General features: G+C 44.5%; 57 protein-coding genes and 1 pseudogene (1 of these 58 cut by a window edge). 38 read left to right on the plus strand and 20 right to left on the minus strand.

The genetic code is table 11. The features are described from left to right. Window positions 1-246 carry the start of a hypothetical protein gene (locus tag EIH25_RS02110; protein ID WP_124098272.1) on the minus strand. It extends 306 nt beyond the left edge of the window, so only the first 246 of its 552 coding nucleotides appear in the window; it begins with the start codon at window positions 244-246; its stop codon lies off the left edge, out of view. Window positions 247-404: 158 nt separating this feature from the next. On the opposite strand from EIH25_RS02110, the gene EIH25_RS02115 reads away from it, so the two are divergent. Continuing rightward, a complete protein-coding gene (locus tag EIH25_RS02115; RefSeq protein WP_124098273.1) occupies window positions 405-1,133 on the plus strand; it encodes an SDR family NAD(P)-dependent oxidoreductase in 729 nt (242 codons plus the stop codon). A gap of 151 nt (window positions 1,134-1,284) precedes the next feature. Then, window positions 1,285-2,220 (plus strand): hypothetical protein, encoded by a 936-nt coding sequence (locus tag EIH25_RS02120; RefSeq protein ID WP_124098274.1) that lies wholly within the window; start codon window positions 1,285-1,287, stop codon window positions 2,218-2,220. 52 nt (window positions 2,221-2,272) lie between these two features. Here the strand turns inward: EIH25_RS02120 and EIH25_RS02125 are convergent, their stop codons facing one another. After that, window positions 2,273-2,473 (minus strand): hypothetical protein, encoded by a 201-nt coding sequence (locus tag EIH25_RS02125; protein ID WP_124098275.1) that lies wholly within the window; start codon window positions 2,471-2,473, stop codon window positions 2,273-2,275. Window positions 2,474-2,810: 337 nt separating this feature from the next. On the opposite strand from EIH25_RS02125, the gene EIH25_RS02130 reads away from it, so the two are divergent. The 4 genes from EIH25_RS02130 to gpmI all read left to right on the plus strand — a co-directional run bounded on the left by EIH25_RS02130 (window position 2,811) and on the right by gpmI (window position 7,181). Then, the gene (locus EIH25_RS02130; protein ID WP_124098276.1) at window positions 2,811-4,028 is read left to right on the plus strand and encodes a phosphoglycerate kinase; all 1,218 of its coding nucleotides are present in this window, start codon (window positions 2,811-2,813) and stop codon (window positions 4,026-4,028) included. 87 nt (window positions 4,029-4,115) lie between these two features. Continuing rightward, on the plus strand, window positions 4,116-4,724 hold the full coding sequence (locus EIH25_RS02135) for a DUF3592 domain-containing protein (protein ID WP_124098277.1): 609 nt from the start codon (window positions 4,116-4,118) through the stop codon (window positions 4,722-4,724). Between the two features lie 38 nt (window positions 4,725-4,762). Further along, the gene (gene tpiA / locus EIH25_RS02140; RefSeq protein WP_124098278.1) at window positions 4,763-5,539 is read left to right on the plus strand and encodes a triose-phosphate isomerase; all 777 of its coding nucleotides are present in this window, start codon (window positions 4,763-4,765) and stop codon (window positions 5,537-5,539) included. 55 nt (window positions 5,540-5,594) lie between these two features. Next, entirely contained in the window at window positions 5,595-7,181 is a 1,587-nt protein-coding gene (gene gpmI, locus EIH25_RS02145) for a 2,3-bisphosphoglycerate-independent phosphoglycerate mutase (protein ID WP_124098279.1), read from the plus strand. A 62-nt stretch (window positions 7,182-7,243) separates the two neighbouring features. Here gpmI and EIH25_RS02150 read toward each other — a convergent pair whose 3' ends face one another. After that, entirely contained in the window at window positions 7,244-8,305 is a 1,062-nt protein-coding gene (locus tag EIH25_RS02150) for a HAMP domain-containing sensor histidine kinase (RefSeq protein ID WP_124098280.1), read from the minus strand. Between the two features lie 380 nt (window positions 8,306-8,685). Between EIH25_RS02150 and gap the strand changes: the two genes are divergently transcribed. Beyond that, window positions 8,686-9,723, plus strand: coding sequence for a type I glyceraldehyde-3-phosphate dehydrogenase (gene gap, locus EIH25_RS02155; protein ID WP_124098281.1), 1,038 nt, complete (start codon window positions 8,686-8,688; stop codon window positions 9,721-9,723). 90 nt (window positions 9,724-9,813) lie between these two features. Here the strand turns inward: gap and EIH25_RS02160 are convergent, their stop codons facing one another. After that, entirely contained in the window at window positions 9,814-10,041 is a 228-nt protein-coding gene (locus EIH25_RS02160) for a hypothetical protein (RefSeq protein ID WP_124098282.1), read from the minus strand. A 165-nt stretch (window positions 10,042-10,206) separates the two neighbouring features. Here EIH25_RS02160 and EIH25_RS02165 point away from each other — a divergent pair, with 165 nt between their 5' ends. Then, the gene (locus EIH25_RS02165; RefSeq protein WP_124098283.1) at window positions 10,207-10,551 is read left to right on the plus strand and encodes a helix-turn-helix transcriptional regulator; all 345 of its coding nucleotides are present in this window, start codon (window positions 10,207-10,209) and stop codon (window positions 10,549-10,551) included. A gap of 725 nt (window positions 10,552-11,276) precedes the next feature. On the opposite strand, the gene EIH25_RS02175 is transcribed toward EIH25_RS02165, so the two are convergent. Beyond that, window positions 11,277-11,531, minus strand: a complete 255-nt coding sequence (locus EIH25_RS02175; protein WP_124098285.1) for a DUF4190 domain-containing protein — start codon at window positions 11,529-11,531, stop codon at window positions 11,277-11,279. A gap of 140 nt (window positions 11,532-11,671) precedes the next feature. Here EIH25_RS02175 and EIH25_RS02180 point away from each other — a divergent pair, with 140 nt between their 5' ends. The 3 genes from EIH25_RS02180 to EIH25_RS02190 all read left to right on the plus strand — a co-directional run bounded on the left by EIH25_RS02180 (window position 11,672) and on the right by EIH25_RS02190 (window position 13,645). After that, on the plus strand, window positions 11,672-11,878 hold the full coding sequence (locus tag EIH25_RS02180; RefSeq protein ID WP_124098286.1) for a helix-turn-helix transcriptional regulator: 207 nt from the start codon (window positions 11,672-11,674) through the stop codon (window positions 11,876-11,878). Between the two features lie 189 nt (window positions 11,879-12,067). Further along, window positions 12,068-12,358: a hypothetical protein gene (locus EIH25_RS02185; protein WP_124098287.1), complete on the plus strand. Its 291-nt coding sequence runs from the start codon at window positions 12,068-12,070 to the stop codon at window positions 12,356-12,358. Window positions 12,359-12,376: 18 nt separating this feature from the next. Beyond that, window positions 12,377-13,645, plus strand: a complete 1,269-nt coding sequence (locus EIH25_RS02190; RefSeq protein WP_206425674.1) for a replication-associated recombination protein A — start codon at window positions 12,377-12,379, stop codon at window positions 13,643-13,645. 65 nt (window positions 13,646-13,710) lie between these two features. Here EIH25_RS02190 and EIH25_RS02195 read toward each other — a convergent pair whose 3' ends face one another. Next, on the minus strand, window positions 13,711-14,631 hold the full coding sequence (locus EIH25_RS02195) for a S1 RNA-binding domain-containing protein (RefSeq protein ID WP_124098288.1): 921 nt from the start codon (window positions 14,629-14,631) through the stop codon (window positions 13,711-13,713). A 465-nt stretch (window positions 14,632-15,096) separates the two neighbouring features. On the opposite strand from EIH25_RS02195, the gene EIH25_RS02200 reads away from it, so the two are divergent. Further along, the gene (locus tag EIH25_RS02200; protein ID WP_124098289.1) at window positions 15,097-15,981 is read left to right on the plus strand and encodes a fibronectin type III domain-containing protein; all 885 of its coding nucleotides are present in this window, start codon (window positions 15,097-15,099) and stop codon (window positions 15,979-15,981) included. 204 nt (window positions 15,982-16,185) lie between these two features. On the opposite strand, the gene EIH25_RS02205 is transcribed toward EIH25_RS02200, so the two are convergent. The 10 genes from EIH25_RS02205 to EIH25_RS02250 all read right to left on the minus strand — a co-directional run bounded on the left by EIH25_RS02205 (window position 16,186) and on the right by EIH25_RS02250 (window position 26,271). Further along, window positions 16,186-16,530 carry an arsenate reductase family protein gene (locus EIH25_RS02205; RefSeq protein ID WP_124099633.1) on the minus strand — a complete coding sequence of 115 codons (345 nt, stop codon included), beginning with the start codon at window positions 16,528-16,530 and terminating at the stop codon, window positions 16,186-16,188. A 120-nt stretch (window positions 16,531-16,650) separates the two neighbouring features. After that, window positions 16,651-18,102, minus strand: a complete 1,452-nt coding sequence (locus EIH25_RS02210) for a hypothetical protein (RefSeq protein ID WP_124098290.1) — start codon at window positions 18,100-18,102, stop codon at window positions 16,651-16,653. A 12-nt stretch (window positions 18,103-18,114) separates the two neighbouring features. Continuing rightward, complete coding sequence (locus EIH25_RS02215) at window positions 18,115-19,206, minus strand: serine hydrolase (protein WP_124098291.1); 1,092 nt, start codon at window positions 19,204-19,206, stop codon at window positions 18,115-18,117. A 161-nt stretch (window positions 19,207-19,367) separates the two neighbouring features. Next, window positions 19,368-20,918 (minus strand): alpha-amylase family glycosyl hydrolase, encoded by a 1,551-nt coding sequence (locus EIH25_RS02220; RefSeq protein WP_124098292.1) that lies wholly within the window; start codon window positions 20,916-20,918, stop codon window positions 19,368-19,370. Between the two features lie 353 nt (window positions 20,919-21,271). Continuing rightward, complete coding sequence (locus tag EIH25_RS02225; protein WP_124098293.1) at window positions 21,272-21,472, minus strand: hypothetical protein; 201 nt, start codon at window positions 21,470-21,472, stop codon at window positions 21,272-21,274. 174 nt (window positions 21,473-21,646) lie between these two features. After that, entirely contained in the window at window positions 21,647-22,537 is an 891-nt protein-coding gene (locus tag EIH25_RS02230) for a LysR family transcriptional regulator (RefSeq protein ID WP_124098294.1), read from the minus strand. Between the two features lies 1 nt (window position 22,538). After that, window positions 22,539-23,426, minus strand: a complete 888-nt coding sequence (locus EIH25_RS02235) for a DUF3737 family protein (RefSeq protein ID WP_124098295.1) — start codon at window positions 23,424-23,426, stop codon at window positions 22,539-22,541. A gap of 27 nt (window positions 23,427-23,453) precedes the next feature. Continuing rightward, complete coding sequence (locus EIH25_RS02240; protein ID WP_124098296.1) at window positions 23,454-24,197, minus strand: carboxymuconolactone decarboxylase family protein; 744 nt, start codon at window positions 24,195-24,197, stop codon at window positions 23,454-23,456. Between the two features lie 283 nt (window positions 24,198-24,480). Continuing rightward, complete coding sequence (locus EIH25_RS02245) at window positions 24,481-25,023, minus strand: zinc dependent phospholipase C family protein (RefSeq protein WP_124098297.1); 543 nt, start codon at window positions 25,021-25,023, stop codon at window positions 24,481-24,483. A gap of 390 nt (window positions 25,024-25,413) precedes the next feature. Further along, window positions 25,414-26,271, minus strand: a complete 858-nt coding sequence (locus EIH25_RS02250) for an EamA family transporter (RefSeq protein ID WP_124098298.1) — start codon at window positions 26,269-26,271, stop codon at window positions 25,414-25,416. A 338-nt stretch (window positions 26,272-26,609) separates the two neighbouring features. Here EIH25_RS02250 and EIH25_RS02255 point away from each other — a divergent pair, with 338 nt between their 5' ends. The 23 genes from EIH25_RS02255 to EIH25_RS02365 all read left to right on the plus strand — a co-directional run bounded on the left by EIH25_RS02255 (window position 26,610) and on the right by EIH25_RS02365 (window position 52,824). Then, entirely contained in the window at window positions 26,610-27,590 is a 981-nt protein-coding gene (locus tag EIH25_RS02255; RefSeq protein WP_124098299.1) for a hypothetical protein, read from the plus strand. Between the two features lie 329 nt (window positions 27,591-27,919). Next, window positions 27,920-28,816, plus strand: coding sequence for a hypothetical protein (locus tag EIH25_RS02260; protein WP_124098300.1), 897 nt, complete (start codon window positions 27,920-27,922; stop codon window positions 28,814-28,816). A gap of 135 nt (window positions 28,817-28,951) precedes the next feature. Next, a complete protein-coding gene (locus tag EIH25_RS02265) occupies window positions 28,952-29,233 on the plus strand; it encodes a hypothetical protein (protein WP_124098301.1) in 282 nt (93 codons plus the stop codon). A 242-nt stretch (window positions 29,234-29,475) separates the two neighbouring features. After that, window positions 29,476-29,892 carry an ATP synthase subunit I gene (locus EIH25_RS02270; RefSeq protein ID WP_124098302.1) on the plus strand — a complete coding sequence of 139 codons (417 nt, stop codon included), beginning with the start codon at window positions 29,476-29,478 and terminating at the stop codon, window positions 29,890-29,892. A gap of 4 nt (window positions 29,893-29,896) precedes the next feature. Next, window positions 29,897-30,634, plus strand: a complete 738-nt coding sequence (locus tag EIH25_RS02275; protein WP_124098303.1) for a FoF1 ATP synthase subunit a — start codon at window positions 29,897-29,899, stop codon at window positions 30,632-30,634. A gap of 105 nt (window positions 30,635-30,739) precedes the next feature. Beyond that, a complete protein-coding gene (gene atpE / locus EIH25_RS02280) occupies window positions 30,740-30,997 on the plus strand; it encodes an ATP synthase F0 subunit C (protein ID WP_164489132.1) in 258 nt (85 codons plus the stop codon). A 48-nt stretch (window positions 30,998-31,045) separates the two neighbouring features. Continuing rightward, a complete protein-coding gene (gene atpF / locus EIH25_RS02285; protein ID WP_124098305.1) occupies window positions 31,046-31,555 on the plus strand; it encodes a F0F1 ATP synthase subunit B in 510 nt (169 codons plus the stop codon). Continuing rightward, the gene (gene atpH / locus EIH25_RS02290) at window positions 31,555-32,097 is read left to right on the plus strand and encodes an ATP synthase F1 subunit delta (protein ID WP_124098306.1); all 543 of its coding nucleotides are present in this window, start codon (window positions 31,555-31,557) and stop codon (window positions 32,095-32,097) included. Before atpF ends, atpH begins: the two co-directional genes overlap by 1 nt. A gap of 31 nt (window positions 32,098-32,128) precedes the next feature. Further along, complete coding sequence (gene atpA / locus EIH25_RS02295; RefSeq protein ID WP_124098307.1) at window positions 32,129-33,643, plus strand: F0F1 ATP synthase subunit alpha; 1,515 nt, start codon at window positions 32,129-32,131, stop codon at window positions 33,641-33,643. Between the two features lie 88 nt (window positions 33,644-33,731). After that, window positions 33,732-34,598: an ATP synthase F1 subunit gamma gene (gene atpG, locus EIH25_RS02300; protein WP_124098308.1), complete on the plus strand. Its 867-nt coding sequence runs from the start codon at window positions 33,732-33,734 to the stop codon at window positions 34,596-34,598. A 122-nt stretch (window positions 34,599-34,720) separates the two neighbouring features. Then, window positions 34,721-36,127 (plus strand): F0F1 ATP synthase subunit beta, encoded by a 1,407-nt coding sequence (gene atpD, locus EIH25_RS02305; protein ID WP_124098309.1) that lies wholly within the window; start codon window positions 34,721-34,723, stop codon window positions 36,125-36,127. Window positions 36,128-36,194: 67 nt separating this feature from the next. Next, window positions 36,195-36,599, plus strand: a complete 405-nt coding sequence (gene atpC, locus EIH25_RS02310; RefSeq protein WP_124098310.1) for an ATP synthase F1 subunit epsilon — start codon at window positions 36,195-36,197, stop codon at window positions 36,597-36,599. Window positions 36,600-36,761: 162 nt separating this feature from the next. Further along, window positions 36,762-38,552: a Na/Pi cotransporter family protein gene (locus tag EIH25_RS02315; protein WP_124098311.1), complete on the plus strand. Its 1,791-nt coding sequence runs from the start codon at window positions 36,762-36,764 to the stop codon at window positions 38,550-38,552. Window positions 38,553-38,604: 52 nt separating this feature from the next. Then, window positions 38,605-39,141, plus strand: coding sequence for an isochorismatase family cysteine hydrolase (locus tag EIH25_RS02320; RefSeq protein WP_124098312.1), 537 nt, complete (start codon window positions 38,605-38,607; stop codon window positions 39,139-39,141). A 4-nt stretch (window positions 39,142-39,145) separates the two neighbouring features. After that, a complete protein-coding gene (locus tag EIH25_RS02325; RefSeq protein WP_206425675.1) occupies window positions 39,146-40,591 on the plus strand; it encodes a nicotinate phosphoribosyltransferase in 1,446 nt (481 codons plus the stop codon). Window positions 40,592-41,344: 753 nt separating this feature from the next. Continuing rightward, on the plus strand, window positions 41,345-42,028 hold the full coding sequence (locus EIH25_RS02330) for a response regulator transcription factor (protein ID WP_124098313.1): 684 nt from the start codon (window positions 41,345-41,347) through the stop codon (window positions 42,026-42,028). Window positions 42,029-42,045: 17 nt separating this feature from the next. After that, entirely contained in the window at window positions 42,046-43,353 is a 1,308-nt protein-coding gene (locus tag EIH25_RS02335) for a HAMP domain-containing sensor histidine kinase (protein ID WP_243113067.1), read from the plus strand. Window positions 43,354-43,707: 354 nt separating this feature from the next. Next, window positions 43,708-44,430, plus strand: coding sequence for a response regulator transcription factor (locus tag EIH25_RS02340; protein WP_124098315.1), 723 nt, complete (start codon window positions 43,708-43,710; stop codon window positions 44,428-44,430). A 329-nt stretch (window positions 44,431-44,759) separates the two neighbouring features. Then, window positions 44,760-46,712, plus strand: a complete 1,953-nt coding sequence (locus tag EIH25_RS02345; protein WP_124098316.1) for a glycoside hydrolase family 5 protein — start codon at window positions 44,760-44,762, stop codon at window positions 46,710-46,712. A gap of 24 nt (window positions 46,713-46,736) precedes the next feature. Further along, window positions 46,737-49,100, plus strand: a complete 2,364-nt coding sequence (locus EIH25_RS02350) for an FIVAR domain-containing protein (RefSeq protein WP_124098317.1) — start codon at window positions 46,737-46,739, stop codon at window positions 49,098-49,100. 332 nt (window positions 49,101-49,432) lie between these two features. Next, window positions 49,433-50,662, plus strand: a complete 1,230-nt coding sequence (locus tag EIH25_RS02355; protein ID WP_124098318.1) for a hypothetical protein — start codon at window positions 49,433-49,435, stop codon at window positions 50,660-50,662. Window positions 50,663-50,892: 230 nt separating this feature from the next. Further along, a complete protein-coding gene (locus tag EIH25_RS02360) occupies window positions 50,893-52,263 on the plus strand; it encodes a hypothetical protein (protein ID WP_124098319.1) in 1,371 nt (456 codons plus the stop codon). A gap of 126 nt (window positions 52,264-52,389) precedes the next feature. Continuing rightward, window positions 52,390-52,824 (plus strand): hypothetical protein, encoded by a 435-nt coding sequence (locus EIH25_RS02365; RefSeq protein WP_124098320.1) that lies wholly within the window; start codon window positions 52,390-52,392, stop codon window positions 52,822-52,824. Window positions 52,825-52,937: 113 nt separating this feature from the next. On the opposite strand, the gene EIH25_RS02370 is transcribed toward EIH25_RS02365, so the two are convergent. Beyond that, window positions 52,938-53,126, minus strand: a complete 189-nt coding sequence (locus EIH25_RS02370; protein WP_124098321.1) for a ferredoxin — start codon at window positions 53,124-53,126, stop codon at window positions 52,938-52,940. A gap of 151 nt (window positions 53,127-53,277) precedes the next feature. Here EIH25_RS02370 and EIH25_RS02375 point away from each other — a divergent pair, with 151 nt between their 5' ends. The 3 genes and pseudogenes from EIH25_RS02375 to EIH25_RS02385 form a co-directional block, all read left to right on the plus strand. Continuing rightward, window positions 53,278-53,529, plus strand: coding sequence for a spore coat associated protein CotJA (locus tag EIH25_RS02375; RefSeq protein WP_124098322.1), 252 nt, complete (start codon window positions 53,278-53,280; stop codon window positions 53,527-53,529). After that, a complete protein-coding gene (locus EIH25_RS02380) occupies window positions 53,522-53,776 on the plus strand; it encodes a spore coat protein CotJB (RefSeq protein WP_124099637.1) in 255 nt (84 codons plus the stop codon). The genes EIH25_RS02375 and EIH25_RS02380 overlap by 8 nt, the downstream gene beginning before the upstream one ends. Continuing rightward, window positions 53,776-53,976, plus strand: a pseudogene (locus EIH25_RS02385) (manganese catalase family protein); the annotation flags it as partial. The gene EIH25_RS02380 and the pseudogene EIH25_RS02385, both read left to right, overlap by 1 nt. Window positions 53,977-54,009: 33 nt before the next feature. On the opposite strand, the gene EIH25_RS02390 reads toward EIH25_RS02385, so the two are convergent. The 3 genes from EIH25_RS02390 to EIH25_RS02400 form a co-directional block, all read right to left on the minus strand. Then, a complete protein-coding gene (locus EIH25_RS02390; RefSeq protein WP_124098324.1) occupies window positions 54,010-55,524 on the minus strand; it encodes a recombinase family protein in 1,515 nt (504 codons plus the stop codon). A 31-nt stretch (window positions 55,525-55,555) separates the two neighbouring features. Next, on the minus strand, window positions 55,556-56,353 hold the full coding sequence (locus EIH25_RS02395) for a hypothetical protein (protein WP_124098325.1): 798 nt from the start codon (window positions 56,351-56,353) through the stop codon (window positions 55,556-55,558). Window positions 56,354-56,458: 105 nt separating this feature from the next. Further along, entirely contained in the window at window positions 56,459-57,472 is a 1,014-nt protein-coding gene (locus EIH25_RS02400; RefSeq protein WP_124098326.1) for a restriction endonuclease, read from the minus strand. Window positions 57,473-57,671 lie beyond the last annotated feature (199 nt).

The raw sequence follows: 57,671 nt of genomic DNA on the forward strand, positions 1-57,671 counted from the left end.
GCATGGCTTCGCGCCTCTCAGATTTACTTTGCTGCGGGCCTTTTCGCCCTGCTTCAGTCCGTAATCAGCCATAATACAAGCTACCGTAAGTATTCCCACAAGCCCGAAGATAATATTGCCAAGCAGACCGAATGCTGCCGATACCGCCCAGAAGAATATAAAAACCATCAGACCGAAAAGCTCGCATTGCAGAACCTTTACAAATCCGAATAATACAAGTCTTTTTTTATTTATTTCACTTTCCATCTCGCCTTGCTTCCTCGGGAAGCAGCTCCTTTCATAATATTTTTAGTATTATATCACATACGCGTACATATTTCAACTGTATAAAATTAATTTTTTATTGCAATGAAGATTTGCATATGCTATAATAAAATCAGAGTATTAGTGAAATGAGGATTGCTATGAAAACGGCTTTTGTGACCGGCGGCTCCGGCGATATAGGGTCGGAGATATGCCGTATGCTTGCAGGAAAGGGCTATGCCGTGGCTGTCGGATATTGCGCTTCGAGGGAAAGAGCCGAGGCTGTCTGCGAAGATGTAAGAGAATACGGAGTTGCCGCCGCGGCAGTTGAATTTAATGCGGAGGATCTGTTTTCTGTACAAAAAAGCGTACAGAAAGTTTCTGATATGCTTGCCCCGCCGGAAGTGCTGATAAACTGTGCGGGAGTATCAAGAATATGTCTACTCACCGACCTAAGCGACGGCGAGCTTATAAGGATACTGAATATAAATCTTACCGGAGCCATGCTGGCGGTCAAAGCGGCGCTTCCTGAAATGGTAAGGCGCAAAAGAGGAAATATAATCAACGTTTCATCTGTATGGGGAGAAGCAGGGGCGTCCTGCGAAGCTGTATATTCCGCCGCAAAGGCCGGACTTATCGGCTTTACGAAAGCCCTTGCCAAGGAAATAGCGCCAAGCGGCATAAACGTAAACTGCATAAGCGCCGGAATGATAGACACAAAAATGAACGGCTGCCTTTCGGAAAGCGAGATCGGCGATATAGTCGCGCAGATACCTGCCGGAAGAATGGGAACGCCGGCGGATATTGCAAACGCGGCTGAGTTCCTCATATCGGATAAGTCTAGCTATATAAACGGTCAGGTGATCCGCTGCGACGGCGCGTGGCTTTGATTTCTTACTGGATTTTATGCATTAACAACAAAAGGTCACCGATAAACCTCTATAATATTGTGTCAAATGGCATTGATTATTTGTTATAATTATGTTAAAATTAATATGTGATATTATTTCACACCAAAGTATAAAATAAAGGAGAAACATTATGAAAAAGATTTCAGCAATAGTAATTTCGCTGATTATGACCTGCGCGGTTTTTGCTTCCTGCGAAAATGACGATTCCAGCAGCGAAAAGACTTCAGACAGCAAAACGGAGGTAACATCGTCCTCGGCGGCTGAAGAATCCGCGGCAGAGTCGGAAGCGGAATCAGGTACGGACGGCGATACTCGTTTGGCTGAGGCGTATACGGCCAAGCTCGACAGCGGCGAATACATAATGGATGTGACGATCACCTCTGACCTGACGGGAGAAATGCCGTGCGTAATTTCAGCCAAGAACGGAAATTACTACGTTAAAACAACTGTAATGGGAGTCGAAGCAGAGGTTTATGTTATTGACGGAACAGGCTATATGATTATGCCTGACCTGGAGGCTTATCAGAATATTGAGCTTGATGATTTGGGCGTTGATACCTTCGCTCTGGATGATTCGTACGAATATGTTGAAACAAAGGAAGAGGACGGACTTACTGTCGAGGTGTATAAGGCTGAATACAGTGATGATTATGATCTGGAAATCGACAGCTCCGAGGACGGCGATGACGTTAGCGAAGCGGAGGATGACTACGCTCTTGTTTCAACTGTTACATATTATTTTGATGAAAGCGGAGAGCTTAAAAAGGTCGTTACCAGCGACGAGCTGAGCGGCGAAACGACGGCAGTCATAAATTCGCTGGAATGGACTGCGGACGATATTGCTCAGCCTGATCTTTCAGGGCTTACAGAACTGACTGAGGACGCGGAGCTGAGTGAGGAGGCCCAGCTTAAGCTTACTCTTTCAATGTTCGGCGTTACAGAGAAAATGCTCACCGAAGCGGGCTACACATATGCCGATCTTCTTGCTCTCGATGAAGAAGAGCTTATGGCTGTTCTGGCGGAACTCGGAATTGATATGTCTTCACTTATGGGAGATATTGAATAATAAGCAAAATAAAAAGCAGACGGGCTTCGTCTGCTTTTTATTTACAGCTGTTTTAAAGCGGAACTGCATCTCCTTCTATCGTTACAGGAACATCGTCCTGAATGGAAATTGAATAGTGGTAGAAGCTTTTCAGCAGAGGAACCTCTTCACCGTCTATAATGACCGTTTCGCGCTCATTGAATAATTTAAAACCCAGCGGCGCGGCGAGAACAACTGCAAGAGCTATAATTGCCGCTTTTTTGATTCTTTTCATTTGTATCAGGTCCTTTCAAAAAAAATTAATCAGATTTTTGTCTGATCATATTACAATTATACCAGTTTTATTTTATATTTCAAGCATAAATTGTGCAGAATATATATGGTTTTGGATTTTTTAGATGATTAAACAAAAATAATGTTCTGAATTGTGTATAATCAACAAAATAAAATACCAATTATCCTTTTGCGTATTCAAAAAATTTGTTTTTACCTCTTGATTTTTTGGTCAGTATAATATATAATTAAAGTTGTTAAAATAATAACAACGGAAAATTCTGTGTTAAGAATCGGGGCTTTCCCCTGAAAATTATAATGAGAGGATGTCAGGTAATATGGCAGGTTTAAACAAGGTTACGGTTGACGACATTAGCGTTAAGGGCAAGAAGGTTCTTGTCAGAGTAGATTTCAATGTTCCGCTCAAGGACGGCGTTATCACAAATGACAACAGAATCACCGCGGCTCTTCCTACTATTAAAAAGCTGGTTTCCGACGGCGGAAAGGTAGTTCTTTGCTCGCATCTCGGCAAGCCTAAGAACGGTCCTGAGGATAAGTTCTCGCTGGCTCCCGCAGCTGCAAGACTGGCGGAGCTTCTGCCTGAAACAAAGGTTACTTTTGCCAAGGATGATACTGTTGCAGGCGACAATGCAAAAAAGGCTGTTGCTGACATGAACGACGGTGAAATCGTTGTTCTGGAAAACACCAGATTCCGCGGCGCTGAGGAAACAAAGAACGGCGAGGGCTTTGCTAAGGAGCTTGCAGAGCTGGTAGACGGCGAAGTATTCGTTATGGACGCTTTCGGCTCGGCTCACAGAGCGCACGCTTCCACAGCGGGAGTAACAAAGTTTGTTAAGGAAACTGCCGTAGGCTATCTGATGCAGAAGGAGATCAACTTCCTCGGAAATGCAGTTGAGGATCCTGTAAGACCCTTTGTTGCGATTCTGGGAGGCGCTAAGGTTGCAGACAAGCTCAACGTTATAAACAATCTCATTGAAAAATGCGATACTCTTATTATCGGCGGAGGAATGGCTTATACCTTCCTCAAGGCTCAGGGCAGGGAAGTCGGCACTTCGCTGGTTGACGATACCAAGCTTGATTACTGCAAGGAAATGATTGAAAAGGCGGCTAAGGCCGGCAAGAAGCTGCTTCTGCCTGTTGACACGACTGTTGCTTCGGCTTTTCCTGATCCCATCGACGCTGAGATCAGCGTTGAGGTAGTAGAGGATATTCCTGCCGACAAGATGGGTCTTGATATCGGTACAAAGACGGCAGAAATGTATGCCGAGGCTGTAAAGAGCGCAAAGACCGTAGTTTGGAACGGTCCTATGGGCGTTTTTGAAAACCCTGTTCTTGCTAAGGGCACTATTGCCGTTGCAAAGAGCCTTGCGGAAACTGACGCTACTACGATTATCGGAGGCGGCGATTCTGCGGCTGCGGTTATTCAGCTTGGCTTTGCCGATAAGATGAGCCATATTTCCACAGGCGGCGGAGCTTCTCTGGAATACCTTGAGGGCAAGGTTCTGCCGGGTATCGACGTAATTGCCGATAAATAATTTCAGGACTATACAGTTAGCCCTGTATTAACTGCAAATAAATTCGGGGCGGTAATTTTTGTCGCCCCGTTTTTTGGAGTGTAGCGTATGAATGACGTTATCAGCCGCACTGTCTGTCTTGCCTCTGAGGGGGACGACGGAACATGGGTCGGCAAGGCTGGATTTTTCATCGATTACATGAACGTAGTCGCAATTGTGCTGATCGCTGTCGGCATTGCGATAATTTATTTCGGTGTGAAGCTTCTGAAAGGCTATACGTTTCATCCCGACGAAACGGTCGTTGTTGAAAAAGATAAGCATTTTGAGCTTATAAATGCCGATATTGCTGAACGGCGCGTGACAGAAATCCCTAATTACTCCGCTTCTGCCAAGGGCGGAGGAAACGACGTATTCAAAGAGCTGAGGATCACCTATACCGTTGACGGAGAAGAGTATTCTGAGTGGATAAGCGATTTCGGAGGATACGGGAATACTGTTCCTGTCAGGTATAATCCCGATGATCCGAAGGACTTTTATGTTTACGAGGGTGACGATGCTCCCGAGAGCCTACCGGATGAAAGCGGCAGTCTTGCCGGTAACGAGGACAATGATTCCGATGACAGCCCGTCGAAGGGGCTGGGATTGGTTGTTCTTATCGTCGGCGGACTGATTTCCGTACTGGGCGTGGGATTTCTTATTGATTTTCTGACGAGATAAATATTTACATACAAATTATGATAAAAGGAGTTTTTAAAATGAAAAAGAGTGTAAGAAAGGCTATTATTGCCGGTAACTGGAAGATGAACAAGACAAGACCTGAGGCTAAGGAGCTTCTTGAAGCTATCAAGCCGCTGGTTGCAAACGCTGACGGCAAGGTCGAGGTAATTGCCTGCGTTCCTTTTACGAACCTTGAAACCGCTGTAAATACAACGGCAGGCTCTAACGTAAAGATCGGCGCTGAGAACGTTCACTTTGAAAAGAGCGGCGCTTTTACAGGCGAGATTTCCGCCGATATGCTGACGGAGCTGGGAGTAGAGTATGTTGTTATCGGACACTCCGAGAGAAGACAGTATTTCGGCGAAACCGACGAAACTGTAAACAAGAGAACGAAGGCGGCGCTTGCGGCAGGTCTGAAGCCTATCGTCTGCGTTGGCGAGCTGCTGTGGGAGCGCGAGTGCAATATTACAGAGGAGGTTATCGCCCGTCAGATCAAGCTTGACCTTTTTGACGTTTCAGCTGAGGACGTAAAGAAAACGGTTATCGCTTACGAGCCCGTATGGGCTATCGGAACCGGCAAAACGGCTACAGCGGATCAGGCTGAAGAGGTATGCGCGTTTATCCGCGCGACTCTCGCTAAGCTTTACGACGAGGAAACCGCGCAGGCTGTAACGATCCAGTACGGCGGCTCTATGAACGCGAAAAACTGCGCTGAGCTGCTTGCAAAGGAGAACGTTGACGGCGGACTTATCGGCGGAGCTTCGCTTAAGGCGGAGGATTTCAATACTATAGTTCAGGCGGCCGTAGAGGGCTGATTATCCTGACTATGAATAATATTGTTTTTGAGTTATCAGAAAGGAATAGGAAATTATGTCAACTAAAAAACCTGTAGTGCTTGTAGTTATGGACGGCGTGGGCTTTTCCAAGTCAGGGATCGGCGACGCGGTTTCGGAGGCTAATACCCCTACTCTCGATATGCTTCTGAAAGAGTATCCCCATACTTCTCTCAAAGCTCACGGCGACGCGGTAGGTCTGCCCTCAGATGACGATATGGGCAACTCCGAGGTAGGTCATAACGCGCTTGGCTGCGGACAGATATATTCTCAGGGAGCCAAGCTTGTTAATGAGTCTATTGAAAGCGGAAAAATGTTTGGTTCCGATACATGGAAATCCCTGGTGTCAAATGTAATGGAAAATAAGTCCGTAATGCATTTTATCGGACTGCTTTCCGACGGAAACGTTCATTCAAATATTTCACATCTGAAGATAATGATAAAAAGGGCCAAGGAGGAGGGCGTTTCCAAGGTGAGATGCCATATCCTGCTGGACGGAAGAGACGTTCCCGCTACTTCCGGCATGGCTTATATCGAGGATCTGGAGAACTGTCTTGCTTCGCTTAACGATGAAAGCTTTGACGGAAGGATTGCCTCCGGCGGAGGAAGAATGAAAATAACTATGGACAGATATCAGGCTGACTGGAATATGGTCAAGCTGGGCTGGGACACTCATGTTAAGGGCGAGGGCAGAATGTTCGCCACTGCGGCGGAGGCTTATACCGTTCTGCGTGAGGAAACCGGAGCTATCGACCAGGATCTGCCTCCGTTCGTTATTGGTGAAAACGGCGTTCCCGCCGGAAAGATATGCGATAACGACAGCGTTATTCTGTTCAACTTCCGCGGCGACAGAGCTATCGAGCTTTCTATGGCGTTTGACGAGCCTGATTTCGATAAATTCGACAAGGGCGGCTATGATCCTAAGGTTATGTATGCCGGAATGCTCCAGTATGACGGCGACCTTAACCTGCCGAAAAATTATCTTGTAAATCCTCCCGAGATAACCAATACGCTTTCCGAGGTGCTGGTAAAGAACGGGCTGAGCAGCTATGCTGTTTCAGAAACTCAGAAATACGGTCATGTAACCTATTTCTGGAACGGCAATAAGTCAGAGAAATTTTCAGAGGAGCTTGAAACCTGGAACGAGATACCGTCAGACAGAGTGTCTTTCGACCAGCGACCGTGGATGAAGTCGGCGGAGGTTACAGACGATATGATAGCTGCTATCAGGTCGCAGAAGTATGACTTTATCAGGTGCAATTATCCCAACGGCGATATGGTGGGACATACCGGAAACATGGACGCTACGATCATCGGCGTTGAGTCTGTGGATCTTGGTCTTGCAAGGCTTATCAAGGTCTGCGAGGAATATAACTGCACGCTTCTTGTTACGGCTGACCACGGCAATGCCGACGAGATGCTGGAGAAAAACAAAAAGGGCGAAATTGCGGTAAGGACCGCTCATTCGCTCAACAGAGTTCCGTTCATTATCTGGGACAAGGAAACACGTCATGAAATTATTGACGCCGGCAGCGCAAAGTACGGTCTTGCCAACGTAGCGCCTACAGTGGCAAAGCTGCTGGGTATCGAGGCTCCTGAATGCTGGGAGGATCCGATGATATAAGGCTTAAACAGCTGTGAAAAAGAATATCCGTATGCGGCTTTTGCGGCTGCATACGGATATTTTTATTTTATGGGATCAAGTCCTTTTGAAATAATACAGTACTGCGGGTCGTACTGCGAAATTATAGGAGGAAATCTTCTGAGTCTGAAAACCTTGGGGACAGAGTTCGGATTTCTCGGAAGTAAAATTCTGACTGTCAGCCCGCCTTCAGGCGAATTTTCAATTTCAACTGTTCCCCCGAAGGTATCCGCCATAGCTTTAACGACTGCAAGCCCCAGCGATTCATGCTGTGAAAATTCCTTGAAGCCCGCGTTAAAATCCAGATATTTCTTTATTTCAGACATATTTGCACAGGTTCCGTTGTCAGATACCGAAATGCAGGCGTTATGGCTGTCGGCAGTCAGCTCGAGAGTTATTTCTTTATGCTTGGAATCGTTATACATATATGCGTTGATTATCAGATTAAGAAGAGCAGCTTCAAACCGCGAATAATTGATATTAATATATACCGACTCGGCGACGCTTGTTTTAAATGAGCACATATTGCTTTCAAGCATAGGTCGAACCCATTCCGCGGTTTCTTCAAGCCTTTGGGATAAACAAAGATATTCAGTTGAGATGCCGCCTGCATAATATTTGGATATTTCGTTCATATTAACTGTTGAGGCAATGGTACGGAGCACATGGTATCTGGTCCTGCTGTCAAGCGCTGAAATATTCTCATCTCCGGGAAAGCGATCCTTGGCTGAATCCATCAGATTTATGATTTCAGAAAGCTCAAGCCTTATATTTCCCAGGAAATTATTTTTATAGCTTAAAAGCTCGGAACGGCATAAAAGAGTGTGGATCTCGTTTGGATGAAAAAATTCTATCTTATAAAGCCGCAGAACGCCGTTTTCATATAACGGAGTTATTCTGGAGGCGTCTCCTGAGCAGAAAGCCGCAATAACTTCTTTTTCAATGGGAAGCCGCAGCTTTTTGCCTCCTATTGTAAAATCGGAAAGAAATAAATTGTCGGGGATTTGTTCGTGATTTCTCCACAACATTCTAAATCTGCTGTCAACCGCGGCAATATAGAAGTCTGAATCCGAATACATTTGCTTCAAGCATTGCAGCAACTCCATAAAAGCCACTACCCCTCTCCTTCTGCCGAAAAAATCAGTATTACTGAGTTTTGGCAAAACCTAATTTCATATATTATACAATATCTAAAAATAATAGTCAAGAAACATCAATCGACAAAAATTACACAAATATAGCTTCAATGTAAATTTTTAAACAAAAAATCATAAGTTTTAGAATAAACATATTATTTGTCGATTTATGTCCTGAAAGGAAGGGGAGTATAGATAATGCCGCCGGCGGAATTTTTTCTTTGCTGCTTCAAAAAGGATATAAAAGAAAAAGTATGAAAAATTCCGTTATATTTTTTATAAAAGTACTTGCAAAAGCAAGTGGAATGTAGTATAATAATTGTAGAATTTTTTTAGGAGGTAAATTAATTATGGCAGTTAAAGTCGCAATTAATGGTTTTGGACGTATTGGACGTCTTGCATTCAGACAGATGTTCGGCGCAGAGGGTTATGAGGTTGTCGCTATCAACGATCTTACAAAGCCTTCAATGCTGGCGGATCTTCTTAAGTATGATACAGCACAGGGCGGTTACTGCGGTAAGATCGGTGAGAATCTCCACACTGTAGAGGCTGACGACGAGGCAGGCACTATTACAGTTGACGGCAAGACTCTTAAAATCTACGCAATGGCTAACGCAGCTGAGCTTCCTTGGGGAGAGATCGGCGTAGACGTTGTTCTCGAGTGCACAGGCTTCTATTGTTCAAAGGCTAAATCACAGGCTCACATTGACGCTGGCGCTAAGAAGGTTGTTATTTCCGCTCCTGCCGGCAACGATCTGCCTACTGTCGTATACTCTGTAAATGAAAAGACTCTTACTGCTGACGATACTATTATTTCAGCAGCTTCATGTACAACAAACTGTCTGGCTCCTATGGCTAAGGCTCTTAACGATTACGCTCCTATCCAGAGCGGTATCATGTCTACCATTCACGCTTATACCGGCGACCAGATGATTCTTGACGGTCCTCACAGAAAGGGCGATATGAGAAGAGCAAGAGCAGGCGCTGCAAACATTGTTCCTAACTCCACAGGCGCGGCTAAGGCTATCGGTCTTGTTATTCCTGAGCTTAACGGAAAGCTTATCGGCTCCGCTCAGAGAGTTCCTGTTCCGACCGGTTCTACAACTATTCTTACTGCTGTAGTTAAGGGTTCAGACGTAACTGTTGAGGGAATCAATGCCGCTATGAAGGCTGCTTCTTCCGAGTCCTTCGGCTACAACACCGATCCTATCGTTTCTTCCGACGTTATCGGTATGAAGTACGGTTCACTGTTTGACGCTACTCAGACAATGGTATCCAAGATTTCCGACGACCTCTATGAGGTTCAGGTTGTTTCCTGGTACGACAACGAGAATTCTTACACATCTCAGATGGTAAGAACAATCAAGTATTTTGCTGAGCTTGGCTAAAATATAATATAAGATAAGAGTGAAAAAGCCGCCCTTTAGGGCGGCTTTTTTATATGTATAAGAAGCAGTTTTGCTGTATGCGGACGCGCCTTAATACACCTCATAGCTTCCGTTTGTAAATATCTTAAAAGTAAGGGAAACCGTGTCGTTGATATTTACGTTAAATTCGGTGTATTCCGAATAGGGATCGAGTCTTATTGTTTTGGTTTCAAGGTGTGCAATTTTCAGCTGCTTGATTTTCTTAGCTCCGGACAATTTAAATTTGTCCGTTTTTTTTATTTCTTTGCACAAAAATTTGTTGAAATTGTTTTTTATCATTTTTTATTCCTCCATAGCTAGATATTTCTACTGTTATTTTAGCATGTTTCAACGCTCTTGTCAACATCTATAGAGTATAAAAATTACTCTATAGATGTTTGTATAAACCATATAAGCGGGATATAATATTTATAACAACACTTTTAGAGCAGAAAGGGATTTTCTATGGAGCGCAGCGATATATCTGCGGAAATCGGCTTGAATATAAAGAACGAGCGCAGACGTAAAAATTTAAGTCAGGAAGCACTGGCTCTTGATTCAAATATACATCCTTCTTATTTCGGCTGTATTGAGCGCGGAGAAAAATGTCCGACTGTTGAAACGCTTTATAAGATCAGCAAGGCGCTGGACGTGCCTTTGTCCCGGCTTATAAAGGTAGATGAAAACGGCGGAGACGGAAATGGTATTTCTCCTGAGGACAGAATTATTGAAATTCTCAAAAGCCTTCCTGCCGATAAAATGGATAAGTTCGCCGATATACTTGAAGATATCAGCGGACTTCTTAAGTAAATATTTATATGTAATCTGTTGCGCCGGCGCAATTCCCGAATGAATTGGTTGGAAATTAACTTTTATAGGATTTATAATTAAACGCCGCCGCGGTATTTTAAAATGCCGCGGCGGCGTTTTTGTTTGTTGTTTATTTCGTATCGGGTAATCAAAAAGTATTTCATAAATAGATTAAATATAACCTCCGAGTATGATAAAACAGTAAAGGTGTGGCGAAAGCGTTACTATGATAAAAATACAAGGAGGTTATCAACAAAGAAATAAAGTAATTTGCAGTATTTATACCTTTATAAATCAAAATGTTTTACACACAGTCAAAAACAGAAACAAAATTTCTTAAAATGAAATACAAGCCTAACAAAAGAGTAAAAACAGCTGCAAACTTACAGCTTCTCGGAAAAATAGCAATATGCTTTCCGAAATATAATGTAAGAGCTTCAATGTAAAATATTCCGCCGGTAATACAGCATAAAAACGGAACTATGTTATACCTGAGCGAAGTTATTAATTCGCCTCTTAATAATGCTTTTACGCTTCTTGTATTTCCGCAGGCGGGACAAAGCCACCCTGTTGCTTCATAAAACCAACATTCAGGAAAATGTTGGGTAATATTGAATATGACCTGACGGAAAACAACCGCACTTGATATTATTAAAGGCACGGCAAGCACAGCGGACTTTTTCAGCGCGTTACCGTATGTATTATTTTTATCCATTTTACAAATATTAAAAAAGCGAATTTAAAATTGAACTTCCCGTTACAATAACGATTATTGTGGGAACAAGACTTATAATACTTGTAACCAACCCTGCTACGGCCATTCCCTTGCCGCCTTTTTTAGTAGCAAGACTTGCTCCGCCGAGAATCACGCCAATTATTGCACATGGAATTGAAATAAACGCGAAACAAGAGAACACTATTGAACATATTCCCAATACCATTGACGCAACAGATAAACCAACACTATTTTTTTCTTCCATTTTTCAACACTCCATTATATTTTTTTAGTACCTAAAAGTACTATAACTTAATAATACTCTTTTTTTGTGTTATTGTCAATAGTACTAAATAGTATTAAAATCATTTTCTACATAATGCATAAATTTTCGAGGTGAATTTTATGTATTTTCCAAGATTGCGAGATCTTAGGGAAGATAGAGATCTGAATCAGACTCAAGTGGCAAAGCTTCTCTTTACCAGTCAAACGGTATATTCAAGATATGAACGCGGGGTTTTAACGATACCGGTTGAGCATTTGCTTATTTTAGCGGATTTTTACGATGTTTCAACCGATTATATTCTCGGAAGGACAAACAAAAAGAAATAAAAAGGTCTGTGTGACTTTTAAGACTGTGAGCCGGCTGCTGAAATAAAATTTAAGCGGTAATTGCTAAGTATCGTTCCGCAGTATAACCTTTGCGGTCGGTTACTTATGTATTTAAACGTAAAAAGCCGTTGAAAATGCTCGTATATTGTGCTATAATAAAAGCAATAAAGTTTTTAGGGGGCTTTGACCGTGAACGAAGTTTTGCAGACCTTTCTTGACGAGGAGATAACCGACGCGGTTTATAACGAGCTTTGGAATTTCGTGTCCTCGGATTCGGTCGTAAGGGGAACCTTTGAGTGCTCGAACCATGTGGTCATGAAAATTTCATCGACTCAGTTTATTATCTACAGAATATGCGTGGGAATGGAAAACACCAAATGTCAGCCTGCCGTGCTGGCGGCGAGAACATATCTGCTGAAAAAAATAAACAGCAAGGCGTATGAAAGAAGACTGCCGGATATCCAGAATATTTTTGATTGATAAAGAGGAGATATAGCTATGCCGATTCCATTGGCTGAAAGAATACGTCCCAAGACTCTTGACGATGTGGTGGGGCAGCCGCACCTGCTGGGAAAAGATAAGCCGCTCCGGCGGATAATAGAAAGCGGCAGAATACCCAATATGATCTTCTACGGCTCCTCAGGTATCGGAAAGACTACGGTAGCAAGAATAATTGCCGAAAATGCTCATATGACGATGCATAAGCTTAACGGCACCTCCGCTTCTATCTCCGATATAAAGCAGATAGTGGCTGAAACGGAAACGTTCAGCGGAATAGGAGGAATACTGCTTTATCTCGATGAGATACAGTATCTTAATAAAAAACAGCAGCAGTCTTTGCTTGAGTATATCGAGAACGGAAGAATAACTCTTATTTCCTCAACTACGGAGAATCCCTATTTTTACGTTTACAACGCCATTATTAGCCGCTCTACGGTGTTTGAGTTCAAGCCGCTTACTCCGGAAGAGGTAATGCCGGCAATAAAACGCGCTTTTCAGATCTGCGCCGATGATCTAGGACTGAAGCTGAGGCTTGAAAGCGGAGTTTGCGAGCATATCGCCAGAGGCTGCGGAGGCGACGTCAGAAAGTCTGTCAATACCGTCGAGCTGTGTACCCTTTCGGCGGATAACGACGGCAGCTCGCTTACGGTAAGCCTGGATACGGTAAGGCTGCTTACTCAGCGCAGCAATATGAAATATGACCGTGACGGCGACCAGCATTACGATATTCTTTCAGCTTTGCAGAAATCGATCAGAGGGTCGGATGAGAACGCCGCGCTGCATTACGCCGCAAGACTTATCGAGGCGGGGGATATTATTTCGCTATCTCGCCGCCTGCTTGTCATCGCCAGCGAGGATGTGGGTCTGGCTTATCCTCAGGCGGCGGCGATTACCAAGGCGTGCGTAGACAGTGCAATGCAGCTTGGTCTGCCGGAAGCGAGAATACCGCTTGCCGAAGCGGTGGTGCTGCTTGCGACCGCGCCAAAATCAAACAGCTCCTATCTTGCAATGGACGCCGCTCTCGAGGACGTCAGACAGAGCGGAGCTCTGGATTTTCCAAGACAGCTCCAGAATAAGCATTTTGACGGAGAGGACGCTCAGGTAAAGGGTCAGCATTATCTGTATCCGCATGATTTTCCTAATCATTGGGTGGAGCAGCAGTATCTGCCCGACGCCTTAAAGGACAGGGTGTATTACAGATTCGGGGATAATAAGAACGAGCAGCTTGCCCTGCAGTACCGCAATAAGATCAGGGGCGGAAAATAAAAAACGGATCAGCGCAGTGTTTTTCTGTGGAAAATCGGCGTTGATCCGTTTGTTTTTTGTTGCGCTCAGAATTCCGTAACGATTGTTTTATCGGCAAGGGGAGTGGAGTATTCCCACCGGCTGATATGTCCGCTGCTGACGTAATATTTCAGCTTGGACGGGAAATTGGTATTTTCAAAAACGTCTACGATTATAAGCTTGACCTTCATTTTTTCCGGTATAAGCGCTTTTATGTATACGCTTGCCGCCTGACCCACCTGAACGTTGTCCCGCGGCTCGGCAAGTCCGGCAAGATTAGGCGCCAGCTCTATAAAAATGCCGTAGCTTTCAACCGAACGCACTATGCCGCCGACCGTTTGCCCTGCCTGAAAGTTTTCGGCGTTTTCCTGCCATGTTCCCAGCAGCTCTTTGTGCGAAAGACATATTCTGCCGTTTTCTACGGACTTTATCACTACGAATATATCCTGACCGTTATAGAATCTGTCGTTCGGGTGAGCTATTCTCGAAACGGAGATTGCGTCAATGGGAATAAGCGATGGGATTCCGCAGCCGACGTCTACAAAGCAGCCGAAGGGCTCAAGGTGCGTTACCTTAGCAGGGATTACGTCTCCGCTCTGAAGCAGAGAAATACAGCGCTCCATGCACTCCTCCTGAGCAAGCCTGCGGGAGAGCGTGTATATATTTTCTCCGTCGGAATTTTTTGATACGCCGAGTATTTTAAAGCAAACGGGTTTGTTGACTTTTGAAAGCAGCGCAATATCCCTGGTCGTACCTTCGGCGATTCCTATTGCCCCTTCTGTTCTGGGAATTATCCCCCTACCGCAGGGCAGATCAACGATAAGATTATGATCGCTGTCGCATATAACTGCCTGAGCTTCAAGAATCGCGTCGTGAGCGAACGCTTCCGCCATTGATTGTTCGCTTTTCAGGTAATTTCTGTTGCCCGCCGTGTCAAAAAGCTTTCCTTCCGGTAAATATTTTTTCATTTTAAACCTCTTTCTCCGCAGATTTTATATTCTTAACAGGTCTTTTTACTGCGGTATACAGACCTTGTTGAAATGCAACAAAGATTTATAGCTTACAGGATCAATTTGGTATACAAGCTACAAAAATATTACGCTTTGTTACTTTTTAAGGCTCAGTTAATTGTATGAGTGTTGACTGAAAAATAGTACAGTTTGTCCCTCAAAACCCGTAATACCGCATTTTCAGAAAAAAATCTGCAAAAAAAGCTTGACAAACGCTAAAATGTGTGTTACACTAATGTAGTGATTTGTAATGAATTTGTAACCAACCAAGCTTATAGGTTACAAATTGAGTAATAAATCTCATATCAAGCTAATAAACATTAATTGTGCCGCGAAAAAGCAAAGGTCTGCGGTCAGATTAAATGAAAGGGTGTGAAACGGCGGTTCGCATATGAAAAATATGAGAACAACAGCCAAATTATAATGAGCAGTACGCAGTGTGATTTTTTAACCAGGGTGAAGAAATCTGCTATTAGAACGATTACGGCGCTTATTGCCTGCTGTGTGGTGTTTACGGGATTCGGAGCCGAGATTTCTGCGTCCGCGGCCAGCGTCAAGCTTAGCAAGCCTGTGATGATTGCGGAAAAGAAATATGAAAGCGAAGCGACTCATCCGTACAACAAACAGACGAATACGCTTATCGTTGACTGGAAAAACGTTAAGAACGCAAAAAAATATGAGGTGTACATAAAGGGCGGAAAGTACAAGAGCTGGACCAAATACAAAACGGTTACCGCTTCAAAATGCAAGGTAACGGGTCTTGCGAGAACCACTACTTATAAATTTAAGGTAAGAGCTGTAAACGGCAAGACAAAGGGTTCGTTTTCATCAGTGCAGACGCTGAAAACCGCAAGAATGGATTTTGACAAGGGCGGCTGGGAGGCAATGTGCCGCATAGTTTATCACGAGGTAGGGCAGATGTCAGGATCAATGTGGGATAAACCGATCGTTTATGTTGCCGACTGCGTGGTAAACCGTTATGTCAGCGCAAAATACAACAACAGCAAGATTTGGGCTCCGTTCTATAAAAAGTATAAGAACGTTCAGGAAATAATATACAAGAGCGGCGGCTTTATGTCCGACGCGGGACTTACCAGAGACGGCGCTACCTATAAGAAAGTAACTTCAAGGGTAAAAACGGGAGTATACGGCGCGGTTTACGGAAAAACCTCTCTTAATGGCATAGCCAACGATTATAACGTATATTACTGGAGTAACAGAAGCTATTATTCAAAGGACAGCCGAATCGCGTATTCATTTAAAATTCCATGGGGCTATTTCAATATCTGGAGAAGCTATTGGGGCTGATAATTAAAAATACCCTTCGGTTCAGTGTGCATGAACCGGAGGGTTTATTTTATTGCGCCTGATGTAAATTCTGACAGCAGAAATCTGATTATTGAAATCTTATTAAAAAATGATATATTATTTATATCTCGGCTGCCGGCTGTCTGACTGCATTATGCAGATCAACAGAAGCGCTGCGGCCGTTCCGTTTTATTGTCAGCTGTATTAAAGATCGTCCCATTCAGCCGGTCTGAAGCCGACCAGAACTTTGTCGTTAGTTACAAGAATCGGACGTTTTACAAGCATTCCGTCGGTGGAAAGCAGCCTTAGCTGCTCTTCCTCGCTCATCTGCGGCAGCTTGTCTTTAAGCTCCAATGACTTATAAAGGGTTCCGCTTGTATTGAAAAATTTTTTGAGCGGCAGCCCGCTTTTTTCGTGCCAAGCTTTAAGCTCTTGGTATGACGGATTATTTTCTTTGATGTTTCTGCTTTCAAAGTCCAGATTTCTGGACTCAAGATATTTTCTTGCTTTTATGCAGGTGGTGCATTTAGGATAGTTTACAAACAGCATTTTTGTATTTCCTTTCATATTTATTACGCGGAAGATCTGAATATATGTCAAGACAGGAAGCCGGTATCTCGTATCTCAGCTTCCTGTCTTATGCGGTTATTTTATTCAGACGGCAGAACGTTACGGCTCTACAGGCTCAAATTCTATTCTTATTTCCGGCAGCTTTTCAATTACCGAGTAGGAATTATAAAGTCCGTCCTCAGCCGAAAGATCGTTTTCTCCGCTTGCCGGAGGAGCAAACAGCCTGAGCGTCAGGTCGCACGGACCTTCAAGCGGCTTTTCAAAGAAAGCGCTCATAAGATCTATAGTTCTGGCCTTGGGAGATTTGTAGAACCACTTGCCGTTTATCTCCAGCATGATGTTGGAATCGTCGTCAAAGGTAACCTCGCAGAAATGAGGATTCTTTTCAAAATGAAGCGGTATCTCTATACCCTCCGCGTCCTCAGAGCCGCCCCACCTGAGCTTGACGGGGAACTGAAGCTCTTCGCCTCTAACCATTTCAGGCTTAAAGAAATCGTCGTGAATGATTTCCTTATAGGTCTGCATAACAGGCTGCTCGATTCCGCAGTCGGGATAGTTCGGATCCTCTATCTCAAGACCCAGACGTCCTCTGTCCCTGAACTGATAGAAAGTAAAGCCGCTGAACCATTCCTCAGGATCGTTTTTAAGCATATCGCAGAATTCCTTTACCATGACAGCCTGATCGTAAGGTCCTGTAACATCTCCGTCGGCATTGAATTCGCTCATTACCATAGGCTTTGCTTCGCCGCCGTTGATAACCTTGAATCTGTTGTAGGACATCTTGGTAAGCTTATAGGTGTTCTCTACCGTATCTCTTTTGAACGACTTGTTTTCAGCGTCCTTCAGAGCGACGTCAAACGGCCAGCCCCAGTGCAGCGCCATATACTTGTCAACAGACCATATATCGGTTTCCCTGACAGCCTGAGAAAACTCCTTTTCCATAATTATTTCAGTTTCATTGGGGTCTTCTATGCCGCCTATGCACAGAATGGTTGAAACGTTGGGCGCATACTCCTTTATTATTCTGTTGAATCGGCAGTAGAAATCCGCGACTCCCTGATATCCTGCGTCCCCCGTTCTCTTTGTAAAGGAGAACCAGTTTCCCGTCGCTTCGTGATTAACTCTGAGCATCAGTCTGCCGAAAGGTCTGAGATCCTTTGCTATGGCGATAAGGTGCTCGTCGGAAACATTGGGATCAACGGTCAGAGTAAGGGTAACGTCCTGACCGTGACGGCGGACATCTCTCATATATGTAAAAGGTTCGTCGTCAGTGGTTCCGTTAAGACCGCCCTTGTATGTGAAATAATCGTCGTAAGGATAATCCCACTGGAAAGAAACGTCAGCGTCCTTCATGACCTCCGAGATCCTGCCCGGCCATTCCTTGTCAAGCGGATAGTAGCAGTACATCAGAGAAATACTTCTGTGAGGTCTGCCGAGCTTGTGAAGAATATAGTCCTGGTTTACATATTCTCCTCTTTCGGAGCCGTCGCCAAGGTCAACGGCGCATTTTGCTTTTCCCATATGAACGGAATATGCTTTTAATTCGCTCATTATTTTGCCCTCCTAGCTGTAGATTAATGAATTTATTTCGTCAAATATATCAGCAAGGTCTGTAAAGACCTGATTGCTCTGTTCGGTTTCCGGATACTGCTGTGTGAATATGCATAGAACGAACGGTGAACCCGCGTAAACTATGGCGCAGTCGTTGTATACAGATTCGTTGAATTCAGAGCCGTATTTCTGTGCGACCTTATATTTCTCCGACAGCTTTTTTCCTATCTGCTCGTTCAGATCGGTATCGGTCATAAGGTCGGTAAGCCATTCCCCCAGCTCGTTTTCCTCTCCGAAACGGTAAATATCCCTGTAGGATTTCAGCATATCCGAGGTCGAAGCGTAGGTAAATATCCAGTCTGAGCCTACATAATAATCCGCGCCGATCTCATACTGGAGAGAATTGAACACATTCCAGCCGTAATGCTGCTCCAGAAGGTAATAGGCCGTATTGTCAGAACGCTGTATTGCCGCCTCGATAAGCTCCTTCGCGGTAAACACGGTTCCCATATCCATCGAAGCGATATAATCCTCGCCGACTACATCTCCGATCCAGTTCTTATTCTTGACGATCCTTGTGTCAAGGTCGATCCCGCTTGCAAGTATGCTTTTTACATACGGAGCCTTTATAGTGCTGCAGGTCATAAACTGCTTATCTGAATTATAGTTTATCTGCGCGCCGGTTTCGATATTTTCGTAGGAAAACGCAAGGGTAGTTCCGAATCTGCCGCATATTTCATCGATCCTGTCAAGGCAATTCTCAAGCTCTTTGTTTGATATGACCTTTGAGAAGCCTGAAAGAGAAACGCGGTGACTGTTCAGCGTGTCCTCGGAAACGTTTTCAGGCTCGGCGTTCTGGACTGCTGCCGCGGCAGGCTTCGAGGACTCGGCTTGTGAGGAGGAGTACGCTTTAGATGAAGAATCCGTTTTGGTTTCCGTCCGGCTGTCGTTTGATGAGTCGGCGTTTGAGTTAGAAGTCTCAGATGTAACCGTTTTCATATATGAAGAAAATTCCGTCTTTCCGGACGGACTTTCTTTATTATCACAGCCTGAAAAAACAGACAATGCAAAAACCGAAGCTGCAAGCAGCGCTAATTTTTTCATAAATAAACCTCATAAGGCGATAAATATGCTTCAGCTGTCCGAAAAACAAGATTTGCTTTTCGCTCTGTCGAAAGCTTATGACTTTATTATTTAGTATATAATAACATATCGACAAGTCAAAGTCAAGCGTTATGAGGTTTAAATATATGGTATGATTCCTGTTATTTTGTTTTAATAAGAAATGCGGAGCAGGCTGGCACGGAAACGCCGCCGTCCTTAATTTTTATTTCTCCGCCTGTTTTGAAAATAACCTCTCCGTCAATACCGATGGGAGCAGGACAGTCCGCTTCCTTTCCCAGAGGATTTATCACGGCGAATATCTCCTCATTTCCGCTGAATCTTCTGTATATAAGGGGATAGCTGTTCTTTTCGGCATATATAAATTCAAAGCCGCCGAAATTCTGCAAAGCCTCGTGAGCCTGTCTGACAGCGATAAGCTCTTTCACCGTATTAAGCAGAGAGCCTTCCTCGTTCTGCTGTGATAAAACGTCAGGACGATCCTCTGACGGATCAAGAGGTATAAGCGTAGCGCTGCCGGCTGAAAAGCCCGCGTTAAGCGTTTTATCCCACTGCATTGGGGTACGCGAGCCGGTTCTTCCGAAGCCGCCCTCCACTGATGTCAGACCCTCGACATATCTCATTCCTATTTCGTCGCCGTAATATACAAACGGCGCGCCGCACATTGAAAGCAGGAAGGTGAAGCATACCTTTAAATCGTCGGTATCTCTGTTTCTTGCCAGTCTGTCCATATCGTGATTGGAGGACGGGATACATATAAGCCCTCTGCCGTCCGCCGAATCGTAAAATTTCTGATATTCCGTTCTGAATAGAGAAATATCTCCGCCGGATTTTGAGAAAAACGGCTTTTCGCTTCTGAAAAGAGAGGTATAGCACATCGGTCCGAAATGAAGCAGAAAATCCATATGGAAGCCGCCGGCTATTGATTTTTCAGGCTCTCCCCATTCTGAAACCATAGCGCAGTGAGGATATTTTTCGTCAAGGAACTGTCTGAAATCCTGCCAGAGCTTGATGTTTTCACTGCCGTCAGGGTCATTCTTTACCAGCGAGCCTGCCATATCGACCCGGAAGCCGTCGCAGCCCATATCAAGCCAGAAAGACATGATGTCCTTGACAGCCGCTCTTGTTGCCATAGGAGCCGCGTCCTCAGGAGCCTGCATATAGTCCCTTGTTCTGTTAGCGTAGCCGTAGTTCAGCGCGGGCTGAGTAGAGAAGAAATTTACGCCCGCCGAACCGTCGCGGTCGGATATGCCCCGTATGCAGGGTATTCCCTCAGTGCCCTCCCAGATGGAATTTGTCCAGATATATCTGTCGGTAAATTCGTTCTTTTCCGCTTTCATCGACTCTCTGAACCATTCGTGCTCTACGGAGGTATGTCCGGGTACAAGGTCAAGCAGAACGTGCATATCTCTCTTGTGAATTTCGTCGATAAGCAGTTTCATATCTTCGTTTGTTCCGTATCTGGGAGCAATTTTTTTATAGTCCCTTACATCGTATCCCGCGTCGGTAAAGGGCGAGTCAAAGCAGGGGTTTATCCATATCGCGTTAAAGCCCAGCGACCTGATATAGTCAAGCTTCTGGATAATACCTCTGAGGTCGCCGATACCGTCGCCGTTTGAATCCTTGAACGACTGAGGATAGATTTCATAAAATACCGCGGTCTTAAGCCAGTCGGGAAGTCTGTTTGTATTCATAGTCCTATTCTCCTTTGTTTTACCTGTCCGAATATTGCGGCAAAGCCCTTTGCATATCCGGCGTATCTCAGTTTAATATATTCACATTCTACTATCGGCGTCAGTCAAATTAAAGTAAAAACACTGAATATTATTTGTATTATTTATTAATATTATCGGTTGTCTGTTGACATAAAAAGCAATGCTGTACTAAATAAAATTTAATTTGGTTAGGTACAGGGCGCGTCAGTCAGCTTTAGAAACGGTATAAAAAATACCCCAAGTAAACCGTGATATACCTGTTTACTTGGGGTATGGTATTGTTGCCGATATAAGATAGACGCCGCTATAATTTTTTCATATATCAAAGTATTTCATAAAGCCGATACGTCTTTTCTGAGTCTGCATATGATATAATCCACTTTATCAAGCAGCTGCTGCTTTTGGTGTATCTCTTCAAGCAGTCCGCATCGCATACAGCGAAGTCTGCGGATTTTTTCCTCCGCCGCTGCTTGGTCATTGTCAAGTGAATTTATCATATCTTTCAGTTCCTGTTCGTTAAATTTTCCGTTCATAGCTGATCTCCTTGAAAAATATGCAGCCTGTAAAACAGGCTCGCAGCAGTTTCGCGGCTTTTACAGCCGGATATAAAATAAGCGTAACCCTTCTCCTGCCGCACTTAAATTATACCGTATATTTATCCCGAAGTCCAATACTTAGTTTTCATAAGAAATTATGCTTATCCGGCATTACTCTGAAAAGCCGGAAATACTTTTTCTGATGTGTTCAATAAACCTTGTGACTGCGGGGCTGAACGGCTGACTGCGCTTCCAGGCGATAACGCTTCCCGACGAAATCTGCGGATAAAGCGGTATGGCTGCGATTTTTTCTTTGTCCCATAAGGCGGCGGCTCCTTCCACAGCGAGGGAATATCCAAGACCGTTTAAAACCATGATAGCTCCGTTGGTGGCAAGATTGCTAGTAAAAATGACATTAAGGTCTTTGTAATGATCTCCGAACCAGCTGGCAATTTCATTTTTCACGCTGTTTCTTCTGGGAAGTATAACCGGCTTGCCGGCCAAGTCCTGTGCCGTGACAAATTCTTTTTCAGCTAACGGATCGTCGCTGCGCATAAGCACGACGCTGCGGTCGCGTATGTTCAGACGTATGTATTCGTAATTTTCAACATTTACAGGCTCCAGAAGCAGTCCAATGTCAATAAGACCCTTATCCATCTGCTCCTTTATCAGATCGGCGGTTGCAGTATAGATGTCGTAGGTTACAAGGGGATATTTTTCCCGGAAGGATTTGATTAGTTCCGGAAGCGCCTGAACCGCAAGGCTCTCTCCGCAGCCTATAGTAACAGTTCCGTTTATCGTTTCCTCCCGCTCTGTAAGCTCGGCTTCCGTTTTGTCTGCAAGCGATACGATCTCCTCGGCTCGGCGGCGAAGCAGGATACCCTCGTTTGTAAGGGAGATTTTCCTTGTGCCTCTTTTAAACAGCTTTACTCCAAGCTCGTCCTCCATCTGCGCAAGCTGACGGCTCAGGGTAGGCTGAGTGATATGCAGTACGTCTGCGGCCTTCGTAATGCTTTCTTCCCTTGCTACGGTTAAAAAATACCGCAGTATGCGAATCTCCATCTCAAATCTCCTTAGCTCCGGCAGGCGGTATGCTCTTGTTTCCGCGGTTCCTTTTTATGATCTTGCAGTCTGTTTCTATTACTGATTTTTCCGTAATTACCGCTCCGAAGCTGTCGGCGGTAATGCTGCCGGATCTCGGATTCTTTACGGACAGGATATTTCCGCTGATATCCGCTTCCACGTCCGAATATTCAAAGGACAGATCCGTTTGCTCCATAGTGCAGTTTATAAGTTTGAGGCGCGTGCAGTAGCAGAACGGCTGAGTGCCTATGATTTTACAGTTTATCAGCGTCAGTCCGTCCGAATACCAGCCCAGATATTCGCTTTTTATTACGCTGTTTTCCACGGTAACATTGCTGCTGTGCCAGAACGCGTCCTTGGTATCCAGCTCTGAATTTGTGACGTGCATATTTTTTATGTACTGAAACGAATACTTACCCTTCATTTTCAGCTTGTTTATATTGACGCCGCTGCTTTCAAACAAAAAATATTCCGATTCGATCTCGCTGTTATCAATAGATATTCCGCGGCATTTCCAGCCGAATTCCGGCGAGTTGACGACGCAGCTGTCCACTTCTATTCCGTCGCATTCACGCAGGCATTTTACTCCCTCAATAGTGCAGCGGACGAGCTTTCCGCCGCGCGCATACCATATCGGAGCGCGCGTATCAACGTCAAGCTGCGAATCTTCAAGAATAAAATTATGAGAATGCCACAGCGGATAGCGTAGTGAAAATTTACAGTTCCTGACCGCTACGTTGCGGGATTCCTTCAGAGCTGATTCACCGTCTGCCGGTCCCGCAAAAATACAGTTTTCAACCTCGGCGTCGCTGAGATTATATAACGCTCTCTCTTCATCAAAGGTTTTATCGTTTATATACTGCTTCATTGTAAAAACTCCATAGACTGTATGTAATCAGGGAAGCTTGCTGTACTCCTCGTCGGAAACAGGTTCAAGCCATTCGTTTGAGCAGCTTTCTCCCGGCACTTCAACTGCGATATGACTGAACCAGCAGTCTTTTTTTGCGCCGTGCCAATGCTTTACGTTTGCCGGAATAACCACTACATCGCCCTCTTTAAGGCTCCGAGGCTCTTTGCCGTCCTCGCGGTACCAGCCTTCGCCCTCAACGCATATAAGAATCTGTCCGCCGCCGCTGTTTGCGCGGTGGATATGCCAGTTGTTTCTGCAGCCCGGCTCGAACGTGACATTCGCCAGAAATACCGCCGATTCTCCCGGCTCAGTCAAAGGCTTCAGATATGAATTTCCGATAAAATACTGAGCAAAATTTACGTTCGGCTCTCCCATTCCGAACATTCCGCCGTGGGCTTCCGGCGTACTTCCGTCTGAATAAACCTCTTTGGCTATGTTGAATGCTGCCCATGCGTTGGGCCAGCCTGCATAAAAGGCGGCATGAGTTATTATTTCCGCCATTTCTTCCTTTGTTATACCGTTGTTTCTGGCATTGACCATGTGCGCCTTTAACGAGCTGTCAAACAACCCCTTACCCATAAACACGCAGATCGTGACAAGCGAACGGTCTCTGAGGGAAAGCTTATCCTCTCTTGCCCACACCTCTCCGAACAGTACGTCGTCGTTAAGCTGAGCAAATTTCGGAGCGAATCCGCCCAGCATATCTCTGCCTGCAGTCTGTTTTTTCATCGTAATACCTCCCGATAGTTATCCATATGATTTTTCATATATTGCCGCTGTTTCCGATGAGCCATGCGCAAAGGAGCAGCGCTGAAAAGCCTCTTTGATTGTATTATACAATTAAATTTTAAGTATGTCAAATACTTATATTAAATGACGTTGTATGCTTTGAAGGCATTGCCGATCTGCAAGACGGTCAGGACTGTTCATTGCCGGAAATGCATAAAAGATCCGAAACCGAACAGAGCCGGCTCCGGATCATTATAAGACGTTTCAGTGCAGATGATAGCTGTTAAATCACGCATTCGTCTGAAATACTGTATATGAAAACGTTATTGCCGCTTTTAGCCGTTTCACATACTGCGGCGCACGCTTTTACAGCGTAGATAATATCGGTATGAAAGCTGAATTTTTCGTTACGGAAATATTCTGAAAGGACGTCTTTTACTGACTGCAAAGCTTTAAGCGAGGAACATTCGGATTTAAGAAGCGCATATTTTTCGACGGCATAACGATTAAGCCGGCGTTCGTATAAAATATGACGGCGTACGTTTCCGATTTCTCCGTTAAAATGAACTGAGCAGCAGAAATCGCTGACGTAGTGAGCCGCCTTGCCAAGCTCAAGCATGGAAAAAAACGAGCTTTTGCCTGACAGCTTTTCAAGCTTTCTTATTATATATCCGCCTGACTGGCGGTAGAAGTGGCGGTGTATAAACTGCATGGGAGAAAGATCGGGAATTAATGAGCCTATGCAGAACGCGGCTCGCTTTATCGGCGTCAGTCCGGATTTCTCAGCCGCAAGCCTGGCTATAATAAGATGCGTTTGTAATTTCATTTCGCTCCCTCTTTTCTGCGGCAGGAGCAGATCGCGCTCCCGCACTAAAAAGCGTCTTAAAAATCAGTTTTTATATGAACCGGCAATAAAGCCGCCGTTTTGATACGCTGTATATTTTACCCGAAACATTATAACCTATTCTTGTTTATGCTGTCAGATTTGCATGACGGATTTCATAAACAGAACCGCCGATCCTGTTATTGAATATTTATATTATAATATGCCAATGAGAAAACGGTGTTTTGACTGTGTGATACATTTGTAAAAATTTAATTCAGCCGCATTTGCGGGAATATATTAAAGGCTGCTTAAATACTTATTGAATGTCCGCGCAGTATGTCCGGCAAAAAAATACACGTCCGCAGACGTGTATTTGTGAATAAGCAATTATTATATTACCAAAAGCAGAGTTCCGACAATGATAAGAGCCAAACCGGACAAGGCTTTTAAGGTAAGACGTTCTTTCAATATAAAATACGAAAATATAATAGTGACAAGAATACTGAGCTTGTCGATCGGGACTACAACGCTTGCAGGGCCGTCCTGAAGGGCTTTGTAATAGCACAGCCAGGACAATCCTGTCGTCAGACCGGAAATGCTGATAAATATTGCTCCGCCGGCGGTTATTTCTTTGATCTCTTTCTGTTTTCCCGTTACGAAAACCATAACCCATGCCATAATCAAAACCACAGCTGTTCTTATGGCAGTACCGAGATTGGAATCTATACCGCTGATCCCTATTTTTCCGAGAACGGACGTAAGGCTTGCAAAAAAAGCTGACAATACCGCATATATCAGCCAGCCTTTACCTTCGGCGCTTTTATCAGACTGCTTCTTGGTTATCATCAGATACGTTCCCGCTCCGATAAGCAGCATACATATGATTTTTTTAGGATCCAGTTCTTCGCCGAGTATCACATATGCCAGAAGCATGGTCAGGATAGTGCTGGATTTGTCGATCGGAGTGACTTTGTTTACGTCGCCCAGCTGCAGCGCCTTGAAATAACACAGCCAGCTGCCGCCTGTAGCAAGTCCGGAAAGTATCAGGAACAGCAGCGTTTTGCCCGAAATATCGTTTATATTTTGAAATGTTCCCGTAATGAAAACTATGATCCAGGAAAAAATCAGAATAATTACAGTACGCAGCGCTGTTGCGACGGTGGAATTTATATTTCTGATCCCGATTTTTGCAATGATTGCAGTAATTCCTGCAAACAGCGCCGATGCGAATGAAAATGCGATCCACATATTTGTCACCTGCACTTTAAAGCTAATTTTTGGTTTTCAGACGCTCCGTTAAATCATGCTGATTATATCATATTATACAGTTCAAGTCAAACGGTCCTTTGCGGCTGTTAAATTGAGTCAGCGCCTGCCGCGGTTACAGCTGTAAATATAATGCAACAAGGAAATGTGTTTGTTTTGGCTTGACAATATTTTTATATTGGTGTAAAATATTAATATACATTTTGTTCAGTCAGCATATTAATAACGGATAACGGTTTAATTATCTTGCGGAGCTAAAATAAAAATATTATTCTGTAGTGAAAGGATACACAAGTATTTTACATAGGAGGCTGTTTTTTATGCTTTTAAAAAGGTTTTTCTGCGCTGTCTCTGCTGCCGTCGCTTTGATTGGCTGTCTTGCTCTGCCTGCCGGCGCCGAGGCGGAGGAAGAAAAAGAAATTATCGAATTCAAGGCGGATACGGAAATGCTTTCCGACGACGCTTCCGCGCCGACGATCTCTTTTGATACGTCCGATTGGGAAAAGTACGTTCATTTAACTGCCGACGGCGAGGCTATGGGTATTAAAATGAGTCAGGATACAGATACGTTTTATCAGGGAGCGTCTTTAAAAGTATATTCTGACTGCGAAGGAATAGAGGCGGGCAGATATTATAATTACGGAAACAGCGTCAGGGACGACGACGGTAATCTTTTATATCCGGAAGCCTCTGCTGAGGACACGGCATTTGTAACTCCCGGAATAGAATTGAGAGCTGAGGATTTCGGACTTAGCTGTTTTGACGGCTGTATGGTTACCTTCTTATACCGAATGGGAACAGATACGGAGAACAAGCTGATGGAAAGCTCGGTATATGCTTTTCCGGCGGACGAAGAGTATAATCATCTTGCAAATAATCCTGTAAAGCTTACTTACGATACCGTATTGAACGACAATGTAAGCCAGTATAGAAAGCTTATGGTAACCGTAGCCGCAGACGCCAGCGCCACAAAAATCGTTTTTCAGACTCCTGTAATGCAAAAGGTGACCTCGGATATTTTCTATATAGACAATATTACCGTCGTTACTCCTCTTGAGGATAACGGAGCGGATTTGTACGTTAAAAATCTTGACGGCTATAACGAAAACGCCAAGCCGCAGGAAATAATCGAAAGCGTGAAGATACAGCAGCAGGGCAAAACCCTGTCACAGGCCGAGAGCCGCGATGAGGAAAGCGAAGGTTCGTTCAATCCTATGATCATTGTCATAGCGGTTCTGGCAGCGGCTCTCGTAGCGATAGTTATTTTAGTTGTAATCAAGCATAAAAATAAGTTCTATTGATTTATGCGGATTTTCATCTGCTTCTTAAAGCTTAATACAGACCTGAAGAATAAAACGGGCGGGCAATTATCGTTACTGCGGAAAGTTTGCGGCAGCGCGATATTGACCGTTCGTATTTTTTAGGGAGCGTTTATATTATTTAAGGTTTGCTCCGGTCTGCCGCGACTGATGATCTCGTACAGATCTGTGATTACAGGTTTTAGAATTATTTCTGTGCAAATTATGCGAAAGTTTACTTCGGTATTGACAAATGCTTTTAAATAAGATAAAATAAATATACAATGTATACGTTTTCATATCAATCGGAATGAAAGGGGAATTTTATCCAGATGAAGAAATACAAGATTTTGTCATTTATTGTAATTCTGGCGGTAAGCGCCGCTTTATTTGCGCTGCCGGTGTATGCCGACGAAGAAAAGGACGGGGATACTGCCGTTACTGACAATATGACTACGGATTCTTCCGCTCCGACTCTTGCTTTTGACTCTGACGACTGGAGCAGTTATATAGGAGTTGTGGACGATACCGAATCGGGGGCTTATTCGATCAAGAAAGAATCGGATGTTGTGTATCAGGGAGCGGCGGTCAGTCTTTCCGCAAATTTGACCGAGTTTCCGGATTACGCGACCGACAGCGAAACTACAATGGGAATTCTTTTTGAGGCTGAAAAGTTCGGGCTTGAAAATTTTGACGGCTGTACGCTGAATTTCTATGCAAGATTCAATATAAACATCGAGAACCTGCTGTTTGAAAATTCCGTTTATGCGTTCGGCGAAAATGCGGACGGTGAAATGACGTCAAATGCGATCAAAACGATAAAATTCAATATGTCGTCAAATGTAAACGGATACGAGAAGCAGTTCGTAACGGTTCCGTCAGATACAGACACCACCAGAATCATTCTTAAGGTTCCTGTTTCCGCCGCGTATGAGGGCGACGTTCTGTATCTTGACAACGTAACGTTACTGACTCCGTTTAAGGACGATCAGGATAATACTTATCAGATAAAAACTCTTGATACTTATAATTCAAATGCCAAAGTGACAAATACCGGCGACGTAATAAAGCAGGCGGCAAAGGGCAATACTTTGAGCGAAGCGCCGGACAGCGTAAATGAAGAGGACGGCGGGTTCAATCCTTTGATAATTGTTGCGGCAGCGCTTGTAGCAGCCTTAGCGGCAATAGTGATTGTCATAATCATCAGGCATAAAAATAAATTTTATTAAAAATACTATCGGAGAGGCAAGGCTTTCTCCGATTTTTGTTTTTTTGATAAAAAATAATGCATAAAACGGAAACGGCGAGCAATAATATTGTTAGTCAATTTGTTTGGCAATATAAATACGGAAAGGATTTTTATTATGAAAAAAATTATTGCGGCTGTTATGAGTATCGCAGCGTGCTCGCTTATTTTTGCTTCATGCTCGAATAAAAATGAAACGTCATCAAATGAATCAAGAGCTAAAGATACTACGGCAACGTCTTCCGCCGCCAATACGTCTAGGAATACGATAACTACGTCTAAGGCTACGGACAACAGCAGAAACGACAGCAGAGAAGGCAATCTTGGAGATGATGTTGCCGACGTTATTGACGACGGTTTGAGTACGGCGGAGGATGTAGTTGACGATATCCTCAGATAAATGCTGAAACACATATTTTTTGGGACAGCCTAGGCTGTCCTTTTTTACTGCTCATATTTCAGCGTTTATAATTTCGCAGGCTTTTAACTGACTTTGCAGACACTTTTATGAACATTATATTTATAAAAGGTAAAAATAATGTGTTGACTATCTTCTGCCCTTTTAATTCAAAGCCGGAAATGTTATAATAAAATAAATCAGCCTAATATTTAAAACGAGCTGCGGAGGGATACGCTATAAATATGCGCCGTATAAATAATACTGACAAAAACACCGGAAGCAATGAAATAAGCGCGCTGTATAAAAAAATGCTTCCTCCCATGCTGGCGCTTAATTCTGTTCTGATTTTAATCTGTCTGATAGGCGGCTTCGGCTGGAGAAAGCTTACCGGTCTTATCATAGGCTTTATTTATATGATGTGGTGCTTATGGTATCTGGGGAGAACTGTAGTCAGGGCGGTGGATATGACTGTTAAAAAGGCGAAGCATACTATGGCCTATTGCTATGCGGTGCGTTACGCCGGACTTTTTGCATTGTGCTTTGCGGCGTTTGAGCTTGATCTGTTCAGCGCTGCCGGGATTTTGCTCCCGCAGTTTTATCCCAGAGCAGTGCTGTCGCTTGACGCGCTTACGGGAAAAAATTATTTCGGAAAGGATTAGCGGTATGGATTCGATAGGACAAGGTCCACGCGTCGTTTTTACGATTCCCTTATTCGGCGGACTTGATATAACGGAAACGATCGTTATAGGCTGGCTGATAATCGCGGCTGTTCTCTTGCTGTGCTTATGGCTGACCAGGGATCTGAAAAAAATTCCTGAAAAGAAGCGGCAGATCATTGCCGAAGCCTTTGTCAATTTTGTCAACGGCTCGGTAAAGGAAACTATGGGAAGCAGATTCATGAAGTTTGCCCCTTATATTGCCACTATTCTGGTTTACGCTGTACTGGGCGCTCTGGTAAGCCTTCTTGGTCTGCGTTCCATGACCGCTGATTTTAACGTAACGCTTACATGGGCGCTTATGACGTTTGCGCTTATAACATATTATAAAATAAAGACCAACGGATTCGGAGGATATTTAAAGGGCTTTGCCCAGCCGTTCGCCGTTATGCTTCCGCTGAACCTTATCAGCGAGGTGGCAACGCCGCTTTCTATGGCGTTTCGTATGTTCGGCAACGTTTCCGGCGGAATGGTTATCACGACTCTGCTTTACGGAGCCTTGGGCGCGCTGTCGTCAGCGCTGCACATTTCATTTTCCATCGGTTCCGTAGTAATAAGTCTGGGGCAGCTGTTCACGCCGGCGGTGCTGTCTATTTATTTCGACTTGTTTTCCGGATGTATTCAGGCGTATATTTTTGCTACGCTTACAATGGTCTATATTTCAGGCGCCGCCGATGAGGAATAGACAATTAAAGAGGTCCGGCGGCAATGCTTTGCCGCGTTAAGCTATAGAAGAAATACTGTGCTGAAGGGCCGCGGTATTGCTAAATAAAAAACGGAGGATTTTATTATGACTGAAAAAGCTTTTGTTTTAGGATGTTCAGCTATCGGAGCGGGACTGGCGATGATAGCAGGTCTGGGTCCCGGTATCGGAGAGGGTTACGCGGTCGGAAAAACTATTGAAGCGATCGCCAGACAGCCGGAAGCCAAGGGCGACTGCACAAGAACAATGTTTATCGGCGTTGCGATGGCTGAATCTACCGGTATCTACTCTTTTATAGTAGCGCTTATTCTTATGTTTGCAAATCCGTTTCTTGGAAAGCTTTAAGCTTCGGAGTTTTGAATTTGTACCCGTAAGGGTCGGGAGGAAAGTTTGATGGCAATGGCAAAAGTTACGGAGTTTCTGACGATTGATCCGACTACCATAGTGCTTACGCTCTGCAATACGCTTATTCTCTTTCTTATTCTGAAGCATTTTCTGTTTGACAAAATCAACAAAATCATAGAAGCCCGCAGAAACGATATAGAAGAAAGCTATAAGCGTGCGGACGACGCGGAGCGAAGGGCAGACCAGCTTGCCGCAGAGTATACCGAGAGGCTTGGAAAAGCCAGGGAGGAATCGGCTGAGCTGGTAAGAAACGCTGCGCGGAAGGCTCAGGCGCGTTCAGACGAGATCATTGCCGAGGCAAAGCTGGAGGCAAAGGGTATAATCGACAGCGCCGGATTGGAAATAGAACGGGAAAAGAAAATCGCTGTTAATCAGATAAAGGACGAGATAGCGCAGATAGCTGTTTCAGCGGCGTCGGCTGTAGTTGAAAAGGAAATAAGCGCGGAAGATAATGAAAGGCTTATTGAAAGCTTTATCGACAGCGTAGGTGAAGTGTAATGGCACAAAGTGTGGAAAATGTTTATGCAGGCGCGATGCTTGAGCTTTGCAAAGAGCAGGGAAGCTGCGACGGAGCTTTTGAGGAGCTGGAGCAGTGCGGAAGGATATTGTCGGAAAACGGGGAATTCCTGAGTCTGCTTGCTTCTCCGCTTATAGGAGCCGAAGAGAAAAAAGCGGCGCTTGAAAAAACGTTCGGAAACAGCGTTTCTCCGCTTACGCTTGATTTTTTCTGCGTGGTGACGGAAAAGGGAAGAGCAAGGTATCTGCCGGCAATATGCGGTGAGTTTAAAAGGCTTTATTTCAAGGAAAACAACATACTTGAGGTTACGGTGACAACCGCGCGGCCGTTAAGCGGAGAGTTGAGGGATAAGCTTAAAGCCAAGCTTGAAAAGACGCTTGATAAGAAGATAATTATGCATGAAAATACCGATAAAAGGCTGCTTGGAGGAATTATAGTCAGATACGACAATTATGAAATTGATTCCAGCGTTCAGGGAAGGCTTGAAAAGCTTAAACTGCGGATAGATTCGGTCATAGCATAATTTTACTTTACGAAAGGTATGGAGCTTGAATATGAAATTACGTCCTGATGAAATAACGGGGATCATAAAGCAGCAGATCAGGGATTACCGTTCAAAAATCGAGCTTGCTGACGTGGGTACGGTGATTACCGTAGGCGACGGAATATCAAGAGTTCACGGTCTTGATAACTGTATGTCGGGCGAGCTGATTGAATTTGAAAATAATACGCTGGGAATGGCGCTGAATCTGGAACAGGATTTTGTCGGAGCGGTTCTGCTGGGAAGCGACGACGGAATAAAAGAGGGAAGTCAGGTAAAGCGTACAGGAAAGATCGTTTCCGTTCCTGTGGGAGAGGCTTTGATAGGCAGGGTAGTGAACGCCCTGGGTAAGCCGATAGACGGCAGAGGCGCCGTGCTTACCGAGGAGTCCAGACCTATTGAAAGCCCCGCCTTCGGAATTATAACCAGACAGTCGGTAAATCGTCCGCTTCAGACCGGTATCAAGGCTATAGACTCAATGATTCCTATAGGCAGAGGTCAGCGCGAGCTGATAATAGGGGACAGACAGACGGGAAAGACCGCTATTGCGCTGGATACTATAATAAATCAGAAGGGAAAGGACGTTATCTGCATTTATGTGGCGATAGGACAAAAACGGTCTACAGTCGCCAATGTTGTGGATACGCTGTCAAAAGCGGGGGCAATGGACTATTCTATCGTAGTTTCGGCGACTGCGTCGGAAATGGCTCCGCTCCAGTATATCGCGCCATATGCCGGAGTTGCGATGGCGGAGTATTTTATGCTTCAGGGCAGGGACGTGCTGTGCGTTTACGACGATCTTTCAAAGCACGCCGTTGCATACCGCACTATGTCGCTGCTGCTGAAAAGACCTACCGGACGGGAGGCTTATCCGGGCGATGTGTTTTATCTTCATTCCAGACTGCTGGAAAGAGCCTGCAGCCTTAATAAGGACTACGGCGGAGGCTCCATTACCGCGCTGCCGATAATCGAAACTCAGGCAGGCGATGTTTCGGCATATATTCCGACAAATGTCATATCAATTACGGACGGACAGATATTTCTGGAATCCGAGCTGTTTTTCTCAGGAGTAAGACCCGCGGTGAATCCCGGAATTTCAGTATCCAGGGTCGGCGGCTCCGCGCAGATAAAGGCGATGAAAAAGGTTTCAGGTTCATTAAAGCTGCTGTATTCCCAGTACATTGAGCTGCAGGCGTTTTCGCAGTTTGGTTCCGATCTTGACAAGGATACTAAGGAGCGGCTCGCGCAGGGAGAGAGGATCGTCGAGGTTCTCAAGCAGGGCAGAAATTCGCCGCTTTCCGTGGAGCATCAGGTCATCATTATATATGCGGCGGTCAATAATTTTCTGAAAAAGATAGACGTAAGCGATGTTCAGGAGTTTGAAAAAGAGCTTTTTGAGCATATTGATTCAGCGTATCCCGATATAGTCAAATCAATTTCACAGACCAAGGATTTGACTGAGGAAACTGAAAACGAGCTTAGGGAAGCTTTGGACTTGTTTGTTGAAAAGTTCTTAAAATCAAAGTAAGTATCGATTTTTATAAGTATGATCAGAATTTGCATAAGATCTTATTCAGACAGATTCCTGACTGATCCTGAAAGGGAGGAAAGCTTTTATGGCTGCAGCTAATATGAAAGATGTAAAGCGCCGCATAAGAAGCGTTGAGAGCACCAAGCAGATAACCAAGGCGATGGAGCTTGTAGCTTCCTCCAAGCTCAGACGGGCTAAGGAAAAAGCGCTGGCGGTTCAGCCGTTTTTTGAAACCCTTTACGATATAATGAGCGGCATTTCAAGCGACCGTGATTTTAAGTCGGTATATACCAAAAAAGAGCCTGAAAAATCAACGCTCATCATAGTTATCGCCGGCGACCGCGGGCTTGCCGGAGGCTATAATTCAAATGTGCTGAAAACGGCGGAGCAGCGTATACGCAGGCTTGAGTCAGATAAAGAAAAGATTTCTGTCATGGCGATCGGAAAAAAGTCCGTGGAGTATTTTGATAAGCAAAGCTATGAGCTTGCCGGCAGGTATCCCAATATTGCCGAAAGTCTTGATATTTATGAAGCAATGGATATTGCCCAAGAAATAACGGAGAGGTTCAGATGCAGGGATTTTACCAGGGTGGAGCTTGTTTATACCACCTTTGTTTCCGCGCTTACTCAGCAGCCTGTGGAAATTTCTTTGCTTCCTGTGGAGAATCTGGAAAACGGAGGCGTAAAGAGCAGTTCGCTGACTGAATACGATCCTTCGCCGGAGGAGGTCTTTGACGGTCTTGTTCCGCAGTATCTCGGAGGTGTTTTGTACGCGGCTGTTGTTGATTCGTACGCTTCGGAGCAGGCGGCAAGAAGAACTGCAATGGAATCGGCAAGCGACAACGCCGACGAAATGATAAATCAGCTTTCGCTGCTTTACAATCGGGCAAGACAGGCGCAGATCACTCAGGAGATAAACGAAATAAGCGCAGGCTCGCTCAGGGATGAATAAGCCTCCGCATCATGCGTAGACGTGAAATGAGCGACGGGGTTTTGTTATACGGGTTATAAATATTTTTGACTTGCGTGAAGGCGGCTTTGCGCTTTCGTGCCGTGAAAGGAATGGTCAGTCAGATGGGAGAAAAGAACAAAGGCAGGGTAGTTCAGATAGTCGGCGCCGTTGTCGATATACGTTTTGCCAAGGACAGCCTGCCCGAGCTGCTCAATGCGGTTGAAATAGACAATAACGGCGAAAAGCTTGTAGTTGAAGTAGCTCAGCATATAGGCGACGATGTGGTACGCTGCATAGCAATGAGCTCTACCGACGGTCTTGTGAGAGGCGCCGAAGCCGTTGATACCGGCAGGGCGATAGCGGTTCCGGTGGGCAGAGAAACGCTTTCCAGAATGTTTAATCTGCTTGGCGAGCCTATCGACGACAAGCCTGCACCGCAGACTAAGGAGAAATGGGAGATACACCGCGAACCTCCGTCCTACGAGGAGCAGAAGGCGTCAAACGAGGTGCTTGAAACCGGAATAAAGGTAGTGGATCTCATAGCGCCGTACCTCAAGGGCGGAAAAATAGGTCTGTTCGGAGGAGCCGGAGTAGGGAAAACCGTTCTTATTATGGAGCTTATAAACAATATTGCCAAGCAGCACGGAGGAATTTCAGTATTTACAGGAGTGGGAGAGCGTACCCGTGAGGGCAATGATCTGTATAATGAGATGATAGAGTCGGGAGTTATAGACAAAACCGTTCTGGTTTACGGACAAATGAACGAGCCGCCCGGAGCCAGAATGAGAGTAGGGCTTTCAGGACTGACGATGGCTGAGTATTTCCGCGATGTGGAAGGACAGGACGTACTTCTGTTTATAGATAATATCTTCAGATTTACTCAGGCGGGCTCAGAGGTTTCGGCGCTGCTGGGAAGAATGCCGTCGGCGGTTGGCTATCAGCCTACGCTTGCGACTGAAATGGGCGCCCTTCAGGAAAGGATCACGTCTACGAAAAAGGGATCGATCACATCTGTACAGGCGGTTTACGTTCCTGCGGACGACCTTACAGACCCCGCTCCCGCGACGACGTTTGCTCATCTCGACGCTACTACGGTGCTTTCGCGAAGCATTTCCTCTCTGGGTATATATCCTGCGGTAGATCCGCTTGAGTCCAATTCCAGAATACTGTCGCCTGAGGTTGTGGGAAACGAGCATTATCAGGTTGCCAGAGAGGTTCAGTCGATCCTGCAGAGATATAAGGAGCTTCAGGATATAATCGCCATAATGGGAATGGACGAGCTTTCCGATGAGGATAAGCTTACGGTTTCAAGAGCCAGAAAGATACAGAGATTTTTATCCCAGCCTTTCTCTGTCGCCGAACAGTTTACTGGTATGCAGGGTAAGTATGTTCCTATTAAGGAAACAATACGGGGCTTTAAGGAAATTATCGAGGGTAAGCACGACGATCTGCCCGAATCGGCGTTTTTATTCGTGGGAACTATCGACGAAGCCGTTGAAAAGGCGGGACGGACTGATAGCGCTGAATGACCTTTTCAGCCGGATTTGCCTGCGTTAAAGGGGCTGCGGACGGAAATTTTGATTTGGAGTTTTATTTATGCGGAATTTCAGACTAAAGATCATCACTCCCGAAAAGGTGTTTTTTGACGGGGAGGTACGGCAGATAACTGCAAGAACCCCTGCCGGAAACATCGGCATACTTGCGGGGCATACGCCGTATGCTGCAAATATTATCCCTTCGCCCCTCAGGATCTTTTCCGGGGACGGAGCTTGCAGAACCGCAGCCGTTTCCAGAGGAATTATAAAGGCTGAAAGGGAGAAGGTAACTATCGCTGCCGAGGCTGTCGAATGGTCGGAGGAAATCGACGTTGACCGTGCCGAGCGCGCCAGGGAAGCCGCGCAGAAAAAGCTGGATAATTATAACAGCCAAATGGAATTTGACCGTGCGGAGCAGAAGCTTAAGCGCGCGCTTAACCGTCTTACCGTAGCGGGAAAATATTGAATATCAAAGTCAGAGCCGCATACGCAATATACGCAGGCTCTGGCTTTGTTTAGAGTGTGTTTGATTTTACGATAACACGCTTCGGAAAAAGCGCGAGCGGAAAAGTAGTTTAAGGGATCAGCTCTGTTATAAAAGCAAAATCAGCAAAGGAATGATAATAACTTGGATATATTTAATATTGTGGGAATGGCGGGCGGACTGGCTCTGTTCCTGTATGGAATGACGGTTTTGAGCTCGGGGCTTGAAAAGGCTTCCGGAGGACTTATGGAAAAGGTGCTTGCAAGAATGTCAAGCAATGTTTTTTCCGGAATATTGTTCGGCGCGCTTGTGACTGCCGCTGTTCAGTCATCTTCCGCGACTACCGTTATTGTCGTAGGACTTGTGAACGCAGGACTGCTGAAGCTTAAGGGCGCGGTAGGAATAATTATGGGAGCTAATATAGGGACTACTGTTACCACGCAGATCCTGCGTCTTGCTAACCTTGAAGGGGACAGCGGAGGAGGACTTTTGCTGGAGCTTTGCAAGCCCTCCAATTTTTCGGCTGTTCTCGCGGTCGCGGGAATTATTATTATCATGACGGCAAAGCGCAACAAGGTCAAGACGGCAGGAGAAATCATGATAGGAATAGGCATACTGTTTACGGGAATGCTGCTTATGCAGGAGAAGATCGCACCGCTTGCGGATTTGCCTCAGTTCAAATCGTTGTTTGCGGCGCTTAAAAATCCTATTCTCGGAGTGCTGGTCGGAACTGTATTTACAGCGGTGATCCAGAGCTCCGCCGCTTCAATAGGAATACTTCAGGCGCTGTCTGAAACCGGACTCATAAGCTTTGCTGCGGCGTTTCCTATCATAATGGGAACAAATATCGGAACCTGCGCCACTCCGCTGCTGTCCAGCATAGGCGCTTCAAAGAACGCTAAAAGGGCGGCGATGATACATTTCTATTTTAACCTGATAGGAACTATCGTATTTCTGATTGTAGTTTATATTTTACAGTATACCGTCGGGCTTCCTTTCTGGGACAGCGTTTTCGATACGGGAAGCATAGCTAACTTCCATACAATTTTCAATGTAACGGTAACGATTCTTTTTCTGCCGTTTTATACTGTTCTTGAAAAGCTTGCCGTTGCTACCGTCCGTGACGCGGGGCGCGGCGAGGAAGAGGACGTTGCTTTTTCAAAGGAAGATATTCTGGACGAAAGACTGCTTGTAACTCCGAACGTAGCAATAGCTCAGAGTACCGAGGCTGTGGTGCAGATGGGAATCTACGCGCAGAAAAACTTTAATTCGGTAAGAACGCTGTTTGATAAATATGATCTGAAGGTCGTTGATAAAATAAACGAGAGGGAGCGGCTGCTGGACCGTCTTGAGGACAGAGTAGGCTCGTATCTGATAAAGCTTAACGACTGCGATCTGAATGAAAACGAAAACCGTACTGTAACGACTCTTTTTCATCTGATTTCTGAGTTTGAGCGAATAGGCGATTACACTGTAAATATAATGGAAACTGCCGAGCTGATGTATGAAAAGGAAGTAAAATTTACAGAGCAGGCTATGTTTGAGCTTAACGTTGTTTCCGACGCTATAGAGGAAATAATCAGCCTTGCGATCAAGGCGGCAAGTACGGGAGATACGGGTTGCGCATATTCTGTCGAGCCTCTCGAGGAGGTAGTGGACAGACTTGTTGAGGAGCTTAAATCGGTTCATATCGACAGGGCAAAAAACGGCGTATGCAGTATTGAAATGTCAGTTAATTTTCTCGATATACTTACCAATGCGGAACGTATCTCGGATCACTGTTCAAATATTGCTATCTACCTTATTGCCGAAAATGTACATTACGATAATCTGAAAAAACACGAATATCTTGACAGACTACATAAAAACGGTCCGGCAGATTATGAAGAAAAAATCGAGCGGTACGCGGCGAAATTTTCGCTTGAACAGAATTAGGAAGGCGCCGTATAAATTATTGCTGGAAAATCAGCGGAAGGGTGGAGCATTTATGAAGCTTTTGCTTGTTGTGGATTATCAGAAGGACTTTACGGACGGTTCTCTGGGATTTGAAGGAGCTGAAAAGCTGGATTCTCTTATAGCTGAAAAAATCGCGTCGTGCAGGCGCGGTGGAGGATACGTTGCTTTTACGCTTGACACTCATTATGATGATTATCTGCATACTCAGGAGGGGAAAAAGCTTCCCGTACCGCACTGCATAAAGGGAACTGACGGACACGAGCTGTACGGGATGACAGGAAAGCAGAGATTGACGTGCGATATGGTTTTTGAGAAAAATACTTTCGCCTCTCTGGAGCTGGCGGAATATTTAAAACAGAAAAATTATGACCGCGTTGAGATAGTGGGACTTGTTTCAAATATCTGCGTTGCTTCCAATGCGATAATGGTCAAAGCGGCGCTTCCTGAGGCGGAGGTGATAGTGGACGCCGGCTGTACCGACAGCTTTGACCGTGAGCTTCAGGAAAAATGCTTTGACGTTCTCGAGGGTATGCAGATAACGGTAGCAAACCGAAAGAGAAAGGAGTGACTCTGTGGATAAGCTGAATTACACTATGCTCTGCGATTTTTATGAGCTCACGATGGGAAACGGTTATTTTGTAAGCGGCATGAAGGACAGGATAACCTACTTTGATTTGTTTTTCAGACAGATTCCTGATAACGGCGGATTTGCTATTGCCTGCGGTCTGGAGCAGGTGATAGATTATATTGAGAAGCTTCATTTTTCCCGGGAGGATATAGAATTTCTGAGAAGCAAAAAGATTTTTGACGAAAGATTTCTTGAATATCTTGAGAATTTCAGCTTTACGGGAGATATTTTCGCTGTGCCGGAGGGAACCGTGGTGTTCCCGAATGAGCCGCTTATTACGGTAAGAGCGCCTGCGATCGAGGCTCAGCTCATTGAAACCTATCTTTTGCTTATAGTCAATCATCAGTCGCTGATAGCAACTAAGGCAAACAGGATAGTGCGTGCCGCCGGAGGAAGAGCGGTGTCCGAATTCGGGTCAAGACGCGCTCACGGCGCCGACGCTGCCGTACTGGGAGCCAGAGCCGCGGGTATCGGAGGCTGCGCCGCAACTGCCTGTACGCTGACGGATCAGCTTTACGGCTTTCCGGCAACAGGAACGATGGCTCATTCGTGGATTCAGATGTTTGACGACGAATATTCCGCGTTTAAGACCTACTGCGAATGTTATCCAGACTCGGTAACGCTGCTGGTTGATACCTACAACGTGCTGAAAAGCGGAGTGCCCAACGCTGTTAAGGCCTTTGACAACGTATTGAAGCCTAAGGGCTTCAGACCGAAGGGCATACGCATAGATTCAGGCGACATTACCTATCTGTCAAAAAAGGCACGGAAGATGCTTGACGAAGCCGGCTATCCGGACTGCAAGATCGTTGCTTCAAATTCTCTTGACGAGTATCTGATAAGGGATATGATATTTCAGGGTGCAAGGGTGGATCTGTTCGGAGTAGGCGAGCGGCTTATAACTTCAAAGTCACATCCGGTATTCGGCGGGGTCTATAAGCTTGCCGCCGTTGAAGAAAACGGGGAGATAATCCCGAAGATAAAGGTTTCCGAAAATGTTTCCAAGATCACGGTGCCTCATTTTAAAAAGCTGTATAGGCTGTACGACAGGGACAGCGGTATGGCTATAGCCGATCAGCTTTGCGTTTATGACGAAGCTATAGATGAAAGCAGAGATATTGTAATATTCGATCCTACCTACACCTGGAAGAAAAAGCATATCTCAAATTTCAGAGCCGTTGAGCTTCAGAAGCAGATATTCAGAAACGGAAAGCTTGTATATGAAAAGCCGTCCTATGACAGTATATGCGAATACTGCAAAAAGCAGGTGGATACCCTGTGGGACGAGATAAAGCGCTTTGAAAATCCGCATACCTACTATGTCGATCTGTCGCAGAAGCTTTGGAGCGTTAAAAATCATCTTCTGGCTGAAATACAGGGGAACAGCTAGTATTTGTAAACGGAAAGCCAGACGCGGCACCGCAAAGCCGCGGGGGTATTATGCCTTTTGCTTAGGGTTGATACGTTCTTCCGGCAGCTGCTTTTGATATGATCGCTTATCGGGGATAAAAAATTAATGCTCACTACTATCGGCTGTAATGAGCATTAATTTTCTATAGAATTATGAAAGGGAAAATTTCCATCGGTATTTGGCAATTGATAAAACTTAAAGTGCAGAACCTTTATGATATGCGACTTGGGGAATCGCCTGAGGGAAGTGAACTACGGACTGAACTTTAAGTTTTATCAGCTGTCAAAACCTTTTTATATGCGGGAGCACAATTGATTTGATATGTTCCCTGCTGACAGTTACATAATAACAGTTCTGTGTGAACCGAATATGAATTTCCGGGCGTTTTTCTGCCCTTAAGACTGTGAATTTTGTTAATTTTCAATTAAGAAAAGCTTGAATAACTTAATATCAGATTCATAATTGGCTGATATAATTAAGTCGGGGAAATCGTATCTGATTTTAACTCGGAGCAAAGCCCGATGTAAGCTTGCTTAACATTGGCTGCGACGGGGCGACCTCACCGCAGGAGCTTTAGCTCCTTAGGTGTTCAGTGGGGATTTATTGTCCCCGCTGAACGACTGAATGTCCCTCGTTTTTAGGAAGGCGGGGGACGTCGGTGAATAGGTTATATTATTGGATAGCAGGGCCGTTTTTATGCGGTCTGACGCAATCAGAGGGAGTGGATCGGTTATGTTTCAGGTGCTGGTAGTGGAGGACGATTCAAGTCTGCGCAGGCTTATGTCAGCCGCTTTAAAGCAGAACGGCTATATACCGTTTACCGCAGAGGACGGAGTAAGTGCTTTGGACGTTCTTGAAAAGACAAATATTGATTTGATAATCTCGGACATTATGATGCCGAATATGGACGGCTATGAGCTTACCAGACAGCTCAGGCAGGCAAAGTATGATGTTCCGATACTTATGGTGACCGCTAAGGAAAGCTTTGAGGATAAGCAGAAGGGCTTCATGGCGGGAACCGACGATTACATGGTAAAGCCTATAGATATAAACGAAATGCTGCTGAGGGTCGGAGCGCTTCTAAGGCGTGCGAAAATGGCGTCCGAGCATTCGCTGTCAGTGGGAAGCTGCACTCTTGATTACGACGCGGTTTCAGTGGCCTTTAACGGCGAGCCGGGCGAAACGATACCTCAGAAGGAATTTATGCTGCTTTTCAAGCTGCTGTCCTATCCGAATAAGATTTTTACCCGCCGTCAGCTGCTCGACGAGCTTTGGGGCATGGAAAAGGAAGTTGACGAAAGGACGGTAGACGTTCATATCAAGCGTCTGCGTGAACGGTACAACGGAAACGGCGACTTTGAAATAGTAACGGTAAGAGGATTAGGATACAAGGCGGTAAAGCTGTCAAATCAATAAGGACCGGAGGAAAAGCTTTGAAAACGAGTTTACAGTTTAAATTGGCGCTTATGTTTTTTGTCGTTATGCTGGTTTCCGCTTCGATCTCAATATCCGCTCTGCTGCTTATTTTCAGCCCGATAATGGAGGACAACGCTGAGCAGCAGCTAAGGTCGGTGACCTCTTCTATGGACGAATTGGAAAAGCTGAACAAATATACTGCCGATGAAATAGTCAATCTCTGCACCAACAGCTCGTTTTCAGTCAAAAAGATCAGCGACGGAGATCCTGCAATAAAAGGCAGGATAAAGGAAATTGAGGAAAAAGGCACGATAATCGAATCTCCCGGGATACTTCCGAACGTAACGGCGTATACGTCTGTAAACGGGGAAATAATAGCAATAGACAGCTTTACCAAGGAGAATGTTTATTGGGTTGTAAATTTCATAGTTATTATAGCTTTTATAGTCTGTATCGTGCTCGGAACCGTTATTACCGCTTTTATCAGCCGCAGCATACTCCAGCCCATAAGGGATCTGAACAAGGCTACGACTGAGGTGGCGCGCGGCAATTTTTCCGTTCGGGTAAGGGAATCTATGGACGCGGAGTACGGTACGCTGACGAGAAATTTCAACAGAATGGCGGAGGAGCTTTCGGGTATTGAAACTCTCAGAGGCGATTTTATAAGCAGCGTATCTCATGAATTCAAAACTCCGCTGGCGTCTATTCAGGGCTTTGCCAGACTGCTTCAGGACGAGTCGATATCCGACAGCGACAGACGGGAATACACCCAGATAATTATTGACGAAACCGTCAGGCTGACAAAGCTGGCGTCGAATATACTCAAGCTGTCCAAGCTTGAAAATCAGAATACCATAGGAAGCAGGACAAGGTTTTCGCTTGACGAGCAGATCAGGAAGATAATCCTTATGCTCGAGCCGGAATGGTCGGAGAAGAATATCAGTCTGGATATAGCTTTGGACGATATTTATTATTACGGAAACGAGGATCTTATCGGTCAGGTATGGCAGAATATTATCAATAACGCGATAAAGTTTACTCCTGCCGGCGGAAAAATAAAGGTTCAGCTTTATCAGACTGAAAGCAATATAACCGTAAGGATTTCAGATAACGGAATAGGCATATCTCATGAGGATAAAGAAAAAATATTTGAAAAATTCTATCAGGGGGATCATTCCAGAAAGACCGAAGGAAACGGACTTGGTCTTGCCTTGGTAAAACGTATAATTGATCTGTGCGGCGGAAGGATCTATGTTGAAAATCTTTATGAGGGCGGAGTATGCTTTGTGGCGGAGCTGCCGTTTGTGATTGAAGATATGAAATAATGCAGATCGTGAGCAATTCAATAAAATATATGATTTATACAGTCAAGCTGAAAAAATTCGTGAATATTTTTTGGCTTGGCTTTTTTATTGAATTTAAATTGTTGTATATTTTGCCTGTAAAAATACATAAAATTTTGTGCAACCAAACGATTTATGTAAATTATTTTGTAAACGTTTGCACTTTTTTGCTTTATCAGGTGTTAATTAATATAGAAAGAAAAATATTAACATAGTTGATAGCAGTCTGTTCTGCCGGCAATAAACCTGTGCTTTGCTTCATAATGTAAATTTCTGTTTGTCTGCTGAAATATTACCGGCAGGTTCAGGCTGCGTATACTAACAGGAAGTGCTTATATGATAAAAATAGCTGTCATCGGAAAAAATATTTGTGACAGTAGATTTATAAAAGAAAAACTGGCTGATTATGACATTAAAACTGATATCGACCTGCAGATCAGGTGTTTTGAAAAGTGTGAAACGCTGGATGAGGAATATTCTGTTTTTAACCGCTTTGATTTGATAATCCTGTATGACGGATATTCGGAGCGCGATTCGTCGCTTTCAGGAATCGAGCTCGCCGGAAGAATACGCAGCGTTTACGGCGACGAAAAAGCAGAGCTGATATTTATATCGGATAACGAGAGATCTGCCTGTGAAGCGATAAGGTTCAGACCTTTTGATTTTATTTTGAATCCCGTAACTTCCGAGGCACTTTTCAATGCGCTGGACAGATATGTCAGGAACAAATGCGGAAGCTTTCACCGCTTCAGTTTTATAAAGGACAGAACTGAAAATATTATCATGGTTTCACGCATACGATACCTCCAGAGCATGGGCAAGCGTCTTATTATTCACACCGTAAACGACAATATAGAAATTTACGGAAGATTGTCTGAGGTAATGAAGCAGGATTGTTTCAGCGATTTTATTCTTATTCATAAATCATATCTTGTAAATCCCGGATTTATAGAGCGGTATACCTACAACAAGGTATATGTTTACGGAAAAGAAAAAGAAGAGCTGCCGGTTAGCCGCAACCGTCAGGATGAAGTAAAAAAGCTGCTGATAAAAATTTGAAGCTCAGCAAACTAATGTCTGATAACGAGTCGTATTTGTTTTTGTAATTTCCAATTATACCATTTAACCAGATTTTTTTACCCATTAAGCAAAAAATATAGTTGAATGTGCTAATATTAAAGCGTAGCTTACAGAAAGTAAATGGCTGAGTAAAGCGCTTAAAAGATGATGTCCTTGACGTCTTGCGCGCAGTTTGATTTTTTATGCCGATAATTGTAATCGAATACATTACAAGGTCATTAATATAATGAAAAGGGAGGCTGATTCCGATGGTTTGATTTGCTGTAAGTTATAAGGGAAATATATATTGTAAAGGAGGTTAATTACAAATGAATATGGTAAAAAAGGTCATTAGTATGGCGTCTGCGGCCGCGATGGCTTGCACAATGGTGACGGCGGCGGGAGTAACCGCGTTTGACGAGGGCACTTATACGGGAAGCGGAACGTATATCAGTACTTATTTGAAATCTGAATATTACGGAAAGAGCGCGTTTAAGATCAAATATAAGTATAACAGCCTTGACTCTGACGGAAAGTATATTGACAACGACGGAGTAGAACAGAGCGTTGATTATACGGATACCTTTGATTTTCTCGTATTTGATTCCAACTGGGAAGGCTGGAATCCTACTGAGGTAGGTCAGGCTGAACCGACGACCGGAGTAGAGTACACGGCTACGGTGAGCATCGCGGATATTGAAGGCGAGCTTGCAGAGGGAAAAACTCCGTACGGTATCAATCTTCAGACCGGAGCTATAGGAGAAACAAGCGTATCTATCGTATCTCTGGAATACGTTGACGCGGTGATTCCCGGAGCGGAGGTTGAGATCACAGGTTCATGGGTAAAGGGTACCGGAGGAACGATGACGGTTGAAGGTTCAGGAGCTTATGTAACCACAAACGAATACAATATCGACGTTTCTCAGTTCTCGGTAAACGGCTTTGAAAATCCTACTGTCGATGTAACGGTAGAGTATACAACTGCTCCCAATACATACGTTCAGGCAGAGCTTCTTAAGAGCGACGGAGATCCTGTAGTAGCAAATTATCCGAATGTTGACGTAACAGGTACTTATACCTATACTACGGAAATCACAGAGGATATGACTTCCTTCGTAGCCTGCTATGACCAGTGCACAGTTAAGGCGATTCATATTTATGACAACCATGAAGGAAACGCTTTGAATGTTTCCGGTAAGACCGCGAATACCATTAACGCAAATCTTGCGCCCTGCTGGAATCTCGGAAATGCATTTGATTCAGTGGACGACAGCGGATCAGTCGGCGAAACAAAGTGGGGAAATCCCGTTGTAACCGAAAAGCTTTTCCAGGCTGTAAGAGATCAGGGCTTCAAGAGCGTAAGAATCCCTGTAAGCTACCTTGATATGGTAAGCTCGACAGGCGACATTAACGACGATTATCTCGACAGGATTCAGGCCGTTGTTGACAGAGCGATGGACTGCGGACTTTATGTAATTATCAACGTTCATCACGACGGAAGCGACGGAGTTACAGGTAAGTGGATTGACATCAGTCTTGACAATTCAAGTGCGGAGTTCTCAGCCGTTAAGGCTAAGTTCAGCGCTATGTGGACTGAAATCGCTCAGAGATTTGCAAACTACAATCAGGCTCTGCTGTTTGAAGGCATGAATGAAGTAATGCTCAGCGGCAAGTATCAGAGATCTCAGTTTACAGACGATGAGTTTGAAAATGCGAATTTTAATATTAATGATCTGAATGAGGCTTTTGTCAATGCGGTGCGCGGAACAGGCACGAATGACGGAAACGACGACCGCTGTCTTATTATTCCGGGCTACAATACAGACATTAACCTTACCGCTGCCGGATTTGATGAAGGAGTATTTTATATGCCTGATGATACTACAGTAAACAGGCTGATACTTTCGGTTCATTATTATGATCCCTATGATTTTACTTTGAACCAGTACGGAACAAGCTCATGGGATCAGACGACATACGGTGAAACTTACATGGCGGCTCAGCTTGCCAAGGTAACCGGCGAGGGCTATCCCGTATTTATCGGAGAGTATTGCGCAAACTTCAAGAATAACATAAGCACTGTTGCTTTGTACAATAAGACTCTCAATCAGAAGGCTGACGAAGTTACGGCGGTAAGCGTATCAACGGCTTACTGGGACAACGGAGTTATCGGCGTAAACGCCAACGGCTCCGGACTTATCGACAGAAGATTCAACGTTGTCACCACAACGGGTTCAACAATTATTGATGATATTATGTCGGTATATCCTACAGCTTCATAATTCAATTTAAAGGAGTGATTTGATTTGAAAAAAATCAAGTTCATTCATCGCCTGGTCGCTTCTGCGACCAGCGCGATGATTTTGCTTTGCGGGGGGGGAGCATCGTTTTCAGCAGTTGCTGATTCGGAAATATATTCTTTTGAGCTTTCGGCGGACGGTTATTATTATTATTTACGAATAGATGCAGAGAATCGTAGCGAGGAGAGTTATCCGGACATTCCTTCCGAATACAACGGACTGCCTGTAGATGTAAACAATCAGTTCTATAACTGTGTAAACGCAACTTCGCTCGATATACCCGACGTAAATGCCACGCCTGAATTTCTTTCGAGTCATAATCCATATCAGGTAACTGCATTGACCCAAGCCGATAATGCCTTGAAAACTTTAACGGTACGTTATACTGGTTACTTACAGTTATCATTAAGGAATGCAGCAAATCTGGAAGAAGTATATTTGTATTGCAGCGAGTTGAAGCTTCAAAAGGCGACATTCAGAAACAACAGCGCAAATGCAATTTGGCATGTAGCAAATGATGACGTTAAGGCGGTTCTTGTCAGCATGGGAATAGACGAAAATAACGTTTCTATTGATATCAGCACAGGCAAATCAGACAGTACCTTGACAATCAGCGCCAGCGCCGAGTCGATGACATACGGCGAAAGCGATATCACCGTCAGCGTTACGCAAAACACCAGCGGAGCGTCGGTTGCATATCAATTTTCCAGAAATGAAAATTTTTCTAATGTTACAGGCGACATAACTGTTGGTTCTGACGGAAAGATTGTACCTACATATCCCGGAACATATTATATGCGAGCTGTCACTGCCGAAACGGACGATTATAATTCAGCGACGAGCAACGTTATAAAAATCACAGTTAATTCCGCGGACAAAAGCGGCTTTACAAGTGCTTATAACGAGGCGAATGAATTATGGTATAAAACCAGCGAGGATTATACTGAGGAAAGCATGGCGGCTTTAAGAAGCGTGTATACAAAGTATACTGATTATACAAGAGATACCTTGCATACGGCAGCTGAGTATGCGGCGGCTGAAACAGAGATCCGCGAGGCTATAGACGCGCTTGTTAAAATTGACGTAACCGCGGAGAGAGAAAGGCTTAACAGTCTTATTTCACAGGCGGAGGCTCTTGTTTCAACGGATTATACCGACGATACCTGGGCGCTGTTTGAAACGGCTTATGAAAACGCTAAAACAGTTTACGGCAATGAGGATTCCGGCGCTTCGGCTGTAGTTTCGGCTGCTGAAAATCTTGAAAAGGCTATAGACGAGCTGGAGATAGCTCCCGTAGGAATGCCTTCCTTTGACTGCGCGGTTCAGTTCTCCAATACAGGCTGGTGGCCGCAGTACAATATAACAGAAACCTTTGAGGGCAACGGCACCTTTACCGTAAAAATTGATACGTCTTCACAGGCGACAACGGAAGCCTTTGTTTTCAATGTGGATCTGCTCGACGCGGCTGCAAATTACCCTGATATCCAAGCGGTTCTTGATTCTATCAAGGTAGACGGAACGGAAGTGGCTTTTGACGCTTCAAAGATCCAGTACGGAGATATCGAGAACAACGGAAATTACCGTATAGAAATATACAATGACTATGGCTCGACAAAGAACGATCCTCCGATGGATCCTAAGGCAATGGCCAGCAAGCAGTCAATTGAAATTACGTTTACAGTAAGCGGAGTTCCGGAAAACGATCCTAAGGGAGATCTGCAGAAGCTCGTTGACGAAACGGAAAAAATGCTGGCTGAGCTTATCGAGGGAGATTATACTGCAGAAAGTATCGAGGCGGTAAAAAACGCGGTTGCTGAAACCAAGACTCTGCTGGAAAAGGATGTCCTGCTCCAGAGTGAGATAGACGGCGCCACAGCCGATATAAATACTGCGGTAGATTCGATGGAAATTGCAGATACGACCGAAGCCAGAGCGGCTCTCAGCGAGGCTGTGGAAGCTGCAAAGGCACTCAATAAGGATGAGTACACTGAGGATTCGTGGGCTGCAGTACAGAGCGCTTTGGATAAGGCAGACGCTCTTACAGACAAGAGCACGATTTCTGAAATCAATGCTGTGACCGAAGAGCTTAACAATGCTGTTTCAGCGCTTGAAAAGCTTCCTGGCGAGGGCAGCGAGTCGGAGCCGGACAGCACGCCGGATTCCGAAAGCGGCTCGGATTTGGAAAATTCAGAGCAGTCAGACAGCGATTCAGCTTCGGATAAAAGCGGAGCTTCGTCTGATTCAAAATCTGACGGCACAGCTTCCGGTTCAAAGGACGCTAACGTAAAAACTGGAGCGGTAACAGGCGGATTGTCCGCAGTGGTAATAATCAGCCTGGCAGCAGCTACGGTCATGAAAAAGAGAAAATAAAAAATCAAGTTTGATTTTTAATGTCCGAAATTATTTCGGACATTATTTTTTTGCGCGGCTTTTGTGCCGGATCTATTCAGTCATTATCCCCGCTAATAATTTTATATCAAAATTTATTATTAATGACGAATATTGTAGATAGTAAAGTATAATATAACAAAATATACTAATTAAACAAAATATTTGTCAAGGTATACAGATTTTCAGCCAAAAATTTGTATAATATTTTATTAAAAAAATGCTCAAAAAAGCTTGCATTAATTGGAATTATATGATATCATAAAGATGGATTAGAAAATAATCCATTAAATTTATTTTAAGGAGGTTTTGAGATGAAAATCAAAAAATTGTTGGCAGCAATGACGATGAGCGCCTTGGCTCTGAGCATGATGTCGATGGCGGCAGCCGCGGAGGATACTGATCCTGTGGATCCTGAGGTTCCGGCGGAAACGGAGGAGAACGTTACGGTTCTTCATAACGGTCCGCTGAACAATACGGAGCTTACTCCCTTGCAGCTCGGAAAGGGTACCGAGGGCGCGAAGATCCGCGTTACCTACACTTCGGAATCGGAAGAGGGCTACGGCGTTATCGGAATTGCAGGAAAGGCTAACGATGACGATTGGACATGGCTCCAGTCGGAGGACAATCCCGCTTTCAGTTCGGAGGGCGAAAATATTACCAGCACTGTGGAAATGGCTTACGAGGATTTCGTGACCTTTGCCGACATAGGCGACGACGTTCGCTGCTATGTATTTATGGATTGGGGACTTGCAGAGAATACGGACTGCCTTATCGAGCTTGTAACACCTGTGGAGCATTTTGTAGAGGTTCCGGTTTATGACGGAGCGCTTACGTCCACCGGCGTTGACGTTGTTCCGGGAGAGCTCGGAAAGAATATCGACGGAGCCAAAATACGCTTTACTTACACATCGGCTAATCCCGCAGGCTGGGGAGTAGTCGGACTGGCGGGCAAGGAAAAGGGAACATGGACATGGAAGAGCGAAAGCAAATCGTTTGCTTCCGAGGGCGAGAATGTTACCTCGACGCTTGTATATTCCTACAGTGATTTTGTAGCTGCTGCCGGAATAGGCGACAACCTTGAGTGCTTTGTATTCCAGGACTGGGGACTTGAAGAGGATACCAACTTCAAGATCGATCTTCTTATCCCTGTAGAGGCTGACGCGACTTCCGTTACAGTTAACCTTTACGAAGGCGACCTTGCTGACAATGAGGCGGCGTTTACACCTATACAGCTTGGTTCAACCGTACCTGGCGCTCAGATCAAAGTAACATATGCCGGAGCCGGAGAAGAAGGCGAAGCTGCTGTCGGTATCTGCGGCAACGGAGCTGAATGGTATGTGGGAACAAACTGTCTTGCTTCTGTCGGAGCAACGATGACTAACATCTGGACGGTGACCTATGCGGAATTTGTTGAATTTACAGGAATAACTTCACCGGTAAATACATACATATTCCAGAATTGGGGTATGGAAGAGGATACGGTCTGCACGATCGACCTGATACTTCCTGTGCCAGTTGAAGAAACTGAACCCGAGGCTTAATTTAATCAACAGAGACCTGTTTAGCCGACAGGTCTCTGTTTTTGAGAAAAATTACTACCTGACATCGTTTTCTGTATTTTTTGTACAATTTTTAACAGGAATTTTTGTGTAAATTTTTATTATTTATAACCAAGAAACGACTTGAAATAATGGAATAATAATGGTATTATATTATACGGAAATGTAATGTATATTTCTGAAAAACTTATATTGATGGAGGTTTATGAAATATGAAATTGAAACGTTTGCTGGCCGGCGTACTGGCAGGCTGCTTAGCGGTTGGCTCTGCAGTAAGCGCTGTTATTGTTAGCTCCGCTGACGACGAGATAACTGTTAAGGTATGTGACCAGCAATATATAGCAAAAGCTAAGGATACAGGTTATCAGTTCAGCATTAAAGGTTATCCGCGTTCTGAAAATGAAACGGCTACTATTAAAGTTGAATTTACGGGAAGTTTTAACGGCACTGCGGCTAATGCGATTTCCGTTAAATTTGGTTTAGTTAATCCCAATAATGAAAGTGAAATAATTACTATCGCGCAAAACTATAGTGGTATGTTGACAGAATTACCAAGCGAGTATGGCACGACAGTTACTAGAGAAGTATCATTGTATGATTTAATGAGAGGCGCGTTAGCTAAAGAGCCGGATATTGATGTAAATTCTTATGAAACAGCAGTTATATTTGGCGCCTCTACTAGACCTACAAGCTCGGATGGTGCAGAAAATACTATTGACAGTTTAACCATTGTTACTCCATACATTATTGAGGATTCCTCTTCTGAGGACGATTCCTCAGAAATTGATTCGTCTTTGGCTGATGATTCCTCAACAATCGATTCATCCGCGCCTGACGATTCCTCAGTAGTTGATCCGGGACTGGATACTGAGTTTAAGGTGTATAAGGAGATCGACCTTGAGAATCATGATCTCGGCACAGGCTGGAGCAATACCAAGGAAATCACCGCCGATAATTTTGCGGACGCAAAGGCCGGCGACATTGTAACTATTGATTTCTCCCAGAATAGCGACGTTGAATACTGGCAGCTGAAAATAATGGACGGTTCCGGCGGATGGCCGGTGCTTTCAGGACCCAGCGAAAGCGGCGACAGAGTTGTAAATGATTATGACTGCGTAGAGCTTCTGCCGGGAGATACCAGCTATTCGTTCAGGCTTACAGAGGCGGACGTAACCGCGCTTCAGGCTAACGGCATGATGCTCGGAGGCTACGGAGTAACTCTTTCCAAGCTTTCGATCGCTTCACCTGCAACCGACGACAGCTCGTCCGACGTGTCCTCAGATGTATCGTCTGAAACATCTGACGAATCCTCAGATACAGACAGCGAAACATCGGATACCGACGTTTCTTCCGAAAGCGAAGCGGCGCAGTCGGAAACTGATAATTCAGACAGCAGCGCTGAGTCAGCGGCAGAATCGACAGCTTCAAAGGCGGATACCGCCAACACTACGGCTTCAAAGGCTTCTTCCGGTGCAAGCTCATCTGACTCTTCACCTAAGACGGGTTCGGTAGCAGGAGGAATTTCAGCGGCGGCAATTGTTTGCCTTGCGGCTGTGGCTGCTATCAAAAAGAAAAACGGATAATTTATCCAAAAAATAAAAAAGCTATATAAAATATCAGGACTGTACCGTTTATTGCGGTGCAGTCTTTTTTTCAGGAGTATATGCATTTAAAAAGGGCATAATTACAATGAAAGGAGATGTTGTAAAATGGCCAGCAACGATACCACAAAGCTGCTGACGGAATGTAATGCCGGAATCAAGATGGGAGTACAGTCGCTTAATGAAATGCTTCCGTCGGTAAAAAATGAAAAGCTGAAAAAAGTAATGTCCGAATGCAGGGAAACGCATAAGCGTCTTGGCGATAAGACTCATAAGCTGCTTAATCAGTACGGTGAAAGCACAAGGGAACCGCACCCTGTGGCCAAGAGTATGTCGTGGATGAAGACAAATTTCAAGCTCGCGGTTGAAAATTCCGACAGCGCAATCGCCGATCTTCTCACGGACGGCTGTAATATGGGGGTTAAAAACCTCAACAGGTATCTTAACAGGTATACCGGAGCCGATCAGGAGGTAGCCGACATAACCAAGGACCTTATAAAGTCAGAGCAAAAGCTTGTCGGGGACGTCAAAGAGTTTCTGTAAAAAGCAGGATACTGATTTTTCAGGCGGCTTCAGACCCTTTTCAGCGCATTTTAAGCAATCGCATGGAGGGGTCTGTTCCGCCCTTTTTGCTGTGCGGAGGATCGCTTTCAGAATCAATCCTCAATACGGATGACCGAAACAGGACAGCCGTCCGCGCAGTTTCTTGCTTCCTCCTCAAGGGACGCGTCGGGCTGCCTGACGACCGTCGCCTTTTCATCGCAGCCGAAAGCGAAAACTTCGGGACATGATCCTACGCAGAATCCGCAGCTTATACAGCCGCTGCGCTCGATAGAAACCTTCATTAAACCAAACCTCCCTGAAAATTATATCTATATTCTGACCTGATGAAATATATTTATTCAGGTAATTCCGGCGTAACCATAATACCGTTCGGGACATATAATAAAGTGTTACGCATTGTGATACAGAACAAGTAACAGGAGTGATTGAATAATGGATTTTATGGAAAGCGGACTACTGGGAAAAATCCTTGACGCGGAGGACATGAAGCCTTGTATGGGCAAAAACTGTCCTATGCCGCAGGGAGCCTTTCCGCCGGATACGCCTGTAGCCATGGCATACGTTCCGTTCCAGAGCTGGGAAAAGCCGTATGACGCCGACGCAGGGCTGTCCAGAGGTACAGTTTTCCCGTCGCTTGACAAACCGTTTATCGGAGAGGAGGCGGTAAGGCGTGGCAATGTCTGAGAAACAGCGTTTGATGAGAAAGGTGCAGGCCTGTACTTTTGCTTTGGTTGAAGCGAATTTATATCTGGACAGCCATCCGACCTGCCGCAATGGTCTTGAATATTTTGAAAGGCACAAGGCGGAATACGACAAAGCCGTCAGGGAATATGAGGAGAAGTTCGGACCACTTACAGCCAAAGCGTCGAACAGCTCCAAGAGATGGGAATGGGTAACGACGCCTTTTCCGTGGGAAAGGGGTGAAAGTTAATGTGGCAGTATGAGAAAAAGCTTGAATACCCCGTTAACATCAAGAATCCGAACCCGGCGCTTGCTAAAGTGATAATTAGCCAGTTAGGAGGTCCAGATGGCGAATTGGGAGCTTCTTTGAGATACCTTAGTCAGCGTTATGCGGCTCCGTGCAGAGAGGTTCAGGCGATATTGACAGATATTGGGACTGAAGAACTCGCTCCACAATGATATACATAACTCCAACTATTCAGTTTACTCAAAAATAAGCTCTATTTCAACGCTTGCGGGGCTTTGGTGATACCTGTCTGATTTAGGCCTGTAATATGTTATTTTCTTTATCGCGCCGCGCAGGATCGAATTTTTATCCTCTGCGCTCAGAGTGTCGTATAATTCAAGGATCTGCCGTACCCTCGTTATGCATTTATCATAGTTGATTTCCCGCGGAGCGTTTTCTCTGGCGCTGACAAGCTTGTTTTGCAGCTCTTTTTTTCGCTGATCCAATAATTTTTGTCTTTCAAGAAATGTCTCTTGCGTGTAAATTCCCTGTTCGAGCAGATCATAGAGCCTGTTCTGCTGCCGGTTGGCTTGCTCAAGCTCCTGTTCAATTTTTCTTAAAGCAGCTTTGTATGCGTCAAAGTCGGAATTTAAACCACTTTCACGCTGGGACGCGGCTATCTCAAGCTCGCCGAGCTTTTCTTTCAGGCTGTCTATCACAGACTGTTCTATTACGTCAAATGGAGATGATGAAACCTCGCAGTATTTATTAGCGCAGATAAGACGGGGAGCGCCGTTTCTGTAAGCTCTGTATATCATGGCTTTTCCGCATTCACGGCAATACATAAGATGCGCGAAGGGATTAATAAGCTCGTGGTTTACCTGTGTTCTGGGATTGCCGCCGTGCTTCTGCTGAGCCGCGTTGAAAAGCTCCTCGCTGATGATAGCCGGATGTTTGCCATTGATCAGAACCGTGCTTTCATTTGCGTTGCGCGGACGGGTAACGATAACCTTCCCGTCCTTGACCGATTTCTTGTTCGGCCGCCAATTCCAGCGGACCTTTCCGATGTAGATCGGATTACGGAGTATGTCCCTTACGCTGTGCATGGTGAAATTGCCGCCCTTTTTAGGCTGAATGCCGATAGATGTCAGATGATCCGCGATTTTGCCCGGGGTCATGTTTTTGTTTACATACAAGTCGTAGATCATGCGGACGTAGTCGGATTCCTCATTTTCCGCAAGAGTGTAGCCCTTTGCCGTTGTCTGGCGCACCTTGTCGTAGCCGAAGGGAGGCGTTGAGCCTATATAATTGCCCTCTTTTACGCTGGCAAGACGTCCTGCCTGTAGCCGGCGGTTAATGGTCTTGTATTCACGTCTGGACATAAACAGACCAAATTCAAAATATTCCTCGTCAAACTCATTCAGCGGGTTGTAGGTTTTCTGAGGAGTTATTATCAGAGTATCGGTCAGCTTAAAGGTCTGGGCGACGGTACCCTGATCTCTGGTATCTCCTCTCGCAAGACGTTCCAGCTCCATGACGAGCACTCCGTCCCAGAGGTTGTTTTCAACGTCGCGGAGAAGTCTTTGCATCTGCGGTCTGGCTTCAATGCTTTCACCGCTGACGATCTCCTCATAGATCTCACCGATAGTAAGGTTCTGCTTTCTGGCAAGCTCAAGAAGTATGCGTTTGTGGCGCGCAAGCGTTTCGCCCTCGCCGAACTGTTCAAGCTCCATGTCTTTTCTTGATTTTCTGAGATATATGCAGTAGGGCATTTTTTGACCTCCTTCCTAGCGATCTTCCGTTTTAGGCGAACACAGCCGCCGCTATCTCACAGTCTTTATATTTATGCTCCGCTAAGAACTCTGACTGTTCATCATCAAGAGTGACGATCAGTCGGGCGGTTGATTGCGCGTCAGCGATAAAGGTTCCGTCTATTGTGATAAACTGTCCGTCCTCACATTCAACGTTCAGGTATACAACAGACTTAACGCTTTCATCTGTTAAATTTCTAATTTGTATATTGGCAGGAAAGAAATTAAGCGATAACGATAAATTTGTTTCAAAGCTGTCCGCGTTCGCAGTCGCCGATACAAGTTCAATTTTGTCTTCATAAACTATTCCCGACCATATAGAAGCATATTCATCCCTGAGCTCGGACAGTTCTTTACCATCTGAAATCTCACCGTCGGATACGGTAAATTCCAACGAGTAGATTTTACCGTCTATATCATTGAACGTGCATATAAAATTATCGACAACTCCTTCTGATATCTGGCTTAGTTCTTCCAGAACGTCGGTACTCAATACAAATAGAAACATAAAGTTATTGTAAATATCGTATTTATTTTTGAATGTATATTCTAAATAGCAGGTCTTACGGTCATCAGAAAATGTCCAGGTAGCAGACATAGTATCGTCTTCATAAGAATCAATGCTGCTGTCCTGAGATTCCTGCTGTGAAGATTCAGATTTTTCAGCTGAAGCGGTACTGCCCTCAGAAGAAGAACTAGCCGGTTCATCTGATACGCCGCTGTTTTTGCAGCCGGTAAGCCACGCGCAGGCAAGGCTTAAAAGCAGAATAAACGGTATTATTTTTTTCATATTTGTCCCCCTAATCTTCTGTCAAAGATTTAATATGCCGTCTTGGCGCGGTAAAACTCAGGCAATAGTTTTATTACAAATCTAGCGATTTATTAGTACGAACTCCTAGTTGTCCTCCAGATTTCCAATTAAAGTTGATTCTATTTCGTTTGATTCGGATTGTGGCGTGCCTGAGACTGCTTGTTCTGCTTTGTCTTCTGTTAGATCGTTGATTCTTTTATTAAGCGTAATAATATTTTCTGAAAACTTAGTCTTGATATATGGCAGGTCCTCTTTGCGTATATTTACTTTTCTAGTACACTGTTCTGTTTTAGACCCTATTAATCCAAGTTCTTCTATAGAGTTTAATATTTTATCAGCTTTTAGGTGTCCAAGCATTAGTTTTCGTTGTATGAATACCGTAGATGCGTTTTGTGAGTTTGCAATTTCAACAATAGCTTTCCAAACTAAATTATCCGATAATTTGTCTGAACAATCATTGTTAACAGTTTTATCGCATTCTATTTTCAACAATATGTCATCTTTTAAATTTTCTTTTTCGGAATTTTTGTTGCATTTACGAAGCCAGCCTTGTAAAACTTTTCTGTCCCACAGTTGTACGCCATTAACTTTTGCCAATACTTTAGCATGTTCTGTAAAGTATTGATTCGTCATTACTGCACCTTTAGAACAATCATAGTAAGCTAATCCGGCTACAACTTCTTGTATTGGTTTATTACCAAGATTGCTAGAGTATCTTTTACATTGTATTGCATATCGGCAATCATCCTTTTCGGCGATAATATCAACTCCAAAATCTCCCGATCCTTTCGTTACCTTAACTTTTTTGAAGCCATTTTCTCTTAAAATATCAGCACAGGCATATTCAAACTGATGTCCCCCCATTAAATCAAGCTGCTCTATAGTGTAAAGCCTTATAGTGTAAATAGATTTTCTTTTGGTAAGACGGATAAATAAAATTATTATTAGGCCAATAATATACAAATACCAGAATTCGGGCAATGAAATAAAAATAATTCCGATTAACACAAACGACGCAAATAAAATAAAAATTGTTTTTATTATATACCATATTATTTTTTTGACCAAAGTAACACAATTATTACTTTCTTTATCCATAATAAGAAGCTCCTTGCAGTAAAATATAACAATTACATTTTACCACAATAAATGTCTATAATCAATAGCAGATGATAGTAATTTTATTATTGTTTTTATATGTCAAAAAAATATTATAGATTTACAATAAAACACATATACTAATCCCGGAGGTGTTCCTATGTACAAAATTCTGCTTAAGCAGCAGCGGGAAAAAGCT

Origin of the sequence: Ruminococcus sp. Marseille-P6503 (assembly GCF_900604945.1) — a bacterium.
Lineage (GTDB): Bacteria > Bacillota > Clostridia > Oscillospirales > Ruminococcaceae > FB2012.

Coding starts and splice junctions, on each gene's coding strand:
- EIH25_RS02225 (WP_124098293.1), bottom strand. CDS start 21,472: ATGAACGGAAAATTTAACGAACAGGAACTGAAAGATATGATAAATTCA.
- EIH25_RS02320 (WP_124098312.1), top strand. CDS start 38,605: ATGAAGCTTTTGCTTGTTGTGGATTATCAGAAGGACTTTACGGACGGT.
- EIH25_RS02150 (WP_124098280.1), bottom strand. CDS start 8,305: ATGGAGTTGCTGCAATGCTTGAAGCAAATGTATTCGGATTCAGACTTC.
- EIH25_RS02235 (WP_124098295.1), bottom strand. CDS start 23,426: ATGAAGCAGTATATAAACGATAAAACCTTTGATGAAGAGAGAGCGTTA.
- EIH25_RS02165 (WP_124098283.1), top strand. CDS start 10,207: ATGGAGCGCAGCGATATATCTGCGGAAATCGGCTTGAATATAAAGAAC.
- EIH25_RS02275 (WP_124098303.1), top strand. CDS start 29,897: ATGGATTCGATAGGACAAGGTCCACGCGTCGTTTTTACGATTCCCTTA.
- EIH25_RS02240 (WP_124098296.1), bottom strand. CDS start 24,197: ATGAAAAAACAGACTGCAGGCAGAGATATGCTGGGCGGATTCGCTCCG.
- atpG (WP_124098308.1), top strand. CDS start 33,732: ATGGCTGCAGCTAATATGAAAGATGTAAAGCGCCGCATAAGAAGCGTT.
- EIH25_RS02395 (WP_124098325.1), bottom strand. CDS start 56,353: ATGAAAAAAATAATACCGTTTATTCTGCTTTTAAGCCTTGCCTGCGCG.
- EIH25_RS02340 (WP_124098315.1), top strand. CDS start 43,708: ATGATAAAAATAGCTGTCATCGGAAAAAATATTTGTGACAGTAGATTT.
- EIH25_RS02115 (WP_124098273.1), top strand. CDS start 405: ATGAAAACGGCTTTTGTGACCGGCGGCTCCGGCGATATAGGGTCGGAG.
- atpH (WP_124098306.1), top strand. CDS start 31,555: ATGGCACAAAGTGTGGAAAATGTTTATGCAGGCGCGATGCTTGAGCTT.
- EIH25_RS02200 (WP_124098289.1), top strand. CDS start 15,097: ATGAGCAGTACGCAGTGTGATTTTTTAACCAGGGTGAAGAAATCTGCT.
- EIH25_RS02190 (WP_206425674.1), top strand. CDS start 12,377: ATGCCGATTCCATTGGCTGAAAGAATACGTCCCAAGACTCTTGACGAT.
- atpE (WP_164489132.1), top strand. CDS start 30,740: ATGACTGAAAAAGCTTTTGTTTTAGGATGTTCAGCTATCGGAGCGGGA.
- atpA (WP_124098307.1), top strand. CDS start 32,129: ATGAAATTACGTCCTGATGAAATAACGGGGATCATAAAGCAGCAGATC.
- EIH25_RS02205 (WP_124099633.1), bottom strand. CDS start 16,530: ATGCTGTTTGTAAACTATCCTAAATGCACCACCTGCATAAAAGCAAGA.
- EIH25_RS02345 (WP_124098316.1), top strand. CDS start 44,760: ATGAATATGGTAAAAAAGGTCATTAGTATGGCGTCTGCGGCCGCGATG.
- EIH25_RS02160 (WP_124098282.1), bottom strand. CDS start 10,041: ATGATAAAAAACAATTTCAACAAATTTTTGTGCAAAGAAATAAAAAAA.
- EIH25_RS02255 (WP_124098299.1), top strand. CDS start 26,610: ATGCTTTTAAAAAGGTTTTTCTGCGCTGTCTCTGCTGCCGTCGCTTTG.
- EIH25_RS02380 (WP_124099637.1), top strand. CDS start 53,522: ATGTCTGAGAAACAGCGTTTGATGAGAAAGGTGCAGGCCTGTACTTTT.
- EIH25_RS02265 (WP_124098301.1), top strand. CDS start 28,952: ATGAAAAAAATTATTGCGGCTGTTATGAGTATCGCAGCGTGCTCGCTT.
- EIH25_RS02400 (WP_124098326.1), bottom strand. CDS start 57,472: ATGGATAAAGAAAGTAATAATTGTGTTACTTTGGTCAAAAAAATAATA.
- EIH25_RS02245 (WP_124098297.1), bottom strand. CDS start 25,023: ATGAAATTACAAACGCATCTTATTATAGCCAGGCTTGCGGCTGAGAAA.
- EIH25_RS02260 (WP_124098300.1), top strand. CDS start 27,920: ATGAAGAAATACAAGATTTTGTCATTTATTGTAATTCTGGCGGTAAGC.
- EIH25_RS02375 (WP_124098322.1), top strand. CDS start 53,278: ATGGATTTTATGGAAAGCGGACTACTGGGAAAAATCCTTGACGCGGAG.
- atpD (WP_124098309.1), top strand. CDS start 34,721: ATGGGAGAAAAGAACAAAGGCAGGGTAGTTCAGATAGTCGGCGCCGTT.
- tpiA (WP_124098278.1), top strand. CDS start 4,763: ATGAAAAAGAGTGTAAGAAAGGCTATTATTGCCGGTAACTGGAAGATG.
- atpF (WP_124098305.1), top strand. CDS start 31,046: ATGGCAATGGCAAAAGTTACGGAGTTTCTGACGATTGATCCGACTACC.
- atpC (WP_124098310.1), top strand. CDS start 36,195: ATGCGGAATTTCAGACTAAAGATCATCACTCCCGAAAAGGTGTTTTTT.
- EIH25_RS02130 (WP_124098276.1), top strand. CDS start 2,811: ATGGCAGGTTTAAACAAGGTTACGGTTGACGACATTAGCGTTAAGGGC.
- EIH25_RS02125 (WP_124098275.1), bottom strand. CDS start 2,473: ATGAAAAGAATCAAAAAAGCGGCAATTATAGCTCTTGCAGTTGTTCTC.
- EIH25_RS02195 (WP_124098288.1), bottom strand. CDS start 14,631: ATGAAAAAATATTTACCGGAAGGAAAGCTTTTTGACACGGCGGGCAAC.
- EIH25_RS02365 (WP_124098320.1), top strand. CDS start 52,390: ATGGCCAGCAACGATACCACAAAGCTGCTGACGGAATGTAATGCCGGA.
- EIH25_RS02370 (WP_124098321.1), bottom strand. CDS start 53,126: ATGAAGGTTTCTATCGAGCGCAGCGGCTGTATAAGCTGCGGATTCTGC.
- EIH25_RS02355 (WP_124098318.1), top strand. CDS start 49,433: ATGAAAATCAAAAAATTGTTGGCAGCAATGACGATGAGCGCCTTGGCT.
- EIH25_RS02360 (WP_124098319.1), top strand. CDS start 50,893: ATGAAATTGAAACGTTTGCTGGCCGGCGTACTGGCAGGCTGCTTAGCG.
- EIH25_RS02120 (WP_124098274.1), top strand. CDS start 1,285: ATGAAAAAGATTTCAGCAATAGTAATTTCGCTGATTATGACCTGCGCG.
- EIH25_RS02390 (WP_124098324.1), bottom strand. CDS start 55,524: ATGCCCTACTGCATATATCTCAGAAAATCAAGAAAAGACATGGAGCTT.
- EIH25_RS02250 (WP_124098298.1), bottom strand. CDS start 26,271: ATGTGGATCGCATTTTCATTCGCATCGGCGCTGTTTGCAGGAATTACT.
- EIH25_RS02220 (WP_124098292.1), bottom strand. CDS start 20,918: ATGAATACAAACAGACTTCCCGACTGGCTTAAGACCGCGGTATTTTAT.
- EIH25_RS02230 (WP_124098294.1), bottom strand. CDS start 22,537: ATGGAGATTCGCATACTGCGGTATTTTTTAACCGTAGCAAGGGAAGAA.
- EIH25_RS02270 (WP_124098302.1), top strand. CDS start 29,476: ATGCGCCGTATAAATAATACTGACAAAAACACCGGAAGCAATGAAATA.
- EIH25_RS02330 (WP_124098313.1), top strand. CDS start 41,345: ATGTTTCAGGTGCTGGTAGTGGAGGACGATTCAAGTCTGCGCAGGCTT.
- EIH25_RS02135 (WP_124098277.1), top strand. CDS start 4,116: ATGAATGACGTTATCAGCCGCACTGTCTGTCTTGCCTCTGAGGGGGAC.
- EIH25_RS02215 (WP_124098291.1), bottom strand. CDS start 19,206: ATGAAAAAATTAGCGCTGCTTGCAGCTTCGGTTTTTGCATTGTCTGTT.
- EIH25_RS02180 (WP_124098286.1), top strand. CDS start 11,672: ATGTATTTTCCAAGATTGCGAGATCTTAGGGAAGATAGAGATCTGAAT.
- EIH25_RS02210 (WP_124098290.1), bottom strand. CDS start 18,102: ATGAGCGAATTAAAAGCATATTCCGTTCATATGGGAAAAGCAAAATGC.
- gap (WP_124098281.1), top strand. CDS start 8,686: ATGGCAGTTAAAGTCGCAATTAATGGTTTTGGACGTATTGGACGTCTT.
- EIH25_RS02175 (WP_124098285.1), bottom strand. CDS start 11,531: ATGGAAGAAAAAAATAGTGTTGGTTTATCTGTTGCGTCAATGGTATTG.
- gpmI (WP_124098279.1), top strand. CDS start 5,595: ATGTCAACTAAAAAACCTGTAGTGCTTGTAGTTATGGACGGCGTGGGC.